Annotated in this window: 38 protein-coding genes and 1 pseudogene; 5 read left to right on the plus strand and 34 right to left on the minus strand. The window is 54.5% G+C overall.

Features of this window, described 5'->3' with window-relative positions; translation table 11 throughout:
• The coding region (locus MSL71_RS23985; protein ID WP_218951126.1) for a hypothetical protein at nucleotides 1–204 on the plus strand (204 nt) is incomplete at its 5' end.
• 626 nt (nucleotides 205–830) lie between these two features.
• Here MSL71_RS23985 and MSL71_RS23990 read toward each other — a convergent pair.
• From MSL71_RS23990 to MSL71_RS24015, 6 genes are all read right to left on the minus strand, one after another.
• Entirely contained in the window at nucleotides 831–2,123 is a 1,293-nt protein-coding gene (locus tag MSL71_RS23990) for a TolC family protein (protein WP_180146228.1), read from the minus strand.
• 57 nt (nucleotides 2,124–2,180) lie between these two features.
• Nucleotides 2,181–5,324 (minus strand): efflux RND transporter permease subunit, encoded by a 3,144-nt coding sequence (locus MSL71_RS23995; RefSeq protein ID WP_180146231.1) that lies wholly within the window; start codon nucleotides 5,322–5,324, stop codon nucleotides 2,181–2,183.
• 126 nt (nucleotides 5,325–5,450) lie between these two features.
• Nucleotides 5,451–6,506, minus strand: coding sequence for an efflux RND transporter periplasmic adaptor subunit (locus tag MSL71_RS24000; RefSeq protein ID WP_180146234.1), 1,056 nt, complete (start codon nucleotides 6,504–6,506; stop codon nucleotides 5,451–5,453).
• A 264-nt stretch (nucleotides 6,507–6,770) separates the two neighbouring features.
• Nucleotides 6,771–7,397, minus strand: a complete 627-nt coding sequence (locus MSL71_RS24005) for a TetR/AcrR family transcriptional regulator (RefSeq protein WP_180146237.1) — start codon at nucleotides 7,395–7,397, stop codon at nucleotides 6,771–6,773.
• Between the two features lie 228 nt (nucleotides 7,398–7,625).
• Nucleotides 7,626–10,469 carry an outer membrane protein assembly factor BamA gene (gene bamA / locus MSL71_RS24010; protein ID WP_180146240.1) on the minus strand — a complete coding sequence of 948 codons (2,844 nt, stop codon included), beginning with the start codon at nucleotides 10,467–10,469 and terminating at the stop codon, nucleotides 7,626–7,628.
• A gap of 2 nt (nucleotides 10,470–10,471) precedes the next feature.
• Entirely contained in the window at nucleotides 10,472–14,731 is a 4,260-nt protein-coding gene (locus MSL71_RS24015; protein WP_180146242.1) for a translocation/assembly module TamB domain-containing protein, read from the minus strand.
• A gap of 439 nt (nucleotides 14,732–15,170) precedes the next feature.
• Between MSL71_RS24015 and MSL71_RS24020 the strand changes: the two genes are divergently transcribed.
• Together MSL71_RS24020 and MSL71_RS24025 are read left to right on the plus strand one after the other, a co-directional pair.
• Nucleotides 15,171–16,985, plus strand: coding sequence for a sigma 54-interacting transcriptional regulator (locus tag MSL71_RS24020; protein ID WP_180146245.1), 1,815 nt, complete (start codon nucleotides 15,171–15,173; stop codon nucleotides 16,983–16,985).
• Nucleotides 16,986–17,228: 243 nt separating this feature from the next.
• Nucleotides 17,229–18,596 carry an acetyl-CoA hydrolase/transferase family protein gene (locus tag MSL71_RS24025; RefSeq protein ID WP_180146248.1) on the plus strand — a complete coding sequence of 456 codons (1,368 nt, stop codon included), beginning with the start codon at nucleotides 17,229–17,231 and terminating at the stop codon, nucleotides 18,594–18,596.
• Between the two features lie 78 nt (nucleotides 18,597–18,674).
• Here the strand turns inward: MSL71_RS24025 and MSL71_RS24030 are convergent, their stop codons facing one another.
• Nucleotides 18,675–20,918 carry a peptidase U32 family protein gene (locus tag MSL71_RS24030; protein WP_180146251.1) on the minus strand — a complete coding sequence of 748 codons (2,244 nt, stop codon included), beginning with the start codon at nucleotides 20,916–20,918 and terminating at the stop codon, nucleotides 18,675–18,677.
• A gap of 540 nt (nucleotides 20,919–21,458) precedes the next feature.
• Here MSL71_RS24030 and MSL71_RS24035 point away from each other — a divergent pair.
• Nucleotides 21,459–22,673, plus strand: a complete 1,215-nt coding sequence (locus tag MSL71_RS24035) for an AI-2E family transporter (RefSeq protein ID WP_180146255.1) — start codon at nucleotides 21,459–21,461, stop codon at nucleotides 22,671–22,673.
• Nucleotides 22,674–22,708: 35 nt separating this feature from the next.
• Nucleotides 22,709–23,908 (plus strand): chromate efflux transporter, encoded by a 1,200-nt coding sequence (gene chrA, locus MSL71_RS24040; RefSeq protein ID WP_180146258.1) that lies wholly within the window; start codon nucleotides 22,709–22,711, stop codon nucleotides 23,906–23,908.
• Between the two features lie 288 nt (nucleotides 23,909–24,196).
• Here the strand turns inward: chrA and MSL71_RS24045 are convergent, their stop codons facing one another.
• The 27 genes and pseudogenes from MSL71_RS24045 to MSL71_RS24175 all read right to left on the minus strand — a co-directional run bounded on the left by MSL71_RS24045 (nucleotide 24,197) and on the right by MSL71_RS24175 (nucleotide 54,088).
• Nucleotides 24,197–24,760, minus strand: coding sequence for a DUF3592 domain-containing protein (locus tag MSL71_RS24045; RefSeq protein WP_180146261.1), 564 nt, complete (start codon nucleotides 24,758–24,760; stop codon nucleotides 24,197–24,199).
• 186 nt (nucleotides 24,761–24,946) lie between these two features.
• Nucleotides 24,947–25,738: an alpha/beta fold hydrolase gene (locus MSL71_RS24050; protein ID WP_180146264.1), complete on the minus strand. Its 792-nt coding sequence runs from the start codon at nucleotides 25,736–25,738 to the stop codon at nucleotides 24,947–24,949.
• Nucleotides 25,722–26,567, minus strand: coding sequence for a cyclase family protein (locus MSL71_RS24055; RefSeq protein WP_180146267.1), 846 nt, complete (start codon nucleotides 26,565–26,567; stop codon nucleotides 25,722–25,724). Before MSL71_RS24055 ends, MSL71_RS24050 begins: the two co-directional genes overlap by 17 nt.
• Before the next feature lie 145 nt (nucleotides 26,568–26,712).
• Nucleotides 26,713–29,259, minus strand: coding sequence for a C25 family cysteine peptidase (locus tag MSL71_RS26765; RefSeq protein ID WP_180146270.1), 2,547 nt, complete (start codon nucleotides 29,257–29,259; stop codon nucleotides 26,713–26,715).
• Between the two features lie 935 nt (nucleotides 29,260–30,194).
• Nucleotides 30,195–30,581 (minus strand): DUF1294 domain-containing protein, encoded by a 387-nt coding sequence (locus MSL71_RS24065; protein WP_180146273.1) that lies wholly within the window; start codon nucleotides 30,579–30,581, stop codon nucleotides 30,195–30,197.
• Nucleotides 30,582–30,595: 14 nt separating this feature from the next.
• Nucleotides 30,596–31,231 (minus strand): O-methyltransferase, encoded by a 636-nt coding sequence (locus tag MSL71_RS24070; protein WP_180146276.1) that lies wholly within the window; start codon nucleotides 31,229–31,231, stop codon nucleotides 30,596–30,598.
• 445 nt (nucleotides 31,232–31,676) lie between these two features.
• Nucleotides 31,677–32,483, minus strand: coding sequence for a S1 RNA-binding domain-containing protein (locus MSL71_RS24075; protein WP_180146279.1), 807 nt, complete (start codon nucleotides 32,481–32,483; stop codon nucleotides 31,677–31,679).
• Between the two features lie 293 nt (nucleotides 32,484–32,776).
• Complete coding sequence (locus MSL71_RS24080) at nucleotides 32,777–34,210, minus strand: LPP20 family lipoprotein (RefSeq protein WP_180146283.1); 1,434 nt, start codon at nucleotides 34,208–34,210, stop codon at nucleotides 32,777–32,779.
• Between the two features lie 95 nt (nucleotides 34,211–34,305).
• Nucleotides 34,306–35,289: a CsgG/HfaB family protein gene (locus MSL71_RS24085; protein ID WP_180146286.1), complete on the minus strand. Its 984-nt coding sequence runs from the start codon at nucleotides 35,287–35,289 to the stop codon at nucleotides 34,306–34,308.
• Nucleotides 35,290–35,633: 344 nt separating this feature from the next.
• The gene (locus MSL71_RS24090; protein ID WP_180146289.1) at nucleotides 35,634–35,945 is read right to left on the minus strand and encodes a hypothetical protein; all 312 of its coding nucleotides are present in this window, start codon (nucleotides 35,943–35,945) and stop codon (nucleotides 35,634–35,636) included.
• A 298-nt stretch (nucleotides 35,946–36,243) separates the two neighbouring features.
• Complete coding sequence (locus MSL71_RS24095) at nucleotides 36,244–36,861, minus strand: class I SAM-dependent methyltransferase (protein ID WP_180146292.1); 618 nt, start codon at nucleotides 36,859–36,861, stop codon at nucleotides 36,244–36,246.
• 311 nt (nucleotides 36,862–37,172) lie between these two features.
• Entirely contained in the window at nucleotides 37,173–38,075 is a 903-nt protein-coding gene (locus tag MSL71_RS24100; protein ID WP_180146295.1) for a DUF302 domain-containing protein, read from the minus strand.
• Between the two features lie 104 nt (nucleotides 38,076–38,179).
• Nucleotides 38,180–39,169: an alpha/beta fold hydrolase gene (locus MSL71_RS24105; protein WP_180146298.1), complete on the minus strand. Its 990-nt coding sequence runs from the start codon at nucleotides 39,167–39,169 to the stop codon at nucleotides 38,180–38,182.
• Nucleotides 39,170–39,251: 82 nt separating this feature from the next.
• Complete coding sequence (locus MSL71_RS24110) at nucleotides 39,252–40,265, minus strand: transporter (RefSeq protein WP_180146300.1); 1,014 nt, start codon at nucleotides 40,263–40,265, stop codon at nucleotides 39,252–39,254.
• Nucleotides 40,266–40,282: 17 nt separating this feature from the next.
• Nucleotides 40,283–42,058, minus strand: coding sequence for an arylsulfatase (locus MSL71_RS24115; RefSeq protein WP_180146303.1), 1,776 nt, complete (start codon nucleotides 42,056–42,058; stop codon nucleotides 40,283–40,285).
• Between the two features lie 812 nt (nucleotides 42,059–42,870).
• Nucleotides 42,871–43,350, minus strand: coding sequence for a hypothetical protein (locus MSL71_RS24120; protein ID WP_180146306.1), 480 nt, complete (start codon nucleotides 43,348–43,350; stop codon nucleotides 42,871–42,873).
• Nucleotides 43,351–43,469: 119 nt separating this feature from the next.
• Nucleotides 43,470–44,213, minus strand: coding sequence for a Tim44 domain-containing protein (locus tag MSL71_RS24125; protein ID WP_180146309.1), 744 nt, complete (start codon nucleotides 44,211–44,213; stop codon nucleotides 43,470–43,472).
• Between the two features lie 304 nt (nucleotides 44,214–44,517).
• On the minus strand, nucleotides 44,518–44,925 hold the full coding sequence (locus tag MSL71_RS24130; protein ID WP_180146312.1) for a hypothetical protein: 408 nt from the start codon (nucleotides 44,923–44,925) through the stop codon (nucleotides 44,518–44,520).
• A gap of 217 nt (nucleotides 44,926–45,142) precedes the next feature.
• Entirely contained in the window at nucleotides 45,143–45,892 is a 750-nt protein-coding gene (locus MSL71_RS24135) for a class I SAM-dependent methyltransferase (protein WP_180146315.1), read from the minus strand.
• A gap of 111 nt (nucleotides 45,893–46,003) precedes the next feature.
• Entirely contained in the window at nucleotides 46,004–46,846 is an 843-nt protein-coding gene (locus tag MSL71_RS24140; protein ID WP_180146318.1) for a hypothetical protein, read from the minus strand.
• Nucleotides 46,847–46,952: 106 nt separating this feature from the next.
• Nucleotides 46,953–47,519, minus strand: coding sequence for a hypothetical protein (locus MSL71_RS24145; RefSeq protein WP_180146321.1), 567 nt, complete (start codon nucleotides 47,517–47,519; stop codon nucleotides 46,953–46,955).
• 820 nt (nucleotides 47,520–48,339) lie between these two features.
• A pseudogene (locus tag MSL71_RS24150) lies at nucleotides 48,340–49,506 on the minus strand (IS4 family transposase).
• Nucleotides 49,507–50,000: 494 nt separating this feature from the next.
• Nucleotides 50,001–50,213 (minus strand): hypothetical protein, encoded by a 213-nt coding sequence (locus tag MSL71_RS24155; RefSeq protein ID WP_180146325.1) that lies wholly within the window; start codon nucleotides 50,211–50,213, stop codon nucleotides 50,001–50,003.
• Between the two features lie 814 nt (nucleotides 50,214–51,027).
• Nucleotides 51,028–51,414 carry a hypothetical protein gene (locus MSL71_RS24160; RefSeq protein WP_180146328.1) on the minus strand — a complete coding sequence of 129 codons (387 nt, stop codon included), beginning with the start codon at nucleotides 51,412–51,414 and terminating at the stop codon, nucleotides 51,028–51,030.
• A 501-nt stretch (nucleotides 51,415–51,915) separates the two neighbouring features.
• The gene (locus MSL71_RS24165) at nucleotides 51,916–52,299 is read right to left on the minus strand and encodes a hypothetical protein (RefSeq protein WP_180146331.1); all 384 of its coding nucleotides are present in this window, start codon (nucleotides 52,297–52,299) and stop codon (nucleotides 51,916–51,918) included.
• A 752-nt stretch (nucleotides 52,300–53,051) separates the two neighbouring features.
• Nucleotides 53,052–53,432, minus strand: coding sequence for a diacylglycerol kinase (locus tag MSL71_RS24170; protein WP_180146334.1), 381 nt, complete (start codon nucleotides 53,430–53,432; stop codon nucleotides 53,052–53,054).
• Entirely contained in the window at nucleotides 53,429–54,088 is a 660-nt protein-coding gene (locus MSL71_RS24175) for a phosphatase PAP2 family protein (protein WP_180146337.1), read from the minus strand. The genes MSL71_RS24170 and MSL71_RS24175 overlap by 4 nt, the downstream gene beginning before the upstream one ends.
• Nucleotides 54,089–54,403: the final 315 nt, after the last annotated feature.

Genomic DNA, 54,403 nt, shown 5'->3' on the forward strand with positions numbered 1-54,403 from the left:
TCGCTCGTGATGGTGTGGGCTGCTGCAAAAGCCGTTGGCCTCACGTTACGTTTTGCGGTGCGGGGGCCGCACCCTACGCTTCGCGGGTCGGGTATGATTGGGGGGCGTGTGAACCGGAAATCGTTTTTATGCCATGGCGGCGAAAAGCCGATGTCTCCTGTGGTGCCCCGTGCGCATCACCAATTGCCCCAAAAAAGCTGGTAGCTGGTTGTTTAAGGTCGCTCGTGATGGTGTGGGCTGCTGCAAAAGCCGTTGGCCTCACGTTACGTTTTGCGGTGCGGGGGCCGCACCCTACGCTTCGCGGGTCGGGTATGATTGGGGGGCGTGTGAACCGGGAATCGTTTTTATGCCATGGCGGCGAAAAGCCGATGTCTCCTGTGGTGCCCCGTGCGCACCACCAATTGCCTCCAAAAAGCTGGTAGCTGGCTGTTTAAGGTCGCTCGTGATGGTGTGGGCTGCTGCCAAAGCCGTTGGTCTCGCGTCACGTTTTGCGGTGTGGGAGCCGCACCCTACGCTTCGCGGGGTGGGCATGGTTGGGGGGCGGGTATCGTTTTTATGTCACGGCGGTAAAAGTTCGATACCTCGTAGGGTGCGCCGTGCGCACCGCCAAGAAGCCGTTTTCCTTCTTTTTAATGATTGACTTCGCTGAGTGATCTGTTTCTATCCTTCCTATCACCTATCACCTATCACCTATCACCTGCTTTTCCCCCGCACACCGGCCTGATCGCAGTCGCGCTTGCGATCAGGCCGGCGCAGGGTGTCGCTGCGCACGAAATAAGAAGTCTGCAGGTGAGGCCTGTTCCCTGCCATCTTGTCCTATGACCTATGACCTATGACCTATTACCTGATTTTCCTGTCTCAAACCCTTCCGTCAGTCTCAGCAGGGTGTAGTGTGTCGCAAACACGTCGGTAAGGGCCGAAATGTTGTTGAACCGGGCGCGGGAGAGGCTGAAGATGGCGTCCAGTACCTCGGTGGAGGTAGCGACTCCCTGCTCGAAGGCCAGGTCCGTGACCCGGAGGTTCTCTTCGGCTTCGGCAAGGCCTGAACGGGCCACGGCCAGGTTGTCGATGGCCACGTCCCGGTCGAGAACGGCGTTGTCAAAGTCCGTGGAGAGGCTGTTTTCAAGCTCCCGGAGCTGATGGCGAAGGGCGGCCTCGTTCAGGGAGGCCTGGCTTAAGGTGGACTCTTTTTTCAGGCCGTCGAACAGGTTCATGGTGACCGAGGCGGTGAGGCGGACATCGTCGCCGTTGACCTCGGAGGAACCGAAGCTGTAGTCGTCTAAGTACCGGCTGGTGTAGGTGGCCGACAGGTCCAGGCGCGGCATGTAGGCGGCCCGGGCCGCTTTTTTGGTCATGCCCGCACCGGAGAGGGTCTCTTTGAGGGAGAGGATCTGGCTGTTCCTGGCCAGAAGGTCGGACTTGCCCTCGGCTGCGTCCATGACCATGGGGAGTTCCGTGAACACGGAAAAGTCCAGGGCGTCCGCTTCAGCTTTTGTCAGGGGGCGGCCCACGGCAAGGGCCAGGGTGTTTAGGGAGGCGGTGATGTTGGCCAGGGTGCGGCGCTCGGTCTGCACCGCGTTGTCCAGCTCCACCTTGACGGTGAGCAGGTCCCGCTTTTTAAGAACCCCCACGTTGTATTTGAGCTCCATTTCCCGGTAGCGGTCTTTGTAGAGGCGCACCGAGTCCTGGGCCACGGTGAGGTTCTGTCTGCTGCGGTAGACCCCCAGAAAGGCCAGGGCCACGTTCTGGCTGACGTCCTGACGCGTGGAGGCCAGGTCGAGCTGCCCTGCCTCGGCACCAAAGCGTGCGGCCTTCAGGGAGTATGCGTCCTTGAACCCGGAAAAGACGTTTAAGGCAATGCTGCCGGTGAACCCGTCATTTTTCTCCCGGATCTCGGTGATGGTGTCGTGGTTGTAGCGGTTGGCTTCGTAGCCCACGTCCACGCTGGGGAGAAAGGGGCTCCTGGCCTCCTGGACCTTTTTTTCGGCGATGGCGGCCGTGGCCTCGCTGGCCTTGACAGCGTGGCGTTCGGCCAGGGCCTCCTGCTGCAGCTCGGACAGGCTCAGGGCGTGTAAGGGGGAGGCAACCAGGCAAAGGGCTGCCAGAACGAGAAGTCGTTTCATTGTGTATACCTCACTGCTGTACATGGGGACCGGAAGGCCCGGCCCCCATGGTGTGTATTAGGCTGAGTAGCGCTCCAGGGGCTCACTTGCCGGCGAGGCCTGCCGGCCCTTTTCTTCGAAACCGATGAAGAAGGAGAGGAGCGCGGGGATGACAAAGAGGGTGAAGAGGGTGGACAGGGCCATGCCACCCAGCAGCACGCTGCCGATTCCTCGATAGAGCTCGGACCCGGAGTCCGTGGCCAGCACCAGGGGCAGAAAGCCGGAGATACTGGTGCAGACACTCATGAATATGGGTCGGATACGGGTTCGGATGGCATCCTTGATGGCGTCCATCCCTTTCATGTTCTCCAGTCGCACGTTGTTCAGGGACTGGTGCACGATGAGGATGGCGTTGTTGACCACCGTGCCCACCAGGATGATGAATCCCAGCATGGTGAGGACGTCCAACGGCTGCCTGGCCACGAGAAGGTCCACCAGCCTCAGCCCGATGAACCCGCCGGCGGCTGCCAGGGGCACGGAGAAGAGGATGATGAAGGGGTAGAGAAAGTTCTCGAAAAGGGCGGCCATCAACAGATAGGTGATGAGGATGGCCAGGGCCAGGTTCCACTTCAGGGCATGGAAGGTCTCCATGAGTTTGTCGGCGTTGCCGCCCAGTTTCACGTTTACCCCGGAGAGCTGGCCTGCCTCGGAGAGGCTGTCCACCTTGGCGCGGATGGTCTCCATGGCCTCCTGCAGGGGCACGTCAATGGGAGGCGTGATCTCCAGGCGGATGTTACGCCGCTTTTCCAGGCGGTCGATCTGGGTCATGCCGTGTTCGTAGGAGAGGGAGGCCACGTCGCCTACGCGCACCAGCTTCCCGTGGTTGTTGACCATGGGGGCTTCCAGGATGGCCTCGGGGGTTTTGAAGTCCGCCTCCTCGCTGCGAACCACAAGATCGATGCGGTCCTTGCCGTCGGGGCTGTAGTCCGCCACCTTTCGACCGTCCATGAGCACGTCCACGTAAATACCCAGCTCCTGCTCGGTGAGGCCGCTGGCCGCCATTTTCTGCTTGTCCGGGATGATGCGTCCTTCCGGGTAGGCAATCTCAAGGGAGGGCACGGGCCGGATCTGGGAGTTGGGCACGGCCTGGCCCACGGCACCCATGAGGGTAAAGCCTGCCTGCACGATGGAGCCCATCTCTTCGCCGGAGATGTTCAAGTCAATGGTACGCCCCTTGCCCAGGCCGGTTTCGAAGATACCGGGCTGGAGGCTGATGCCGAACATGCCGGGCATGGAGTAGATGATCTGGGTCAGGGAGGGAATCAGCTCACCGGCCCGGGTCTCGTCCTCGTCCGTGCAGACCACCCCGAACATGCTGATCATGTCCGCGGAGACGTAAAAGACGTTCTTGATCTTGGGCAGGCCCTCGCCCGTGTCTTTGCGGTAGGTGTCTGTCTTCTCGAAAATGTATTCACCCACTTCGTGCCGTTTTTCGGCGGAATACCCGGGGGGCGGCACCAGGATGCTCATGATGAAGTTCTGGTTGCCCTGGGGCAGGTACTCGGCCTTGGGCATGAGGGCCCAGGCGATGAGCAGGGAAAAGGCGGTGAAGGACACCACGCAGGTCACCCGGGTGACCGTGTTTTTCAGGCAGGCGTTGGCCACGCCCATGATGCTGGAGATAAAAAGGTCCCCGGCCTTGCCCAGAGCGCCTCCCTCTTTCTGGGCCGGTCCCTTTTTCCTGTAGATCAGGTGCATGAAGGAGGGGATCACCGTGATGGAGACAAACAGGCTCAGGAGGATGGCCGTGGTGATGGCGATGGCGATGTCCCGGAAGAGCTGTCCCGCCTCCTGCTTCATGAAGATAACGGGGAGAAAAACCGCCACCGTGGTCAGGGTGGAGGCGATGACCGCGCCGTACACCTCGGTGGCCCCTTCGTAGACCGCGTCAAAGGTCTTTTTACCGAGCTTCAGGTGCCGGTCGATGTTCTCCAGCACCACGATGGAGTTGTCCACCAGCATGCCCACGGCAAAGGAGATGCCCGCAAGGCTCACCACGTTGAGGTTGCGGCCCATGAGCCACAGGGAGGTGAAGGTACCGATGGCCGAAATGGGAATGGCCAGGCCGATGGTGCCCGTGGACCGTGCGCTGCGCAGGAAGGTCACCAGCACCAGGATGGCCAGGGCCGCCCCGATGAGCACGTTCTTCTTCATGATGGAGATGGCCCGCAGGATGTAGGGCGCCTCGTCGTAGGACCAGTTGATGTACAGGCCCCTTTCGGCCAGTACGTCCTTGTTGAGGCGGTCCACTTCGGCGTGGACCCGGTTCACGATCTCCAGGACGTTGCCCCCTTTCTGCTTTTTCACCCCGATGACGATGCCTTCGGCGCTGTTTTCCATGACCGAGACAAACTGGGGTTCGTAGCCGATGCGGCTGGTGGCGATGTCCCGAAGGAGGATGCGGGTGATGCCGTCATCCATGATCACCACGTCCAGCGGGTCGGTGACCTTCTGGAACTTGGCCGTGGTGCGGATGCGGTAGTTTCGCCGGTCAATGCCCAGCACCCCTGCGGAGATGTCGTTGTTGGCTGCGGTGACCCGCGCGATGACCTGGTTGATGGTGATGCCCCGCCGGGCCATTTTCTCAGGATCCAGCACGATCTCCAGCTGGTCTTTGGTGCCCCCGAAGACCATGAGGGAGGCCACACCGTCGACACGCTCGATGTACTGCTTGACCTCGTTGTCGAAGAAGGTGCGCTGGGTCAGGATGTCGGTGTCGCTGCCTTCAAGGGCCCTCATCTGCATCCAGATGATGGGGCGCGTGGAGCCCCCGGAGCTGGAGATCACCGGCTCGTAGACGTTGTCCGGGTAGTCCGACACCTCGTTGAGCTTGTTGGAGACCCGGAGAAGGGCCGTGTCCACGTCGGTCTCCAGGTCAAAGGTGAGGGTGATGGTGGCGTAGTCGTTGTAACTGGAGCTCTCCATTTTCTGGAGGTTCTGGAGGCTCTTGAGGTTGTCCTCCTGTCTTTCGATGACCTCGGTCTCCAGCTCGCTGGGGCTGGCACCCGGCCAGGAGGTCATCACCTCGATTTCCGGCAACTCGGTGTCGGGGGCAAGCTGCACGGGGAGCTTGGAGAGCCCGATCATGCCGAACAGGACGATCATGATCACCATCACCGCAGCGGTGACGGGTCGTTGGATGGAAAATTTAATCAAATCCATGGGTGGCTTGGTATCCCTGGTTTCATCATGTCAGAAAAGGCCCGACGCCCCGGCATCTGGCGTGCGGCCACAAGGCGCCGGGCGCCTTGTGGGGGGAGCGGGTCACGGCTGTGCTTCAGATCCGGTTTACTTCCTTGCTTCGATGACCGTGACAGGCTGGCCGGGCTGGAGCCGGTCGTTGCCGTCGATGATCACGTCCATGCCGGGGCCCACGGGCCCTTCGGCGATACCGGCTGCGCCCTCCACATAGGCAAGGACCGTCACCGGCAGGGGCGCTGCCGCCCCCTCATTGATGGTGTAGACCAGGGTCTGGCCGTTGAAGGTGACCAGAGCGTCCCTGGGGACCAGGGTCATCTCCTGCTTGTCGCTGGCGGGCATGGCCACGGTGGCGCTCATGTTGAGGACCGCTGTCTCCAGCCTGGGGAGCATCACCTTGACAAAGATGTTCTTGGTGGCCGTGTCCGCCACGGGGATGTACCCGGTGATCCTGCCGCGGGTGGTGAGGCCCAGGGCGGTGATGGTGACGTCCAGCTCCTCGCCGGTCCTGGCAAATACCAGAAGGTCCTCGGGCATGGGCACCTTCACGTAGAGGTCGTCCATGGAGCCCAGCAGGCACACGGGATTCCCCGGGACCACCCAGTTGCCTTCATCGGCGTTTTTCTCCAGCACCACACCGGCAAAGGGTGCACGGATGACGCTCTTCTCTTTTTTGAGGAGGGCCAGGGCCAGGTTCTCCTGGAGAGTGGCCTTCTGCATGGCAAGGTCCTCCATGGAGAGGCGCATCTTGTCATACTCCTGCTCACTGGCCGCCTGCTGCTTGAAGAGGGTCTCGTAGCGGGTCAGGTCCTTTTTGGCCTGGGCCAGCCGGATCTCCACCTGGGCGATCTTTTTTCGGACCGTGCCGATCTCGTTGTTCACAAAATCGAGGTTCAGGCGGAACAGGGGGGCTCCCTTGGTGACCTGATCCCCCTCCTTGACCAGTACGGCTTCTACCTGGCCGCTGACCTCGGGGGAGAGGGCGGAGACGCGGTCAAACTGGAGGGTTCCCACCACATCCAGGGTCTTGGCGATGGTTTTCTGGTGAATCTGGCTGGTCACCACCAGCGCCGGAGGCTGGGCAGGACCCTCTGCGTACGAGAGGACCGGCAGGGCAAGCAGGGTGATGACGGTTATCCATTTCATAGCTTTCATTGATGTACCTCGCTACTCGAAAAAAATGGTCGGTAAAAGCGGTGGCCTAAGGAGTTGCGCAGTCAACGCGCGGCGTCCCGTCGGAGATTGCGGTTGGGCCCCGAAAGGTCGGGTTGGAGTCCATGTACGGTCAGGTTGTCTTCTTTATGGGGTGACGGACCCGGTTTTTTATTCTTCTGAACCGATATTTAGATATAAACGCAACACCACCTGATTTCCTGCGGTGGGGATCCGTTTTTTTTCAGGCCCCTGTTGTCAGGCGGGCATGGGATCAGCCCTGAGGCCCGCTGAAATGTAGTGAATCAACTCTTCCAGCATGGCATCGGGGTCCCGGTCGATGCCCAGGATGGCAATGGATTCCTCCATGATGCACTCCCCCTGCATGATGCCGAAGGCAGAGATCCGGAAGAAGGCAATGCGGCGCAGCAGGGTCATCCTCGGGATATGGGGCAGGGCCTTTGCCATGCAGTCGACCAGGTAGATGAGTTTTTTCTCCAGGATGTTTTTCAGGTTCTGTTTGAAGAAATCCTCGTTTTCGTAGGCCGCGGCAAACTGGTGGAAAACGTTCATCCAGTCCGGGTGGGTGACGGTGAACTCATGAAGGGGCGCCAGCTGGCTTCGCAGCAGGTCCTCCAGAACCGGGGCCTTGTCTCCTGCACGGTCCATCACCACCTCCAGGCGCTGGGTCTGCTCCTCTTCAAGGGGGGTGAGAAACCGGGTGACAATGGCTGAGATGAGGTTGTCCTTGGAGCCGAAGTGGTAGTTGATGGCCGCCACATTGACCCCTGCCTCCTCTGTGATTTTTCGCATGGACGCCTTGTCTGCGCCCAGTTCGACGATGAGCCGTTCGGCGGCATCGAGTATTTTGGTTTTGGTATCCATTTAAGGGGTCCGTTGTGTGGGAAACAAATATTTTAAACGCTGTTTGAAACGTCGATAAAAAAGGGTTTTAAACGATGTTTGAATCGGACGCAAGGTTTTTGTAGGGAACAACGCAAAAAAATGACTTTTGGTGAGGAGGAAAGGAGGGTTACGATCATCCGGTGGCGTGACCGCCCGATTCGAGAAATAACCGGAATCAGGGGCTGTGGCTTGTTTTATGTGGGGTATTCAGAAGGTGTATCCGATGGAAAAATGAAAATTACCGGAGCTTTCCCCGGGCTGTTTGTCCAGCTTCCAGCCGTAGAGAAATCCCACCGGGCCGATGGGGGTGACATAGCGAAGGCCTGCTCCGACGGTGGAACGGAAGGAGTCCGAGAGATCGGGCTCAGAGGCATTGCGGAGGCTCCCAGTATCGAAAAACGTGGTGAGTTCCACATTCAAGCCCAGATCGATGCGGGCCTCCACGCTTCCCAGCAGGGTGGTGCGCCCGCCCACGGCTTCGCCGCTGTCGTTGACAAGGAACTTGTTTTCGCTGTAGCCCCGGATGTCCGTGGTTCCACCCAGGAAGAGGAGCTGGTCTTCGGGGATGCTGTTGTTGCTTCCGTAAGGCTCGATGTGGTGAACCCTGCCCCTCAGGGCAAAGGTGAGGCGGTTGACGGGGGTTTTATAGAACCGCAGCTCATAGCGGTATTTAAGGAAGTCGTCCAGTGAATTTCCGACGCCCCCGGAGATGTCCAGAGCTCCGAAGGCGATCATGCCTTTTCGGGGGCGCACAAAGGAGTCGGTGGAGTTGTAGGTGAGGGACGGGGTGACCACCACAATGTTTCGCTGCTCGTATTGCTCTTCATCCCCTGGCGGAATGGGCGTGTCGTTGAGTCTGTACTGCTCCCTGTACTCGTAGCGGTTGTTGAGGGAGGCGTTGAAATCTTCGAGGAACCGTCGGTTGAAGATTAGGGAGGAACCGTAGGTGCGTGTGCCGAAATCCTGGTTGAATTCTTCTAATTTCTCTCCGAACATGCTGAAGGTGGCGTTGATCCGGGTGCCCAGAAAACGGGGCTCGGTGATGCCCAGCTCGGTGCGGTACCCGATGTCGCTGACCTCGGCTGCGATCCAGCCGTCTTTGTTCTGGCCGAAGAGGTTGCGGTCCCCCAGGCGGGTGTGGGCATACTTTTCCCGTCGGGTGTCGTATCCGAGACCCAGTTCATAGTAGTAGGGCTTTCTCTCTTCCACCTCCACCAACAGATTCACCTCGGATTCCTCTTCTTTAAGCCCGATGGTCCGGAAGTGCGCTGCGGAGAGGGCGGCGATGTTTCGGATGTTGCGCTGGGTCTCCAGGGCCTGGGTCAGGGAGAACGGTTCCTCCGGGGTGAGCTCGACCTCCCGCCTGAGGATGCGCTCACGGGTGCGGAAGTTGCCTGTGTAAAAGACTGCGCCGGTTGTTACGTTGGGCCCTTCGGTGATGTCGTAGGCCATCTCGGCCCGACCCGACCCGTCGTCATCGGTCTCGACCCGGGCCTGCCCCGTGATGGTGATATGGGGGTAGCCTTTTTCGGAGATGGCCTCGGAGAGGGTGTTTTCATCGCTTTCGATCATGTACTCCCGAAAGGGCTCCCCCTCCTTCAGGGCAATGGCGTCCCGCGCCTCATCAGGTGTGAGGGCCTGCAGGCCGTTGAAGGCAACGGATGTCACCCGGGTCTGCATGCCCTCTTGAATGGAAAGGGAGATATCGGCGAGTTTTCGGTCGGTTTCGGGGTCCTCTATGAAGGTCACCTTATGGTCCACGGTGGTCTCCAGATAGCCCTTGGTCAGGTAGAGCGACTGGATGGCGCTGATATCCTCGTCCAGGACATCGGGGACGAACTCTCCGGCGCTGAAGGTGCCGGGCAGGTGGGTGAGCATCTGTTTTTCGATGCGCTTCCGGTCGAAGACGGTGTTGCCCTGGATGTCCAAGGCCCGGACGATGTAACGGGGGCCCTCGTCAATGGAAAAGAGCAGCTCTCGCTCCCTGATGCCCTCGACGGTGACGTCGGACTCCTCCATGCTCACCTGCGCATCCAGGTAACCGGCTTTGTGATAGCGTGTTCGGATGTTTCTGAGGCTTTTTTTAAGGCCCAGCTCGTTTCGGTTTCCCTCTTTCAGGTAGGCCAGCTCCTTTTTCAGGGTCAGCCCCCAGAACTCGGTGTTCCCTTCAAAGAGGGCCACGTATTTTTTCCCTTCGTCTATCCTGAACCGGATGACCACGTCGTGGGGATCGGCGAGGTGCTCCACCTCCGGGGTGATCTCCACGTCTCCGTATCCCTTGGCGCGGTAGAACTTTCTGAGGTTGTCCACATCGTCATCGAGCTTTTTCTGGATGAACCGGGGGATCTCACCATAGAAGAGGGAGACCTTCCAGGTGTCGAGCCTCAGCTTGAGCCGTGCGCTGGAAAAACCGTTGTTTCCGATGAGCTCCACGCGCTGGATTCGGTTGAAATCCCCCTTGTGGATGGAAACGGTCACCTCGAAATGGCCGTCTTCCGGGTCCTCTTCCGACGTGACCCGGATGGTGGCGTCCGGGTACCCTTCGTTTTTGAACGTTTTTTTGATGAGCGCTTCCTGTTTTTGAAGCTTTGCGGCAACAAAGGCGTCACCTGTGTAGATGGTCATGGCATTGAGCACCTCCTTCTCAAGGAGGGGAAAAGCCCCGTTGATGTGGATCTCCTTGATCCTCCGGAACGGGGTCAGCCGGAACGTCAGGGCCATCTCTCCTTCTCCCTCGGGCGGGTCGGGCACGTCGATGGCCTGGAACAGGCGGGTGCTCTTGAGCAGCTCCAGGCTTTTCTCAAGGGCTTCGGCGGAAAAAGGTTCTCCCTCTTCCAGGAGGATGATCCGGCGGGCAAAGGCGGCAAGGTGCGCGGGTTTTGTGACGGTCCCCACGATCTCCACGTTGATCTCCGAGATGACGGGGGCGCTGGGCTCGGCCACGGTGGGCCGAGGCATCAGAAAGGCTGAGAGCACTAAGGCAAGGCACACCCAGTACCGGACAGCACAGGGGGCGTTTCGTCGGGCGCATGTGGGCGGTGATGGGATCATGGTCACCTCATCTCCAGCCGGAAGACCAGCTCGCCGCCGAAGTCCCCGTCCGTGTCCCGGAAGGCGTTCATCAGGAGGCTTTCGTAGAACTTGTACTCGGTTATGGCGCTCTGGACCGTGACCCCGTTTTTGGTTCCCACCCCGTATTTGAGGGTCATGCGTTTGGAGAGCTCTTTGCCCACGGTGATGTTGACATCGTCGGCATCCTCCTGGTCCGTGCGTTCCGTGTAGGTCATTTCAATGGTGTCCAGGCCGGTGGCCTCCTTGAGGCTCCCTTCAAGGGTGCGGGTCACCATGTCGGCAAGGATCTGTTTGGTGGACTGGCTGGATCCGCCCTCCCCGCTGACCATCTCGTTGTGCGTTTTGTTGAAGAAGATGAGGGAGAGGATGTCCGCGTCGCTCTCCTCGGGCACCGAGCTCATCTCGAATTTAAGGTTGTCCTCCACCCCCGAGACCGTCAGGGTGATGGTCCATTGCCTGATGACGATCTCGCTGTCCACGTCAATGGTCGCCTCGACCTTGTAGGGGTTGATAAAATCCACCACCCCTTTTTTGATTTCAAACTCTTTGCCCAGGTAGGAGATGGTGCCGGAGTCCACCTCGGCCCGCCCGTTGACAAGGACCCGGCTCAAGGGGCCGGAGACGGTGAGGGTGGGTTTCAGGTCCATGAGCGCAATGTTGTTGTCCACCACAAAGGGGGAGCGGTGCCGGATGGAGATGTTGAGCTCCGTGTTGTTCAAAATGGGGGTGTCTCGCCTTCGGGTGACAGGGGCCTGCTCCCGGCGTCGCTGGCCGAGGTTGTCGATGAGCCCCAGCCGGACGTTTTTGAAGTAGCGCCCTTCCACCAGGATAATCTCCCCTGAGATGAGGGCGTGCTCCGGTGTGCCCTCATAGGTCAGGTCGCCGTTGACCCAAAGCTCCATGGTGCCCGGCAGGGTCAGGGGAAGGGCCTGTGCCCTGAGCCTTGCCTTGACTGTCTTTGGGGTCACATGGTCCAGCCCCAGGGTGCCGAAGAAGTCGAATCGCCCCTTGTCGAGGTTGCCGGTGATGGCCTCCACGGTCAGGGCCTTGGGCGTGATCGCCATGCGACCGTTGAGGTTCTGGAGTTTCTGGCCCAGGACCGGCACGGTGAACCCGATCTGCTTAAGGGCAAGATCCCCGTTAAAGTCGGGCTCCTTGGGGGTGCCGGACAGGCGGGCTGAAAGGGTGATGTCTCCGGTGATGTCCCCAAGGCTTTCGGTGAAGAGGTGGAGCACCTCCATGGGAACGGCTCCGTCTATGGAGAAATCCAGGGTGCCGTCCGGTGATCCCGTGCCGCTGATGTCAAGGTGTCCCTGGTCGAAGAGGGAGAGGTTCAGGGTGTCGACCCGAAGGGTGCCGTCGTCAAAGGAGGCGTTGCAGGCCCCTTTGGTGATGAGAGCGGTTCCGTCGTGGGAGACGGTGAGCTCCGTCACGGTGGCATCCGCGGTAAGGGTCTTGGGGGAGGTGGCGTCTCCCCCGGCTTCCATGAGGCCGGTGACGGTCCCTGTGAGGGTCCTGCGGCCCGCCATTTTAAAAAAGGGTTCCAGGCGGGTTTTCTCCAGCCTGGCGCTGGCGGAAAAGAGGTGGGTGGAAAGATTGTAGCTGCCGGACAGGTCCGCCACGAGGTCTCCCCGGGCCCGGAGTTCCTGATCCCTGAGGGTCAATTCGAGGCTGCCGTCGTCAAAGGGTTCGTTGTTCAAAAACAGGTCGGTGACAGTCATGTTTCCTGTGAGCCGGGGATTGTCGAGGCTCCCCTCCCCGGTGATGTCCAGGCTGAGCTGGCCTCTGGCCGCATTTTTTCCACCGAGGAACTCGATCTCCTCAATGTCCAGGTTCCGGGCCTTGAGCTGCAGGGCGTAGGTTTTTTCAGCCGGGGAAAACCAGCCGTCGGCTTTCAGCTCTTCTCCCGGAGCCAGTTCAACGGTGAGCTTTTCAATGGTCACCCGGTTGTTTTTTATGCGGGAGGCCAGGGTGACCTCGTGGAGTGTCTGGACGCCAAGGTTGAGTTTTTCCGCCCCAAGAAAGAGGCTGCCCCGGGGGTCGGCCGTGTTGCCGGAGAGACGTGCGTCGATGGAGACCTGCCCGGACAGCCGGGGAGTGACATCGTTTAAGCGGAATGCTTCGCCCTTGAGGGTGACATCAAAGGCGGGGTGGGCCACCGCAGCCCCGGTTTCAGGCTCGAGGAGGCGTGCCGTCCCCGAAAGTTCCAGTTGGGACAGCCCGTTTGTCAACCGGGCTGTGTCCATGGAGAGCATGCCGTCCTTGAGCAGGGCAAGGACTTCAAGGTCTCCGATTCGATAGTCCGTAATGGCCAGGGAACGGCCTGACAGGGCAAGGCGGGCCGAGGGAGACCTGAGGGGACCTTTGCAGGAGAGGGTCCCGTCCAGAGTTCCTGAGACACCGGCGCTTGCCAGGAAGGTCTCGGTGTCGATGTGTTCAAAGGCCAGGTCAAGGTCCACGGGGAGGGTGGGGGAGAGCTGGGCCGGTGAGCCGGGTTCCAACCTGCTTTTCAGGAGATGGATGGAGCCCTGGGCCCGGAGCCGGGAGGCTTTCTCCTCAAGGGTCAGCTCATGGATGGTGAGCTGACCGGAGCGGTCCAGCTCGGCTGCCATGCGAAGGGTGCCCAAAGCATGTCCCCCGAGTCCCAATGCGTCTCCCTGGAGGCTGGCCTCGGCCACCGGGTGGGCGGTGGTTCCCGTTACCCCGATGTCCAGGGTCAGTCGGCCGGTAAGTTCGGCTGCTTCAGGGGCCACGCGCAGGTCGGCAAGGTTTGGGATCGCCAGGGAGAGATCGGCTTCAATGTTTGTGGATGCAAGGTCGACGCTCCCGGTTCCGTTTACCGTGGCCTCTCCGGCTTTGAGCTTCAGGTGGCGAAGGGCCAGGCGGTTGTTGTCCAGGGTGAGGCGGGTTTTCAGGTCAAGGTCCACGGGGTCGGGGAGCTGGGCCAGGGCAAGCGCTCGGATTGAGGCGTTCAGTCGAGCCTCCGCGGACATGACGGACGGTGAGGCCCCGGTACCGTCGATGGTAAGATCCGACCGCAGCGCACCGGCCAGGCCCGGTACGTTGCGGGAAAAGGCCTCTAAGGCCGTGCCGGTCTGGCTCAGTTCCAGGTGCCAGACCATGGCATCGAGGTCCCGTGGCCGGGTGGTGAACCCCTGGGGGAAGGCCTCCCGGAGGTCGAGGCTCCCGGTACCCCTGACCTGGCCCAGGGGCGCCTCGATATTGAGCTTTTTGAGGGCCAGCTGTTTTTCATCAAGGGCACAGGCCAGGTCGGCCCGGTCCACCTGGATACCTGCGATCTCGCCCCCGGAATAGGAGAGGGTCAGGTGCGCGCTGGGGTTGTCGGTGGTTCCGCGGGCCGTGAGGTTAAGGGTGACCGGGCCCGAGAGTGAGGCAGGGAGATGAAAGGTCTCTTTTACGGTGGTGAGGGCGGTGGTGGCCGTGAGGTCGATATCAAAGAGGGGGCGCTCGAACAGGTCTTCAGCCTGGCCCTTGCCCTCCAGGGCCACCAGGTCGGAATCCAGGGCCAGGGCGAGGGACTTCAGGCGGTCGCCGGCGAGGTGGCCGTCGATCCGCAGGGCATCGACCCCTGTTGTGATGCCCGCCATGTTGATTTCCCCGCCCCCGAGGCGAAGGGAGGCCCGAATGGTTTTTTCCCGGAGATCTGCATCCTCCAGCGAGAGGCCGACGGTGCCTGCGACAATCCGTCCGTGGGGCTCAGGGGCACTTCGGTGTTCGTATTGGAAAAAGCCGTCTGTGAGGGACAGGGCGTCGATCCGGATGTTGAAGGGGAATTCCCCCGAGTCGTTGTCTTGTGTCGGGGGGGCGGGCTCTCTGGCAGGAAAGGCCGTGAGGATATTGAATGTGCCGGAGGCATCCGTGGCCAGCAGAACTTTGGGTGATTCAAGGATGACGTTATCAAGGGCAAGGGTTTTGCCCAAAAGGGGAGCCCATGCAAGGTTCACAACAAGTCGGTCCAGAGAGACAAGGGGGGCAGACTCCGGGCCGTGGAGCCGAAGGTTGGTAACCTCGATGCTTCCTGCAAACAGTGAAAGGCTCAGGTCGTCCCAGTGGAGGCTCCCGGGAATGGCCCTGTTGATGCGATCCTGGAGAAAAAGGCGGCCGTGGTCCGAGGTGAGCCAGAAGCGACCGGCCACCGCGACCAGAAGCATCAGAACGGCAACCATCCCGATACCGTAGGCAACAACCTTTCGTTTTGTCTGTCGCTGTGAGTTCCCCATTGCCACCCTCTTTTGCGGGCAGATTCCGGTGCATGCATGTGAACGTGCTGTCTGCGGAGCGGGAGCCGAACCTGCGGAGTTTTGGGGCTGCGGTTTGTTCCGGTTGGCGGAGGCAGCGGCGTTGGTTGAGGCTTTTACGTGATGATACGTTATCTTAAGCCGCTGCGAGATATATACATGCTAAAGCCATTCCTCGCAACCAAACGTGTGGCCCTGAAACCAGTTTATACTTGCAAGAAGGCAATGGCTGGGGCAAAAAATAACCATGTTTTGCAATGGGGCTGTTTGTTGTTCAGTGAGCATTGTTTTTGTGTGGCAAGCGGGCTGAGAGGTCCTGCCAACCCCTGGAGAGATAACACACGAGTACTTTTGGTCCCGTGTCACATCAGCGGGCTCGGCAGGGCTGGCAGGGTTCATTTACCATGGCAGGGGGCGGACGATGACAGAACTCAAGGCGTGCGGGAACAGGGACAAACCAGCGGGTGAGAGCCTTGTCGGAGAAGAGACTGCAGACAGCCGGGCTCAGTTGTTTCGCCGGGTTTTTGAAAAATCCACCGCCCCTTCGGTTATTCTCGAAGAGGATCTTACGATCTCCATGATGAATGAGAAGGTCGAAGAGCTTGTGGGGTATTCACGGGCGGAGCTTGAAGGAAAAATGAAATGGACGCGGTTTGTGGTGCCAGAGGACCTGGAGCGGATGACGCACTTCCACCACAGGCGGCGTCAGGATCCCTCATGGGCCCCGGAGGAGTATGAGTGCCGCCTGATGGACCGGGACGGGGATGTCTATGACATCCTGATCAAGCTGAACATGGTCCAGGGCTCAACCAGCGTGGCCACCCTGGTGAATGTGACCTCTCGAAAAGAGGCGGAAAAAAAGCTGAAACTCAGGGAAGATGAGTTACGGGGTATCGTGGAGAATTTTCCGGGGCATCTCTACACCTCTTACAGGGATTACACCCTTGAATTTATGAATGGCCACCTTAGGGCACAGGTTGGCCGGGAGGCCGTGGGTGAGGCCTGCTATTCCGCGATTTATAGCCGGGCGACGCCTTGCCCCTGGTGCAAAGCAGCAGATGTTTTCAAGGGGGAAACCGTGCGTGACGAGTTTTTAAACCCCCGGGACGACCGGTGGTATGCGGCGGTCTCGACCCCCATTTGTGCCATGGACGGCAGCGTGCGGAAACAGCAGACCCTGCTCACGGATATCACCGATCGGAAACTCAAGGAGAAGCGCCTGCGTGACAGTGCCGACAGCTTGCGCAAAGAGAACAGGCGCCTGAAATCCACCATGACCGCACGCTCCCGCTTCGGGGATCTCATCGGGAAGAGCCCCGAAATGCAGGCGGTCTACGAGGTGATACTGAATGCCGCCGCCTCCGATGCCAACATCATTATCTACGGAGAGTCGGGGACGGGCAAGGAGCTGGTCTCCCGGGAGATCCACCGGCTGAGCGATCGCATGGGCCATGGCTTTATTCCCGTCAACTGCGGAGCCATCCCCGAATCTCTCATGGAAAGCGAGTTTTTCGGGTACAAAAAAGGGGCGTTCACCGGGGCGGTTCAGGATAAAAAAGGGTTTTTGGACCTGGCCGACGGCGGCACCCTGTTTCTGGATGAACTCGGGGAGATCGCATTGGGGATGCAGGCCAAGCTGTTGCGGGCCATTGAAGGGAACGGGTACACAGCCCTGGGGGGAAAGACAGTCCGAAAGCCGAACCTGAGGATCATCGCCGCAACCAACAGGGATCTGACCAACCTCATCACCAAAGGCCTCATGCGGGAGGACTTTTTTTACCGCATTCATATCATTCCCATCCACCTTCCCCCGCTTCGAAAGCGGCCATCGGACATCCCCCTTCTCATCGATCATTTTTTGAAACAGTACCCCGGTGCAACGGAAGTTCCCCCCATTACCCCGGCTATCCTGGATGCGTTTCAGAGGTATCGATGGCCGGGGAACGTCCGGGAGCTGCAAAATGTGCTGCATCGCTATGTGACCCTGAAAAACCTGGACTTTACGGAGATCTTTTCTGCAGATGGGGCCATGCCCTCGGTGGACAAAAGGTACCGCAGCGTGTCCGATCACGGCAGGGACCTGAAGTCGGTGCTGGCCGAAACCGAGAGGGCACACATCCTCAAAACCCTGGAGGAGATGCAGTGGCACCGGGGCAAGACCGCACACCGCCTGGGCATCAACCGACGGACCCTTGAGCGGAAGATGGCACTGCACCGACTCCGGTCATGCGAATGATGTGTCGCAATGTGCGGCGTTGGTGTCGCATGGTTGGAAAGCCTCTGATGTAGAGCGGCCTGGCGTTTTATGGCTCTGTTATGCGACATGACTGTCGCATGTCCTTACCCGCCCATGTCTTGTCTGTTTTGCGGCGAAAGCATGTAAAACCAAGTGATTAGCCTTTGGAATGATGCCTGTGGCACGTCCTTTGCTCAAGTAACATGCCGGAAAGATAACCCTTAACGGAACCGGGAGGTGGGCATGTACAGAAGCGAGTACGGGCGAAAATGCGTGGATGCGGCCACAGCGGTAAAACAGGTCAAGTCCGGTGACTGGGTGGATTACGGCAATTTTCTCTGCAGCCCCGTGGACCTGGATGAGGCCCTTGCCCATCGCGCCGGGGAGCTTGAGGCGGTGAAGGTGCGCGGGGTGGGGTACCCGGGGATTCCCAAGGTGGCCCTGGCCGATCCTTCGGGCAGAAGCTTCAACTACAACAGCTTTCATTTCAGCGGCGGTGAGCGGTACCTCCACGACAGGGGCGGCTGCAGCTACATCCCGGTTCTTTACCACGAGGGCAACCAGATCTACGATGACGGGGACCTGACCACCGATGTGTTCATGGTTCAGGTGGCGCCCATGGACGACGCCGGTTTTTTTAACTTCGGCATCGCCAACTCCTGTCAGTACAGCCAGCTCCGCAAGGCAAAGACGGTGATCGTTGAGGTGAATGACAACATGCCGGTTTGCTACGGCGGGTATGGCGAGGCCGTGCATATCTCCGAGGTGGACTATGTGGTCCAGGGGACCAACACGGAGCTGGTCTCCCTGCCCCGCACCCCCATATCCGATGTGGACCGGGCCATCGCCCGGCATGTGGTGGAACAGATTGAAGACGGTTCCTGCCTGCAGCTGGGCATCGGGAGCCTTCCCAATGTCATCGGCAAGATGATCGCCGACTCGGACATCAAGAATCTCGGGGTTCACACGGAGATGCTGGTGGATGCCTATGTGGACATGTACCGGGCAGGCAGGATTTCCAACATGGAGAAGGCAGACAACCCTGGGAAGATGGTCTATACCTTTGCCCTGGGCAGTGAAAAACTTTACGAATTTATCCATCGGAATCCGGCATGCGCCAGCTACCCCGTAGGGTACGTCAATGACCTTCACCGCATCGCGGCAAACCCACGTGCCGTCTCCATCAACAACGCCGTGGAGGTGGACCTTTACGGCCAGGTCTGCTCCGAATCATCGGGGTTCAGGCAGATCTCCGGAACCGGTGGGCAGTTTGATTTTGCCTACGGAAGCTACCATTCCAAGGGAGGGAAGGCCTTTATCTGCCTGGCATCCACCAAGACCGACAGGGACGGTGCCGTCACCTCAAGGCTCCGACCCTTTGTGGACCACGGCACCATTGTCACCCTTCCCCGGTCTGCCGTGCAGTACGTGGTGACCGAGTACGGCGTGGCCAGCCTCAAGGGGAAAAGCACCTGGCAGCGAGCCGAAGCCCTCATCGGTATCGCCCATCCCGATTTCCGGGAAGGCCTCATGCGGGAGGCGGAAAAGATGAATATCTGGAGAGGGGCGCTGGTGCCCCGCGCAGACGTGGCCATGAGCCTTGCGGGGTGATCACGGCCCGTGAGATGACGTAACCGGCCCCTTGCAGGGGCCGGTTTTTTCGTTTTTGGGGGGCGTTGGGGGAAGGGGTTAAATTCCCCTGACGTACTGAACGTTGGAGGTGTTTCGGATCGCCCGGTGAATCGCTGCTTCGGCTCCGGGAACGCCCTTGAGGAGATCGTGGAACAGGGCGATGAGCCCGGCTTTGTCCGTGTCGGTTTTTGTGTGGGTGGCGATGTCCCGCAGGTCGATGAAAAACCGGGAAAAGGTGTGGGGCAGGTCCGCGACCACCGCGGTGTTGAGGCAATGGGTCTCATGGTAGAGGCGGTGGTGGTTGCCCCCGGACTTGTGAACGTGAAGGGTCGCCCCGTTTGCGTGCGTGATGGATGACGATCTGTCGCATCCTTCAAGGCACGTTTTGTCGAATCGCTTTCTGGAGCACCCGATGACTCCCTGGTGCAGGCACTGGCGGCTGGTCATCAGGGTGACGGGGTGGTAGATGCCCATGCACAGCTCCATGCCTTCCGGTGGCACAAGGCGTTTGAGCTGCTCTTTGTTGATCTCCCGGGACACAATGGCACCGGAGCAGCCGAACTGCTCCTTGAGGCAGCGCAGGCCGAAGGAGTTGACGAGGTTGAAACAGCTCCCTGCCATCCAGGCAATGCCTTGCCTGAAGGCGTCAAAGGCGACGCCTGAGTTGTCTGTTACGATGCGGTCCGGCCTGACGGCTTCCAGAATCTCCCGGGCCGCGGTGTAGTCCTCTCCGATGAGCACGGCCGGAAACCAGGGGGTGAGTTTCGGGAATTGGTTGAACAGCGCGATAAATTCGTCTTTCCGGTTTTCAAGGGCCTCGGGAAGCCGGAAAAAAATCTCTGCCGGGGTGGCCTCGCAAAGGGGGATATCCCCGGGTGAAGAGATCATCACGGAGAGGACGGGCGGGGTGCCCACAGGCTTTGGCTTTCCCGGGGAGGGGACCGCCACCGGGGCCACGGGTTCCCGGGAGCCGTTCAAGAGAAAGGCAACGCGCCGGATCAGGGCGGTGAGCTCCTTGAAGGGGAGGTAGAGGCCGGGGGCCAGGTTTTCAGTGTCCACGGCATCGACGCGGTATTCGGAATTGTCGAAACGCTTGAATTTTTCAAGGAGTACGGCACGGCTGAGGCCCCCCGGGGCGCTTGTGTCCCGCCTGGGGGCAAGGGGAGAGTCAGACGCCACGGAAAAGGAGGCCTCGGGGCTGGAGACCGACACACCCAGGGGTGCACCCGGCTCTCCATGGATGCGAAACGTGAGGGCCGTCTTTTCGACGCGGAGCTGGCCCACGGCGAGGCGGGCCCTGGCGGACAGGGCGGCCTTGTCCTCGTAAAAGCGTTCCCTGGTGCCCTGGGGGCAGGCGGGGTTTTCTTTGGATACCTGCCGGATGGAGTGGTCCCGGGGGTTGTCGATGAACATGTCCGAGGTGATCTCTCCGGCCAGGAATCCGTTGGAAAAGTCGCGGTTGAAGACCTTGGCAAGGTCACCGGTGTCGGTGAGCAGGCGGTCTTTTTCGCTGAGGCTTTGGATCTGGTTTCTCCAGCAGGAGACCACGGTGTGGACGTAGTCGAATTTTTTGATGCGCCCCTCGATCTTCAGGGAGTACACCCCTGCCTCGGCAAGCTCTTTCAGGTTGCCGTAGGCCGAGTTGTCCTTGAGGTTCAAGGGATACTCCCTGCCTGCGGGGGTGGTTTCAAACCGGTCCCTGCAGGGCTGGCTGCACCGGCCCCTGTTTCCCGATTTGCCTCCGAGCACCGAGCTTAAGTAACAGAGCCCGGAAAACGAAACACAGTAGGAACCGTGGACAAAGACCTCGGTGTCCATGCCCTGCTTGCGGCTGGCGTCGGTGAGGGCCCTGATCTCTTCCAGGTTCAGCTCCCGGCAGAGGTTCACCCGGGTGGCGTTGAGGGCACTGAGAAACCGGACCTGCCCTTCGTTGTGGGTGGTGAGCTGGGTGGAGGCATGGATGACCAGGCTCGGGAAGTGTTTGTTCAAAAGATAGAAGAGACCGAAATCCTGGACGATGACCGCATCGATGCGCGTGTTGACAAGGGTGTTCAAGAGGCGGATAAGGGCCGGGATCTCGCTTTCGACGACGATGATGTTAAGGGTCACAAACACGCTGCAACCGTGCTTGTGGGCAAGGCTGACGATGCCGGGAAGGTCCTCGGCGGAGAGGTTGGTGGCCCGGTCCCGGGCGTTGAATTTGTTCAGCCCGCAGTACACCGCGTCCGCACCGGCGGCAATGGCGGCTTTGATGGCGTCGATATCTCCGCCGGGTGCAAGTAGCTCAAGGTCTGTCTTCATAAGGATGCGTCGCAACGTCGTTGAAATGGGTAAAAAGGCAAAGTGCCTGGGACGAATGGGCTTTTAGCACTGCAAGGGGGCGCTGTCAACGAAGGGGCCGGTAAGGGCCAGGGTCAACACATGTAACACGTCAGTTGTCTTCGGAGGGTCGCTTTTTGAAAAAGGCTCCGCAACAACGTTCCGGTAATCAAGGCGCTTCCTGATTGATTGTCTGATGCCGAAGGCATGGCCCGTCATCGCTTTGTTCTGCGGATGCCGCACAGGCATGGGGTCGTTTTTGGAGCCCCGCACTTGAAGGTAGGATGACGACCCTTACTTATCGCGCCTTAGCCCTTGCTTGAAACGGTTGGCAGCCGTGGGAACCATCGGTGCCCTGTCGCCGATGGTCAATTTAGGGGTTCTCTAATGGCCGGGGGCCATGTATAACGTGTCAAAGGCCGTGTGTTGCCGGAGCAGAGTCCCCGCCCGGCACGGGCCAATGTCCCCGAACCCTTCCAGAAAAACTATCCAGCAGGCAAAACCACAGATAAGGGTCCCCCTATGGCAAAAAAGCGAAAAGCCGCAAAGGCGAAATCCACCGGTAAAGAACAGAAAAAAAAGAGCCCCCAGGCCGCAGCCCCCGAGGTGAAAAAAACATCGGAACCTGCCTCCGAAGCGGGCCGGGCGTTCATGAATGCCCACTATTTTCTGTTTGTCCTGATCATCGTCGTGCTCGTGGGGTGCTACAACATCATCAGGCCTTACCTGCACACCATCATCCTGGCCATGATTCTGGCCGTGCTCTTTACCCCGGTAAACAAAAAGCTGGAGGGGTGGCTCAAGGGCCGCAAGAACACAGCTGCAGCGCTGTCGTGCCTTTTGCTGACCCTGGTGGTGGTCCTGCCGGTGCTCTTTATGCTCCTGGCCATTATCCAGCAGGGCATCGACTCCTTTGACGCCATCTACACCTGGGTGGAAACCGGCAAGTACCAGGCCTTGTCAAACCATCCCCTGGTGATGCGGTTTGCTGACTGGGGCAAGGGCGTACTCCCGGACATTGAACGCTTTTTCCCGGATTTTAATTTGCAGGCCCTCCGCTTTGACGAGGCCATCCTCAACGTCACCCGCACCATCGGCAAGGCCCTGTTGAATCAGGGGGGCAACCTGGCCGGAGGCCTGACCTCCTTTGTGGGCAAGTTCTTTTTGATGCTCTTTGCCTTTTTCTTTTTTGTTCGGGACGAAGAGGTGATCTTCGACAGCCTTCTTCATCTCATCCCCTTAAGCTCCAGCCAGGAATCCCGCATCATCGACAAAATCAAGACCGTCTCCAAATCCGCCCTTCTCGGGACCTTTGTGACGGCTCTTGCCCAGGGGCTGGCCGGTGGCATCGCCTTCTGGATTACCGGGCTCCCGGCCCTGTTCTGGGGTATTGCCATGGCCTTTGCGTCCCTGGTTCCCCTGGTGGGTACCGCCCTGATCTGGATCCCCGCGGCCATTTTTCTGCTGATCTCCGGGCACTGGGGATACGCCGTTTTCATGACGGTCTGGTCCGTGGTGGTGGTGGGCATGATCGATAACATTGTGCGCCCCCTGTTCATGCAGGGATCCGCCGACATGAGCACCCTCCTGATCTTTTTTGCCATCCTAGGCGGCATCAACTACTTCGGCCTCATTGGTCTTCTGTACGGACCCATTATCTTCGGGCTGGCCATGGTGCTGCTTTACATCTACAGCATTGAATTCGACGAGTTTTTGAACCAGCAGGACAGCAGGTAAGCTGAAAACGCGGGGACAGAATCGGAGAAGAAGAGATGACCGAGGAGACGACGTACCACACGGCAGCAACGCCCCAGGCCTCCTTTCTCAAGGACGTCCTTGTCTGTTCCCTGGGTGCCTACGGCGGCCCCGAAGCCCACATGGGCGTGTTTCTGGACCAGCTGGTGGCCAGGCGTAACCACGTGACGGAAGAGGAACTGGTTGAATTGCTGGCGCTATGCAGTATTCTTCCGGGGCCCACGAGCACCCAGACCATCGTGGCCGTGGGGTACAAGAAAGGCGGCCCCTTGCTCGCCTTTCTCACCATGCTGGTCTGGGCCGCGCCTGTGCTGCTCATCATGACGGCCCTGTCATTTCTCTACGCCCTTTTGGCGACGGCCCACGTGTCGCCGGAGATCCTGCGGTTCATCGGCCCCATGGCCGTGGGGTTCATTCTTCTGGCGGCCTGGCGCATCGGCAAAAAAGTCGTTACCGACAAGCTGACATGCCTTTTGATGGTTTTTGGTGCGGTGAGTACATACCTCGTCAGAACCCCTTGGATCTTTCCCCTGGTGCTGGTGGCGGGGGGAGCGGCAAGTATCCTTGCCTCCCGGGAAAAGGCAATCTGGAACAAACCCCGCATCAATCCGCCCTGGGGCTACCTGGGCCTGTTCCTTCTCTGCACGGCAGGTTCCCTCGTGCTTTCCCTTGCAACGGACATACGGTTTTTCAAACTGTTCGAGAGTTTTTATCGGTACGGGTACCTGGTGTTCGGAGGAGGACAGGTCGTTGTGCCGGTTATGCACAGCGAGCTGGTGGAGGTGAACCGGTACATGACCAACGGAGAGTTTCTCACCGGCTACGGGCTGGTGCAGGGATTGCCCGGCCCCATGTTCAGCTTTGCAGCCTATGCGGGCGGCATGGCCTCACGCCACGGCTCCACCCTTCAACAAGTCATGGGGGCCCTTGCCGGTGGCATCGGGATCTTCCTGCCGGGTCTTCTGCTTATCTATTTTATCTGTCCCGTGTGGGAGCGCATCAAAGAGGTGAAGGCCATCAAGATCTCCCTTCAAGGTGTCAACGCCGTGGCAGGGGGCATGATCACGGCTGCGGCGATTATCCTGATACAGGCCAACGGTGTGGGCTTTGCCAACCTGGCCATGACCACCACCACCGTGGCCATCCTTGCCACCGGAAAGGTTCCGGCACCCCTTATGGTGGTGATGGCCCTTGTGGCAGGTATCGTTCCTTTCTGAACTTGTAACTATTCAGCTCCAAAAAACAGCCTCCGGCGGCAAGGTGTGCCACCTTGAAAGCAGATAGCAGATGTCATTTGCCCCTCGTTCCTCGGGTCAAATCACATCTGCATTTAAAACGGCATTCATGTCCCTTTTTTTTGTGACCTGTTTGTTAAACTTTTTAAAAGTTTAGCCCCCGGCAGGGCCGCCGGAGGCATAAGCTGAATAGTTACCTGAACTTTTTGAAAAGGTTCATAAACAGGTTTTAACCGCAATTTGATTATGCTCGAGTGGCTTGGTTTGCCGTTACGATTTACTGAATCGTCCGTGGCTTTTCTGGTACTTTGCGACGAGCTTGTCTCTGGAGGACGAGGTATTGAGTGCCCGGGCGGATTGGCCTTGGTACTTGGACGTGGCATGTCGTGCGGTGCGTGCGGCTTTCATGAGGGCGGCCATGGCGTAGAGAAAGACCATGCCGATAAAGCTGGCGCCGACGGCCCCCGGCACCAGGGTTTTTTTCAAGGGAATGCCGACGGGGGGGAGGCGTGGTTCATCGGGGTTCTGGGGATCATAGAGGATCTCGGTGAGGTCTCCGGATTCTCCCTGGGGCTTGGTGGGTTGTAATAAGGTTTTTGCGTAGATGCGTTTGCCGTCAGGCGTCGTAAACTCGACGCTGAATCCGTAGGATACTCCTTGTCTGGAGTAGTTGGTGATATGGGACATGATTTCGGCCCTTGTGGAGATCGCTCTGGCTTTGAACGCTTCCACGGACCGGTAGTCCTGGTAGTTTTGGTGTGATTCCCTGAGGCCCAGGCACCCGATCACTAAAAAGATACCCATGATGATGGGAACGATGCTGAATGATTTCATTGCTGCTCCATGGCTTCCAGGCCTTGCCGAAGAACCGACCGCTGGAAAATTCCTGAAATAAGGTATGTAGTATTCCTAAGCGAATACCTGAATTGGCTTATATCAGATTGTTCTTACAGTGCAATGGAAAGGTGAGGACAGAAGGAGAGAAAATGCCTTGTGCAGGTTTTTTTGGGGGGGATGGGGTCAGGTTACTGCATTTTTGTTCAAAAACAATTCTACCTTATTGACGACCTCTTCCGGCTTTTCCTTGTGGGGGATGTGTCCGCAGTTGTTCAGGATGGCCATTTCTGAAATGCCTTTCGCCTTGTGTGCGATGAATTCAGGAAACGCGGTGGAGCCGTATTCGTCGTTTTCGCCGTGGATCGCAAGGACAGGGCATGTCACTTCGCCCATGCAGGCGTCCAGGCTCCAGCCGGAAAACGCGCTGGAGAGCCAGATGTCGGTCCAGGCCCTGAACACCCACTCCCCTTTGTCTCCGTGCCATTTTTTCAGTCGGTCCATCTGGCCCGGCTCTTGGAACGCTTTCTGTGCCGCTTTAATGCCTGCCACCGTTCGATCCTCCACAAAGGCTTGCGATGCCTCGGTTATCACCGCCACACATCCTTTGTCCCGGGCAGCGATGTTGACGGCCATGGCGCCTCCCACGCTGTGGCCGAAGAGGATATAGTCCTCTAAGCTGAAGTGCCTTTTAACCCACGGAAAGTAATCGGTGGCTTCCTCTTCGATGAAACGGATGGAAGGAAGCTCTTTTCGCGGAGAGGATCGACCGAAACCCAACCGGTCGTAGGCGATGACACACAGAGATAAACGCTCGGCAAGTGTAAGGGGAAAATGGTGCCACAGGTCCACACATCCCAGGGAGTCATGGAGCAGCACCATGGGGACGGATGACGATGGGTTTTGTGGCGTCCATTTTTTTGCATGAAACGATCCGGCATCCGTGACGATGCAGAGATGCTCAACGGTACACGTCATGCTGACTCCTTGAAGCCACGGAATCCTTGGGAGAGGGCACAAAGGCCAAGACCCTTGCCGGGCTGCCGGAGCCGCCCCTGACGGGCCAGCCGCCGATAACCAGCACGCTGCCGAAGGGAGGCAGGCGGTGCAGGCCGGTGAGGCATTCCAGGATCATGCCGTCGGCGTCATACATGGCAAAGCTGGCGCCGAACTTCGTGTCGTTGCCGGGGTCTGCACCGTGGGTGTCTGTCCCCAGCCCCACCACTGCGCGTTCGTTGATGAGGAATTCGGCGGTGTCGGCGCTGAAGCCGGGCCAGTGCAGGTTCATTTCCTTGTCTGCTCCGAGGAAGGCCTCAGGGGCGTGCCACTTGTCCTGCCATCCGGTGAAGAGGATCACCAGACTTCCGGGCGGTACGTGTTGGCCTTGTGCTTTCTCCCAGGCCTTCAGTTCGTCGATGGAAAAGCGATGGTCCGCATCTTGTTCGGCAATTTCCCGGATATCGATGACAACAGCGGGCACCACCAGCTCCCGGGCTTCAAACATCTCAGCGCTTCGTGCGCCCTTGATAAAGGTGTTCGGGGTGCCCCAGTGCGTGCCGCTGTGCTCTCCTATGGCAATGCGATTGATGAAGTACTGGTCTTTCTCATAGGTGGCCCATGGCGTAACCTCAAAGGCGGGATCTCCCGGCCAGATGGGAATGTCCGGTGTCAGGGGTTGAGTTAAATCCACGATGTCGCCGTTGAAGGGGGAGGCGGGCTGCAACGCTGCGGGCTGGTGTGAAGCGCAGGCTGTGAAAAAAAGCATGGCTGCGGCAAGAACAGGGAGGGTGACGGAGCGTTTTTTCATTCAGGTTCCTCGCGTAGCGTATTTCCGGGTTAGCTTTTTGTGATCATGGGGGGAATTTTGTATGCTCAGATATGCTGGCCCCCGGCAAGGCTGCCGGGGGCCATATCGACTCTTTACTTAAGAAATTCTCTACAAAACGTAAAGGTTAATTAAACGATGCGGTCAGGCTCATGCCTGAAAAAGCGTTGTATCCGCGAATCCCCATGTAGTAGGTGCCTGCCGCCGGGGTGCTGACGGTGCAGGTTTCGTTGTTGCCCCAGAGGTAGGGGCGGCAGTCGTAGGTGTAGGTGTCCGGTTTTTCCCCGAAGCGGGTGTAGAGGTCGCCGTCCCCGCTGCCGCCGCTGATCTCCATGGTCAGGCTCGAAACGCCGGACGGGACCACGATTTTGTAGTAGATCCAGTCGCCCTGGGCTGCCGAAAGGTTGGTGACGGCAACACCGTTTTGGAGAACGGGCACGGTGTCGGGGGTTGTAGCTGTCACCGATGCCGTTGCCTGGTCCGAGGCACCGTCATCGTCGGTGACGGTGAGGGTGACGATGTAGGATCCGGCTGCTGCGTAGGTGTGGGCCGGGTTGGTGGCGGTGGATGAGGTTCCGTCGCCGAAATCCCACTGGCGGGAGGCGATGGTCCCGTCGCTGTCCTGGCTGGTGTCGGTGAAGCTGGCGGTCAGGTTGTTGACAGCCGTTGAGAATGAGGCCTCAGGGGGCTGGTTGGCCGAGCCTCCCATGTTCCGGGTGTAGAACTTGGTCTCCAGGTTTTTTCCGGTGACCGCCAGGGTGTACTCCCCGGCAGTGATGGTGTGTGAAATGGAGACCGCGCCGCTGGCATCGGTGATGGCCTTGAAGAGAGTCCCCTGCTGATAGAGGGCGACCAGGGCCCCCGGTACGGGGTTTCCGCCCGAGGTGACCACGCAGTCAAAGGGGGTGTTGGCCTGTGCCGAAGTGGCAGACAGGGACAGGGGAAGGGGCGCTGCCGTGCGTACCTGAAGCGAGGCATCCCCGAAGATGGTCCAGGTTTTGATGGTGTCCAGGTCGGAAGAGGTGGAGGACTCGGCGTACATGAGGATGAGCCCGTTGAACACAAGGGACCCGAAGGTGGAACGCCCATCGGTTGTGGAGGTGCCGCTTCCCGGGTTTGTGGAGTAGTCGTATCCGCCCACCAGCATATCGTTCATGTAGTCCTGGCCCCGCATGGGGGGCGTCCAGGGCTGGTTGATGGTGGCCATCACCGTGGCAACGGCGCCGCCTCCGTTTTTCTTGAGCCAGCTTTCTGCGAAACAGTCGCCCCCGTTGTGGAATTCGCCGTTGACACAGGCCACGGAAATAATCACGGGCAGCTGGGAGCCGTTGGTCAGGGACGATATATTGCTGTTGCTGAAGCCTGTGGTGCCCCACGAGGTGTGGGAACCGTGGCCGGTGTAGTTGATGAGGGAGAGTCCGCCGTTGACATACCCGCTGACAGAGGAGGCCGAGCCGCTCTGGTACACTTCGTTTACGGTGCTGTAAGTCGATGGCAGCAGCTTGTACTCCTTGATGACGTCCACATGCTCGTAGTCGGCTTCACCGTCGTCACCGCTGCCGCTGCCTTCACCGGAACCGATCCCCAGGGCCGTGGGGTACCAGCTGCCGGAAAGCTGAGGGCTTTTTTCGTAACCTACGGTCTTGTCCACCTGCACCGTGACATCCGAGGCGCTTTGGGCTGAAAACCTGCCGATGATGAGGTCCGGGTAATAGTCGCTGCCCGCCACGCAGCCCAGCATGGGGTCTGTGGGAGCGTTGGCCGAAGTCCCCAGCTCCGATTTGATGTCGGCCCAATCCCCCACCAGCTGAACGTAGAGCAGGGAGGGGTGGGACGCGTAGAACTGGGAAATGCTGTTTTTCACCAGGGTCCCGGTGGACACCTCCAGGGTGTGGACAGTAATCCCTTTTTGACGTTTCCACGTTACGTAAGGGGCGATGGCGGACGCATCGCGGGAGGTGTGGATCACAAGGAGCTCCCCTGCCTCGCCGATGGACCGGGCGGCCGGGGCATAGTTGATGAACATGTCGCGATAGATGGCCTCCATCTCCGGTGCCACGGAGCGCATCGGGGCGCTCAACGCGTTGGCTCCTTCACCGCTTCCCGTGGAGAGGGTGACAATCACCGAGTGGTAAACTTTCAGGATGTTTTTTGTTCCATGGGCCCTGAAGGGATAGACGTGGATGTCTGTCCCCCGGACATCTCGAAGGATGTAGGGCTCGGAGGCCGTGGCAACCTTGTCCGGGTACCAGCGGCCCGTGCGTGCCGACGGCGCGGTTTCGTACGGGATATCGGCAGGATTCTGGTTGCGGTAGATCACCCCTCGGGAGGGGAGCATGGGGTAGGCAAGGGGGATCTCCGTGACGTTCCCTGGTTCTACGGAGATGTGCAGGTCCCCGCTTGCCGGAAGGGCCACGGATGCGTGGATAAAGGGCAGCTCCGCATACCCCTTTTTCTTGGTCGTGATCTTGCCCGGAAAGAGGATCTCGGTGTAGATGGTGCCGTTTTTATCCACGGGGTTGAGGGTGTAATCCCCCAGGGTGAACTCCAGGACGATCTCCTGGGGGGTGGATCGGAGAAGGGATACGTCAAATCCGTCTCCCGCCTGGACAGCCACAGCGGAAAGGACATACGTGATGATGACCGCGGCAACCATGCCCAATCGTTTTGTCATGACATTCTCCTTTGCTTCAGTTGTGGGTGAGCCCCTCGACATTTGATAAACGAGGGCTTTGAGTGAGCCCTGAAAAAGGAGTTCTCCTTTCAGGGATATATCCGGGAAACGATAAAAAGATCGGTGGACCAGGCCACAGGCAAACGAAACGCGATTTTCATTGCGATAAATCGGCGATAAATATGCGTAATAATGAGAGTGAATAAGGCAGGCTGTTCCAAATCCAGGGCCCTTCAGGTTGGGCCGGGTATTTCGCGAGAGTAAAGTTGACCGTATAGGGATCTATTTCGCCAGTCAAACATTTTGATGGCTCAAGTGCAAAGATTTGGAAACTTTATAATTCTGAAAAAATATTCGGTAGGATTATGAGCGTGGATTGAAAATTCGGGCAACGATTCGGGTGGTTGAGCGGAGCCGTACCTGATTGGTACCGTGTTTGGTATGTTTCCGTTCTCCTTTGTGTCGGCGCGTTTCAACGCCGGGTAACAGGGCCGTGGCTCAACAGGGAGGGATCGTGTGTGCTGCTGACCCGGATATTTTATAAGGAAACGGCCAGGTTGGATAAACAAGCTGTTATTACTGATTGTTGTTCTGGGAGGGTGGATATTTTGTAACTATTCAGTTCAAAAGCGCCTCCGGCGGCCCTGCCGGGGCCAAACTTTTAAAACGTTTGACAAACAGGTTTTACGAGCGACTTGGGACGACTTTAAGTTATCGACAAGCCGACTCTTCAAAACATAACCGATATGCCTCGCCTTCAGCCGTCCGGCCCCAACGGGGCTGGACGGCTAAAGGCGAGGCAACCGGAACGTTTTTGCGGAGCTTTTTTCAAAAAGCGACCCGCCGGAGGCAACTGAATAGTTACGATATTTTAAAAATGCAAAATGTATTTCACCGTTTTCTTATCGCGTTTCTCTCCCTTCGGGCGAACCGGGCTAACGTGTCAGATACCTTTCGAAGCTCAGCATCGCCCGTTGAACGGTGTCCGGCCTGAGGTATAAAAACAGGCCGCAGCCGTTCAGGGTGACGGTTACCCAAAAAAGGGCGCGGAACGATTTTTTCCTGGTTTTGTGGCGAAAGGACTCCTGGGCGATGATGGCTCCGGGCCAGCCACCGGCAAGGGCAAGCAGGTGAAGCGTTCTCTCCCGGGTTCGCCACCTGCTTCCCTTGGCAGCGGATTTGTCCAGTGCATAGGCCAGGAAGGCCGCGATACTTCCGCCGAGGTAGACGGCTGCTATGGTCACCGACACTTCCCCAAGCCAGGCGGCCAGCAAGATGCCGAGCAGGAAGCAGGCGGCAGCCGTGATTCGCAATCTCCCCATCACATGATCCCTTCTCACGGCAACGCCGAGGTCTCTTTTACTCGAAAGTCGGTGGTGCCGATGGTTTGTGCCAGGTCGCCGAAGTAGAGGCAGAAAAGCTCATGGCTGTCTCCCAGGAAGAGGCGTTCACGCTCATGGGGAGGAAGGCCCTCGAACTCCCGCGTGTCGATAAAGGGCGGCAGCACCATGGCCACGTTTTGGGTGATAGATAGCATCTTATCCAGAAGAGCGTCCGCAGGCGGCTGTGTATTGGAGCCTAAAAACCGATACATGTGCTCGGGGCCGGTGACAGCCCAATCCGGGTCCATGAACACCGCGTCGATCATGGGAAGGGTCTCTATGGTCTCAGGGTTCATGATATCTCCTGAGACAAAGGACACCCGCTCCGAAAGCCCGGCCCGATGGACGTTTTGGATGGCTTTTTCCCGGGTGGGGCCATGGATTTCAACGGTTGTCACCCGGGCCGCTGTCCTGGCAAGGGAGATGGTCGTGAATCCCGCACCGCTGCACGTCTCTAAGACACAACGTCCGGTGAATCGCTTTGCAAAATGTGAGGTGAAGCGTTCATCGATTCCCATGATGAAGGTACGCTCGTCTGCGGTGTAGTCGTCGCCGAATTTTGTTCTGATGGCTTCCTGGCTGATCATCATATGCGTCGGATTTCCCATGGTATGCGTTTTTTCGAAGATGCGCGAAACAGGCCGGGGGCTCAGCGCTGGGCATCGTAAAATGACGTATTCGATGGGTATCACAGGCAACAAGATGAGGCAAAGGGGATTTCAGGGCCAACACATTTAAAAAACAGTTGCCTCCGGCGGGGCGCTTTTTGATAAAAGCCCCGCAAAAAACTTTCCGGTAATAAATAGAAAAAGAAGATGGGCTATGCCCTGCAGGGGCATCCTTAAAAAACAAAACCTGTTTGTCTAACTTTTCAAAGGTTTGGCCCCTCGGCAGGGCCGCTGGATGCCAAATTCTAAATGCGTTCACCCTGAAGGGGATTTGTCTGAAGTAAAAGAGGGCGGGCCGGGAGAGGGCAGATGGGGCCCGCAGGTCTCGAAACGTGCGCATGCCTCTCTCCCGGAGCGCAAGACGGTGTTACCTGTTATCATCCTTGCATGGCAGAGAGATCCCCAGGCAGATGCGTTCCCGCTCGGCGTCGATGCTCAGCACAACGGCATCGATATCATCCCCTTCGGTGAGATGGGAGATGGCTTCTTCACCATTTTCGTACGGGCTGTCTGAGTAGAATGTCAGGCCGGTAACCCCTCCTTCCAAGGTCACAAAAAGGCCGATGTTGCTCACAGATGAGAGGGTGCCCCGGACCCTGTCGCCTTTCTTATGGGTCTCGGCAAACTGTTCCCACGGGTTGGGGTGGCACTGCTTAAGGCTCAAAGAGAAGGAACCCTTATGCGCGTTGACGTCCAGAACCATGACCTCGATGGTGTCACCCACCTGAACGACGTTGCTGGGGTGAATGTTCGTGTTGGTCCAGTCCATCTCGGAGACATAGACAATGCCCTCGAAGCGGTCTTCGATTTCAACAAAACACCCGTAGTCCACGATCCGGGTGACGCGACCACGGACACGGCTTCCTTCCGGGCAGCGTGCGGCAAGGTCCTCCCACGGGTTCTCCCCGCATTGTTTGAGACCGAGGGCGATGGCGCCGCTCTCTGTGTTAACGCGCAGGACCATCACGTCCACAAGGTCCCCCTGGCTGAGCATGTCGGCTGGGCGGAGGGTCTTGTCGGTCCAGTGCAGGTCCGTGGCGTGGAGCAATCCTTTCACACCGTCTTCTAATTCCACAAGGCATCCGTAGGGCTGCAGTTGGGTGACGCGGCCTCGGACTTTCTGCCCTTCCGGGTAGCGGAGGGAAATGGCCTCCCATTGATTCTCGTTATTCATGGGTACTCCTGAATATGTGCGGTGCTGAAAAGTGCAGCGGCAACCCGCTTTTTAGGTGGCTTACCTCGTCGCCGGAGGCAGCCAGGTTAAAGATGCCTCCGGCGGCCCTGCCGGGAGCTAAACTTTTAAAAAGTTTAATAAACAGGTTTTAAAAACAGATTCGGCTTAATCTGAATCAATAGCGAATGTGATTTTCCCTGAGGAACGAAGGGGAAAGCGCATTCGCAACCTGCTTTCGAGGTGGCACACCTCGCCGCCGGAGGCATTGCTTTTGATTTTTGTTATTCCACTCGCTACAGACCCTCGGCCATGCGGGCAGCAAGCTTAGGGAGCAGATCGTTTGCCACGTCCTTGATGGCCCTTTCGGCGGCAGCCTTTCTGCTGCTCGCGCCGCCAAGGGCCGTCCCGTGGGCTGAAGCGATGATGCTGCGGCTGGCCGTGTCGTAGGCGGTCACCGACATGCGTGCGCGGTAGACAACGCCTCGGCCGCGCCTGCCGGAATACTGCACGTCGACTTTTTCAACGACGAGGATCGTTGCTTTGGACCCTGAACCGTTTGTGTGCCTGTCACTATGCTGGCCACGGCTTTGCACCTGAAACCCCTTTTTCCTGAAAAGGTCGGCACTCACCGGAGAGAGTATGGAGGTTGCATCGACACCGGCGTCGTTCTGACGGGTGTGGATCTTGAGCTGCACACAGGATGTTTCGGGCGTTCTCAACGCATAGGTAAACCGTACCGAAGGCCCGGACAAAACCCCCTCCCACGAGGGGCCGGGCTTTTCACCCAACGCGTCTTTGATGATGCGGTTCCAGTCCACGGTTACCTCAACCGGGTTGAGGGGCGTTTGGGTGGCGGCCACCCCCAGGATTCGGACGGAAGCCTTGCCGCCCGGGCCTGTGGCAACGGCCTGGGCTTTACTCGTCGATCCCGGTGAAAAGGTTGCTTTTACCGGCAGGTTGGCCAGGGGCGTGGTGCCATGGACCATGGCCTTAACGCGCAATGTCTCGGCAAGGCCGCTGCCCTTTTTGGCGGTTTGCATGTCTCCGCCCAGGCCCATGAGGCTCAGGCTGCCTTTGATCTTTGCCACTTCATCGTACGGGTCGCGGGGAGGCGTCTCCTTGCCCGCCGGTGCCATGGGGTCCAGGACGGCGATCATCTGCCTGTTGTCCATGTACCTGCGGTAATGGTCCAGGGCTTTGATTCCCTTGTGCAGGGCGCCGATGGTGTCCCCTTTTTCCAACAGCTCTTTGCATTGGCGGGATAATTCAGAAACACGGGAGCTGTGACGAGTCATCTCCGATGCCAGCCGGTGGGCCGTTTCCGGTTTGTTCAGCACGGCAATGGCGTAATGGAGCTGGTCCTTTTTGCTGTAATAGCGATCGGCAATGGTGATTCCCTGGAGCAGGATGTCGACGTTTTCCGTTGAGTCGATGGCTGTCTCCGAGGTGTAGGTCTGGGGCAAAGACGCTCTGGTTTTCTGCTTTTTACGTGAGCTGAGGCTACTCTGGATATTGACCCTCAGCTGCTTGGCCACCTCCAGGCGTGCGTTGGCATCGGCTTTCTGCATATCTGCCTGCGGGTCCCGCGATCGGGAGGAGAGGCCTACCCCCACAAGGAAATGCTCAGGTGCATATCCGGGGTGTGTGCTGTTTGTCACCCAGGCGGGCTGCCCTGCGCTGCAGCCTGCCGCAAGGATGAGAAGGACAACAGGGATCAGTTTTTTCATGGACATGATGATCTCCGAAATGGGTGGTGGGCTTCCGAGGCAGGGTGCAAGCGCCCTTGCTGACCCCGAAGCCCAGAATACCAGTCAGCAGCGTATCAGGACGCCATGGTCACAACAGTGAGATGCGCCGTGTTGCAACGGCGCGACGATGTGACGCCCTGTTCTTTCAGCAGCCTGTCGTCCAGCCTGAACTGTTTGATTTTTTCGAGCTCCTTGAAAAATACATCGTCGGGGCTGAGGGTGCAGGCCCGCTTCAGCTGTTCCAGGGCTTTGGTGTAGTGGCCGCTGTAGCCGTAGGCCACGCCCAGGTCATAATGGGCCCGTGCCCGAAGTTTTTCATCGATGTCGGGGTTTCTCTCGGCTTCGGCAACCGCGGTTTCAAACATATCGATGGCCGTTGCCCAGTCCCCTGTTTTGGCGAATTTAATGCCGGTCTCAAGCCAGGGGAGGTCATCGTCGTCATAGAGTTTCACGCTGTTGTAAACGGTGTAAGGCGCGATCATTCTCATGAACTTGCCGATCAATTTATCCTGCAAAGAGGTGAACACCTTCTCTTTGTCCCAGGTGACCTCCGGCCTTTCTTCCCGTCGCGACTTGGATTTGGACTTGGTCTCGTCAATTACTTTGGTTGCGATGATCTCACCGGTGGAGGTGTCCACCATTTTAAAGCCCACCTTGAGATGCCAGTTGCCCTTTACCTTGTAGCGGCGGCATGAATATTTTTTCCCGTCCTCACGGCAGGTTGCCTTGGAAGAGCTTCGCTTCTGGGTGTATTTCCGTTTGTACACCTGCCCGAAGATCAACGCACTGCTGCCCATGACTTTGCCTAACCTGACGGAGTTGTTTGGGTTGGCAATATCGGACATGGAGAGGTTTTGCTCTTTCAAGATGCGGTTCAGGTTCGTCCGGTCCAGAACATGGAACCGGTCGCTCTCGAAGAGCTGTTGCGTCAGGGTGTCGCTGATTTCGCGGCCATGGGTCCCCTTAAAGGGAAAGACCGTGACATTTTTGTACGATGAAAGGTTGATCTCTGCAGGCTTCAGGCGGGGCACTTTCAGCTTGGATGCACAGGATGTCATCAGGATACAAATGAAAAAACAGGAAAATACAGAAATGGCACACTTTTTGGTAAAACAAAATCTCATACGACCCCCTCGGATTCGATGCAAAAGGAACAACAGAATGTCAACCCAGAATCGAAGGGTACTACTATAGCCCAATATATTTAGTCAATTTGTTTCTAAAAATTGTGACTGGCTGGTAGGTGTGGGACAAGGTCGTCTGGAAGGGGATGGGGCGACTGGTTTTCGGAAGGGCAATGGGTGGGTGTGCTGGACGCATCGCGGTTGTTTTCGGAATCGGGCACGGCAGGCTGCATTATGAACGTGGAGCCAATGCGTTGTGCCCGATATCTATGATTGAATCAGGATGGGCTTTTAATGAGTACTTTTTTTGAAAAGCCCTGTCTGATATCGACGAGGCTGATGTGGAAGTCGCTGTACTCTGCCTTCAGGGCTCCCTTTATCGCTATAATTTGAACCGGAATCATGGAGGCCCAAATGATAAATGGGCGAAATTTTGCCGTAATGGAACGTTCGTGTAACATGATGGCTCCACCGACATCAATGAGGCCGAGGAAAAGGCCCACTATGATGCCGATGAGAAGAGAGAAGGCAATGGTTCTCCAAAGGAAGCTGAACCAGACTTTAATTGCTACTTTCCACGATACATCCACTGCGGTTACCTCCATAACATTGAAATGGTTTTCTGAATGCTTGCTGGATAATGCTGAAGCGCTTAGCTGTGAACAGTGTTGGGGCTATGCCCATGGGGTTGAATTGAGACGTTAGCTGGGTGGTCATTCCTATGTGTATGACGAATCACTTTTTGAGATATTTATACTTTTCGAGATAAAAGTAAATAAAAAAATGAGGTGTGTATCTGTGATTGCTTTTTCGCGAGTGCAGAGGCGGGGTACACATACTTTCAGATGTATAGATCGGTAAATTGCCATAATGGCAATTTGATTTAAGTTATTTTTGTGTGGGGTGTATTTTCTTTGCGACAACAGAATAGGAATGCCAGTGCTTATCGCCTGCCGTGGCTGTGGGCCCCATTTCATCCCGTTCATGGAAGTGTTCCATCTTAAAGCCGGAAAACATGCCGTAGACCTGATCCACGCTCAGGAAGGTCATGGCTGTATTGGCCGACCATTCATCGCGGTCACCGAAAAGTGTCCCGGCAAACCGACCACCAGGCTGGATGGAACTGGCAACAATCTTCCAGAGGGTATGGAATGCCTCCGGTCTGCAAAATGGGAGGGATAAGCTGGCGTTCACCAGCAAAGCGGTTGGCAAAGACTGAATTTCCTCAAACAGCGACACGCGGGTTTTCAGGTGGTTCGCATGGGGAGCGGCTTTTTCCTCAACCGTGCGTATGGCTTCCGGTTCCTTGTCGACTGCAAAGACGGACCATCCCGCAGTCAGAAGGCTCAGGCAATCACCCCCGGCACCACACCCAAGGTCCACAGCGATTTTTTCTGCGCCATGGAAGGGCTCATGGTCAAAAAAAGACAGCGCTTTTACAAGCGTTGGCCTGGGAGGTATGTCGTTTGTCTTGTGGCAGTATGTTTTCCAACAGAGATTGTTCACTTGTACCCCTCCCGTTGAGGCGTCACTGTGCTTGATATCCGCCTGGGACGATGGGCTATTTTTGTTACCCAAAGGCGGTGCGTACATGACGGTAAAACGGTCTATGGGGTTATGTCTACAGGAAAATGCCACTATTTTTGGGGATAGCTGGCAGGTATGGCCGGTGTGGGGTGCGGAAGGGGTTTGTGATAGGGGGACTTTGAGTGGGGGACTTTGAGTGGGGGGCAGACGAGATGTTTCCCAAAGGCTGCCCATCCACGCGGCACCAGAGGGTTGGACGCCTCTGGGAAATGGTCGTGTCTGATACTCTGTTACTTATCAGCTAACTCAAGGGCCTGTTTAAATGTTGTTGAAAGCCTTTTATTTATAACGTGATGTGGTTTGATACTTTTACCGTAATGTAACTCCGCCAAAAGGACAATGTCGTTGTACGCCACCTTGACTCCGTCTTTTTCCGTTTCATACACAAGAATTTTCTGGCAAAAAGCATCAAGACCCAGCTTTGGAAATTTCGCCATTGCCGCACCACCCGCAGCGGGGCCGCCGAAAAGGAGGAGCTTCATTTTGGGTAGTTCGTCACCGATGCTTTTTGCGTCTTCATCATAATTGATCGTGGAAAACCACAGGGTGTCCCCTTCGGCCATGATACTGTTTTTCAGCCGTTCAATGGTCTCTTCGAGAAGAAACGGGGAGGATAGATAATTGATTCCGTATTCAAGGGTAACACCCTTTCCGTCAACCACGGAGACAACGTCCGGCGGCAGCTTTTTCAAAGGAGTTGTGAACGCTTGTGTATACTCATCCAAACTCACCGAGGCATCCAGCCCGTGTCTTTTCCTTAAAAAATCAGCGGAAGCATAAAGAACGTTTGCTGTCTGTCCCTGCATCTCGTCGCTGTATACAAGAATGCGAAATGGAAGGTCCAACCCGATAAGGGGGGAGTGTTTGAGTAAGGGGGTATTTACCTTTGGGTCATTGTAGATGGTGACCTGGGACGCAGGCATGTCAACCCCTTGTTCTTGTGCAAGGCGGGCATGATCAATCATCAGGACAATCTCTTTTTCAGGGATTTTTTCACCAATGGCCTGGCTGTACTTGTCAACACCACTGAATCGGGTTTGGGGCTCGCTGTCGGATTGACACCCGATAAAAACCGAAGGTGTCACACCAAAGAGAAGTACGACAAGCCAGGTGATTGCTGCCGGATATTTCATGTTACCTCCTCGGGGGTGGCCACTTGCGAGTGAACATCAGCCATAATGAGGCGAATATATTTTATGAACTCAGCGCACGATACCGACACACCATCCCTGATGGATCAGGGGTGCTCTTTGATCCAGCTAAGGACCATTTTCTGAAACTCCTCGTGAGCATCCTGATACGAAAAATGGCCGCAGTTGCTGAATACATGAAGCGTGCTGTTTGGAAGTCTTTTGTGGAGGCGCTCTCCATTGTCGAGTTTGAGCAGTTCATCGTTTTCTCCCCAGAAAATCAGGGTGGGAACCTGAATGCCTTCAAGGAGAGGGTCCACTTGTGCCAAGCTTTGGGGGTACCCTTCGAACCACTTCAAGATGATGTCCATCCGTTTTGCGTAGGCGTTTTTATAATCGGAGATTTCTTCTGTATTCGGTACGTAATTTACGTACCCGACCCGGTTGCCTGCCTCAACCAAGGCACCGCCACCGGCAATGGTCATGATACGGCGCCAAAACGCGGAGTACACCATTTTGTCGATGATGCTTCCATTGGACGACGGCTCGATTGCCGGGCCGTCTCCCACCAGAATGCTTTTTACCTTAGCTGTGTTTCCATTGCCTGCCCCCACATGGTAGAGGATGGTCGGCATGCCGATATCCGGGCCCAAAAGGTGGGCATCCTTAATCTCGAAGTGTTCTAAAAAGGCACCCAGAAATTCCCCTTGAGCTTTGAAGTTCATGTACTCTGTGCCCCCTTCACTATGCCCGAACCCAGGGAGGTCGTAAGCGAAGAGGTTTGTGTGCTCCGCAAGCCCTTCCCATATGGGAGCGTAGGCCTGTATGCTTTGGGGGAGGGGGCAGAGAAGCACGAGGGTCGGCTTTCCTTCAGCCGGTGAGTGGGCGTAACGTACGGTGGTTCCGTTTAATTTGACGGATTTCAGCGGAAGCGGGTACAGGGTGGGAAACGTCGGTTTGGACGGTTGATAACCAGATGCGGCTCTCAGGCGCCTGAGGTGTGAAGATTCCGGGGTTACCATCATGAGGGCTGATGCATTTATACGGTCCATTGTGGAAATTGTCGTCAGTGGCTGAGTTTTCAAATGGTCATTCATTATTTATCTCCTAAATAGGGAAAGCCTTTCCATGCTTAAAGGTTATAGCGATTGAACGTAAACCTTGCCGGCACGTTCTGATCTATTCCATGTCAGACCCTATGCGGTGCAGGCCGTCGAGAAGTGGTGCCCAGAAAAAGGTAAGTGAGAAACTAAATGTACTCATTCGAATATCCCCTGGATCAGAGTCGTTGATGGTGGTTTGATAACCCAAATCCAGAACCAGATTCCGAGTGAGCTGCGTTCCAATGGTTGCACCGACACTTGAAAAATTCTCTCCATCTGTCTCGATGGGGCCTACTTCCGAGTCACCCAGCTGTAAATACGTGTAATCAAGAGACGCCCAGAGGTTGTCACTCAGGTCGTGTGTTAAGTGGGCGGCTATGCTGAAACCCGGGTCCGTGCTCTGGGTCAGGTTTCCGGTGGGGCCGTAATCGTCGTTATCGCCATACAGGATAACGGCAGGAATTATTTCAAGGGACGTTCGATGGCCAGGCCCCCAGACATCCCCTATCTGGTAAATCATCGGCAGGCCGATACGCCCCCAAAAACGATTCATCCCCATGTTGATGGCTTCGCCCTTGTTGTATTCTCCCAGTGGAACGCTTAAATCCGCCAGGAAATCAACCGAAAACCCGGGGTTGTACCTGAGTGCATCAGGTAGGTTTCGTTGCGGGCCAGGCCCGATGAGGTTTATGTTGAATTCGAAAAACGGATCTCCAAATCCGTTGGCCGAAGAATCAATCGGATTTGCGGAGCCGTATGTGCTCCTGATGGAAATATCTCCCATGGGTTGAAGGTAGGCAAACTGGGCAGAACGGCCAAATAGTGCAAAATTTCGTGCATATCCGGCAAACACAATGTTTGCATCGATATTGGCATCTGCGTTAATCGTATAGCTGGGATCCAGGGGATTGACATTGCCATCCATGCTAAGACCCAGGATCGGCGTGAAATTCGTACCGATTAACGTCTTATGGTAAAACCGTGGCGGCAGCGAGACCGCAGCGGCGGTCACTGAAAAAGCCAAAAGGACTGTCAGCAGTACGCATGTAACGACCAAGTGGGAAGCTCTTGTTTTTTTGTATACGTTCATAGTCACCGTCCTTGAGTCTAATCCTTGGGGTCAGCAAGCATATCCGTTGGCGGTATGTATTGTTTTCGATACAATCCCGGGGGGTACTCGTCGTACATGGGAAACCTCAGGGGTTTGTTCCACCAGAGGCTTTCTGACAAGGCTCTATTGGGCAAGATAATATTGTTTTTGGGCATATACTCATTTTCATAAAGGGCTACCAATTCCTTCAGCACATTCGGCTTATCCTTTGCAAGGTCATGGCGCTCTGCCCAATCGGAGCTGAGGTCGAACAACTGCCATTCCCTTGTGCCGTATGGCCGCCAGTTATTGAGAATCTTCCAATTTCCCTTTCGAAGCCCCATGGCACCCATGATCTCCCAGCCAACCCAGTCATCGGGGCCCCTGACTGTTTTCGCGGGATCTTTGAGCATACCGAGCCAGCTCCGCCCGGATGTATCTCCGTTGGGGTAAACCTGGCCGGTCAGCTCTGTCAGTGTCAGCATGATATCGCTGACGTGCATGAAGTCATTGCGGATGCTGCCTGCTTCATGCTTGCTGTCGGGCATTTTTACAATGAGGGCATTTCGAATCCCTCCTTCAGAGGGAAAGGACTTATGTCCATAGAAGGGCGTTGTCGAAATTTGGGCCCAGCCGGGACCGTATTCCGGGTAGGACCGAGGCGTGCCCAGCACGTTGATGTGGTGCTCCTGGGACCAGTTTCGTGCCCTGAAAATATTGTTACTGAGGCCAGGTGCGGTGATTGCTTCAAAGGTATTGTTGCCTTCGGGGCCGTTGTCACCGAAAAAAATGACCACTGTGTTCTCATACTCTCCGATGTCTTTCAGGTATTGAATGACTCGGCCGATGTGATGATCCATATTGGTCATCATGCCGGCGTACAGCTCCATATGCCTTCCAAGCATGGCTTTTGTTATGGGTGCCAGAACTTCTGAATCCGGCAGGAACCAATAGCGTTCCGCCAACTCCACTCCCTCTGGCAGCAACCCCAATTCGTGCTGGGCTTTAAAGCGCTCTCTGTGAAAGTGTGTCCAGCCCTTGTCGTAGACTTCTTGATACATACTTCGCCATGGTTCGTCGACGTGATGAGGGTCATGGGGGGCTTGATACGCCAGATAGGCAAAGAACGGCTTTCCTGTTTTGCGGCCATCCTCAATAAAGGAGATCATTTTATCTGTATAAGTCTTGCTGGAATAATAACCGCGGGGAAGCTTTTTCAGGTACTTGCCGTCTTCCGTGAACATTAACTTGGGGTTGTCGGTATAGAGGTTTGTCATGTCATAATGGCTGCCATGGCTGTCAAGCATGACGAAGTCCCTGTCAAATCCGCGCGCTCTGGGTATGAGCTCAGGGAATCTGCCCAGGTCCCATTTACCGGTCACGTAAGTGGCGTATCCTGCTTGCCGCATCACGTCTCCCAGCGTCTTGTACTCTTCCCTTAGCCATCCCTCATAGCCGCGTCTTCCCACCTGATTTGGGGCTGTAAAAAGGTTCATTGTCCCCGCACCTGCGACGTGGTGGTCCACACCGGTCATCAAGGTAGCCCGGGTCGGGGTGCACATTGGGTTTGTATAAAAATTGGTAAAACGTACCCCTCCCATGGCCAGTTTATCGATATTGGGGGTTTGAATCTCACTTCCAAAGGAGCCTATATCAGCCCAGCCCATGTCATCCGTTAAAATAATCAGAATATTGGGCTGCTTTTGTTCTGCATGGGTCGAATATGGAAAAACCAGAAGTGCAAAGAAGCAAATAATCAGTAGCCGGAATGGCCTTTTATCTTGGCAGTACATAAGCAAACTCCTTGATAATGTAATTGTAAGAGTTTACGTCCCGTATAAAGTCGTAAGGGGCAGGGATGTTACATGTATCAGAATTCGTGGGAGACTTTGCTATCACTTTGGAAACATCTTTCCGGTACATTATTGCCCGGATAAGTAGGCCTGTTTCCTTGAAACGTTGGGCGGCATAATCGCAATCATAAATGGCGTTTGACGCAGTTCCATTCGGGGGGGACTGCAATCGCCGTTTGATGTTGTTGAGGCTCGGCAGCGACAGTCCATTTATCCATCATTCCTGACCGCGGTTGAACGAAGGAAGTCGCCTTTGATTGCGTTGTCTGCATGGTAGTGAATTGAAAGGAGGCTTTTGGGTTTGGTCTTACGCTGCAGAGGTTCCCATGTAGGGTAGGGCCGGGAAGATGGTTGGATGTATCACGCGAAAGGAATGGTGGAACAATGTAAAACGGGAAATCTGCAAATATGTATCTAAAAATAAAGTATATATGAAAAGCCGTCAACCCTTTTTCTGCCACTGCATTGGGCGGCGTGAGCCGAGTTTAACAGGGAGCGCCGTTAAAATTTTACTGCGGCTTTGTGTCTTCTTTACATTTGGAAGAAATCGTCAAATTTTCGGAGTATTGACGGGCTTACAATGTGTTTGAATAGTTGGGTGCAGAGATTTCTCATGCTTTGAGGAGCATGATATTCGAGGTTTATATCACTGTTAAGTGTGGTGGACTTTCAGTTACCGGCAGGCCTGGGTGTATATGGTGTCCAGGCCCACCGGGCTTGAAGGCCCACGGGGCATCTTCCATGAACTGTTATCAGGCCTGTTGGCCCTGGTATGCAGCGATACCCGGCCAGTTGCCTCTGTCCGTAAAGTCATTCACCCCAATGGCGGACGCATCCGGGGAGCCTTTCATCACCTCTTCCAGCAACTGGGTGCACCATTTGAATGTTTCCATGGCTTCTCCAAGGCAGTTGTGGCGAAACACAGAGATGTGGGCAACGAGCCCATGGTCGGTACAGGTGATTTTCATTCCGTTTGCAAAGTCTGAAATGTCCTCTTTTTCAGCGTCGATGGACAGGAGGAACAACCCATCACCGATGGCAAAGGCGGCGACACTGTAAAACGCCTCATTTTTGCTGTTCAGGGCTTTCTTTAAGAGGCCTGTCGCCTGTTTTTCGTCTTTGTTCACCTTGATGCAGATGAAGTAGGGATCATCATAGTCATCCAGCCCGTCAATGTAGCTCTTGGCGTCCTCTGGAAGTGTGAGGGTGTCATATATATCGCTGCTTAACATGCGGTATCCTTTTATGCTGAGTGTTTCTGTCCGCTATCGTGTCAGGGGATTTTTTTCTGCTTATGGCCCTGTCTCACGGTTTTTATTGGGGTTGGAGGGGGTATCCCCTTCTCAGTCGGTTATGCCAGCTCTTCGCTGAAGGAATGAAACCCTTTCATGTCGGACATGGTGACCGTCTGATCGATCTCATCCAGCACCCAGCCTTCGGGGCCCCTGATGAATTTCCACAACTCGACAAACCCTTCCGAAGTTTCTTTTTTGCCCGAAATCAGCTCCCCGCTGGTGGTGTCGATGGTGTAGTCGACCATGCGGCCCTTGATATGGGCCCAGAACCTGTCCCGTGAATCGTCTTTGTAGTCTGCAACTTCGACGATTTTGGCCTCTTCAAGGTTGATCCCTTCGAGGATGTTCTGCCTGTTCTGGGAGATCATCATGTCGGTCTGTGTTTTGTGCTTCAGGTAGAGCCGTTCGCTGATGTAGTCCCGGGCTACCTCCTGATCGCGCTCCATCCACGCTTGTTGAACCTTGAAAAAGGCAACCTCCACCCGTGATTTGATGTTGGACATGTCCCAGGAGGCATCATGGGCGGCGAGCTGCTCGATGAGGCCCTTACATTGCTTGTTTTTCTTGACAAGCATGGTGGTCGTGATGCCGGAGTACATCATGAAAAATGGCGCCAAAAGAATGCCCCAGATGCTAAATCTTCCTCCACCACCGCCCCTGGAACTGCTGAACCCACCGAATCCGCCGCCACCTCCGGCCCGTGCCATGGCCTCCTCGGGAAAAACGCCCAAAAGGAACAGGGTTCCGCATACAATCAATGCCGCCAGGATATAGTGGTGTGTTTTTATCTTAAAATTCATGGTGTCCTTGTGTTGATATGTTGTTGGCGTCAGCCCTCACAGCGACGCAAATAATCACCAATAGTCAATTCCAGCGCGACAATTGAGCACAATCAAGAGTAAAAAACAATGATAAAAATAACAAGGCAGACGCCTGGTTAGAAATGCAGGCAGGAGGTCTCAAGGAATGGCGGGCAGGGAAGGGGGGGGAACATGGCTCTGGCCAAGGGATAAGCCCGTGCCGGTGACCGTCAGGGAGGTGAGACCCTCTGGGGTTTTCCGTTGGCCAGATTTGGAAAAAAAATAAGAATAGGTCTTGATTTTCTCAGGTGGGGTTATTCAACAAGGAGCCCACAAGACCAATGAAGTACGTGATGAAAATAATGATTTTTGTCGGCTTTTTGAAGTGAGGGCTTTTCCACAGCCCATAGAGCCCAAGTGGAAAGAAAAAAATCAAAAGCAGAACCACTTTCCAGTCATGATCATACCAATTGGTGCCGCTGTCGATGCTTTCTGGATGGGTCTCCGGGCCGTTTTCATGCTTTTCGGCTACCTCACGAGCCAGGCTTTCAATCTGCTCCCTTGGCATGTCAACCATGTCTTCCAACACATCAATGACACTGTCGATGGACTCTTTTCGCTCATTTTCCAGTTTCTGCTGCTGATCTGTTTGTCTCACTTTTTCAATGATCTCAGCGGTAATGTCCTGGGTGTTATCTTTGCTACCAAACATAGTGAGGCTTGTCTTTCTGCTTTTTATGCACGTTGATCCTGATGACAATGTCCCTGAACGCATCACGTTAAAGGGTTGGCGAGCCTGCAGGCTACATGGACGCCATTGGATAGCCTGGATGGTTCCTTACCTTTTGATCTCTATAATTGCAAGTGAGTATTAGTGGCCGTAGGCAAGCGGGTCAGGCAAACCAAGTGCATCAGCGCCTGGTATCCTTTTAGCGGTCATCCTTTGTCCAGGAAGCAAGGGTGTTGCTGTAAAACATCTTGAGGACCTTGGGGGTGCCTCCAAGGGTTCTGCGCAGTTCATCAACAAACATGGCCGGGGCATACCCTTTCCGAAAGGTGGTGTTGTACCCGGTTTGAATCAGGTAACCATCTTCGTGCCTGCCGATGATCTTGTATTTGTGCTCCACTGGCCACACTCCCTGGACCGTGAGGTACGCGGTTCCCTCGGGCTGGAGGCACCCCTCAATGCATCGGTAGGCTTCGCCGCGATCTTCAGGAGGCAGGACATTGAGGACATAACTGGCGATGATGACATCGTACGTTCGTTTCAGAACCTCCCTGTCCGGGTAAAAGTTGGGATCATAGTCCGCCACGTCACGGGCTCCTGCAGCCAGCAGGTCCTTGCGGGCCATGCATTCCCGACCGGTTCCCAGGTGCAATACTGTGCGGCCTTTCACAAGGCCCTTGTCGCATAGGTATCGAAGGGGTTGGGATGATCGCCTGGAATGGTCGAGGGCCGTGAGCCTGGAAGCGGTGACCATGGGGGCGTGGGCATGGGAGGCCATGTTTGCAAGGTCTGCTGCCAGGGCCTTTTCTATGCGCTCAAGGGGGACGGACCAGTGGCCCGTTGCCGGTGAAAAGGTGCATTGCCTGGCATGAGATGCATGCACCGTATAGGTACCATCCCGTCCAGGGATGATGTTCCATCCAGCCTTGAGCATCCGCTGTGACAGTTTCATGGGTGGTGGCTGATCCTTTCCGGGCCATGTGCCAGCCCGTTGCTCCACCTCTTTACCACAGCATCTCGTGCAATAAAACCGTATGGGGACAGGCTCTATTAGCTCTTTACCTTAGCTGCCTTGGCAGTCAAACAAAGCGTTCAGAGCCGCAGGCACGTTGGAGTACATGATTTTCTTCGAAAAGTGAAATGGCTTCACGTCAATTTTCGCTTCTTCGAACATGTTTATGGATCCGGCAGGGACATATCCCTGGCCATTGAATTTAAACACCCGCATGGTGGGATTCAACGTGATATACGCGTCATAGGATACCTCTGAACGATACTGTGTGTCCAAGGCAAGGATTTCATTACCGCTGTCTGCGTCGATGTCTCCATAAAACAGATACGTTATGCCTGATGAAAAGAATTTAAATCCCTCCTTGGAGAAGGGACTTGAGCCAGGCAATGACAGAACGGGCTGAAAGGATAAGTCCGGCAGAATCGACACAAACAGGTCTGAGGATGAGCTCAGGTGGCCGGACCCTGCCAGCACAGACCACAGGTTGACATGGATCCCCTTTTTGCCCCCCGGTATCTCAAATGATTCTATGACGCCGTCCATCTCGGAAAAGTGGCCGGGATATTCGGTATACGATGTCAGACGATCGGTGATGTCCATGGAAGACAGAACCGCAGGCGAGTCCCCGGATATGTTTACGGTGGACAGGTAGACGGTATGGCCCTTGTCTTCAGGATGGGGGCCGGTCTGGGTTGCCGCATACAGTACGACCACCACATCTTCAGATACCTGGCTTTTTGCGTATATCTGAACCCTTCGATCCATTTTCTTGGCATCTGCCTGGGCGATGTCACTGGAGGGCATGTTGAGTAACAGGAACGTCTCAAGGTCCGGTTCAGCAAAAACGGTGTGAACGTTCAAGACAAAGATCAGAGTGAGAATGAGTCGTTTCATTATGCCTTTCCCTGAGAGATAAGCTTCATTCCCAAATAAAATATGTGAAAGCCTTGCCGATTTTGTACCTTTAATCGCTATACTTAAGGGGTATTGCCGTTTTAATCTAATTCGAAGGTATTGTGAGGATAAGATGAATGAAGGCAAAGAGTATCCACCAAACGATATAAACTCCCTTCGTAAATTTTTTTTTACCTCGTCGAATGATTGCGACGGGTACCCCTATGAGGCACAAAGGAAATAGAATTACCACTATCCAAAGAGCAATGAAATCTCCTACTGCAAAATTGACGCTCTCACGGGCTGTTGATAAACAATAAAGTGAGGGGAAAATGATAAGGGTCATTGCAATTAGATTTTTTCTAATCCCCTTTTTGCTGCTGATGTCATTTTTTAGGGCTTCCCGTTTTCGCTGTTCTATTACATCAAGAGCAAGATCCTCAATTTGATCTCTTGGTATATCAACCATGTCTTCCAGTACATCGATTACACTGTCGATGGTCTCCTGCGATTCGTTTTTTGCTTTTTGTTGCCGGTCTAAGTTCCTTACTTTTTCTATTATTTCTTCGGTTATGTCCTGGGTCTCTTTTTTGTTGGCAAACATAATTGAAACAGAATCCTCTTCGTGTACAGAAAAATTGATGGCTTGATTGTTATTGTCGGGATGTTGCATTGCAGGGACCCAGAGATAAGACCCTGATACAGATTTATGCCTTTTTTACTCAATTGTCATGTATTTCTTAGCTAAAATAGCTACATTATACGTTTCAAATGAATCAAGGTTGAAAATACTATCGATCCTCTCATGTTCATGTTTACAACTGCCTCGACATCAACTGGTCCGGCATATGGTCTCACTGACCTGTTTATTACATGTGTTACTACTCATACCCTTCGTATAATGGTTTTTCAATTTAAAAAACTGCCTAAGCCCTGGGAAGGAACTTTAGACAGCTTGCGGGGTACGAGTCGCGGTGCGGTCTGTTTTAATGAAACCGATTGCCAGATTGCCACTCATGAATGATGGCATATGGTGCTACTGCTCTAAAATAACGGTGAAAGTATCTCGCTTGTGGGGACGGTTTGCATGGGGGACGAAATGCGTGACATGACCTATCGTGATCATCGATGATTTCAATAGGTGGGTGACGTTATGTAGCGTCTTGAAGACGCCAAATGAAATGCGAAATGGTTCTATTCTCAATATTTGATGGAACTTCTTTGATGTAAGTAGCTCCAATTTTCTTATAGAAATTTCTTGAATTGGGATCAGCAAGAATTTGGATCTGTTCCCACTTGTGTGTTGCGGATTGATTTGAAAGATGAGCTTCCGTAGCCCATACCAATGTATTCAGGTCTAATAAAAATATGATCCAGCCCACTACTGTCCAAAATAGCCTCCCAAAGGGTGATTTTCTTCGAGAGGCCCCTGTGGTTACTGGATGTTGTTCAATTCTTAAAAAACAGGCCCCATTTTCTGGCTGCTGTCCAACTCACGTAAATGGGAGCATTAACTGTACTGACATAGGCTCAAGTGGCAGCACATCATATGGCTGATCTATCCAGGCCCACAAATCCCTGTGTGTAAACAGGTTCCACCTCAAAAAGGCAACCAGATTTGACAGTGACCAGCCAAACTTTGATTTTGCCTGAAGGAACTTGGTGATCAACATAGCGATAAGTGCTGTCCAAATCTGTATCATCAGGGCATTTTCTGAGGTTCCAACGAATGTTTTGATCCGCAGATTCTGCTTAATCGCCTTATAGAACAGCTCAATTTGCCATCGGTCCTTATAAATGGCTGCAATAGTCGTCGCCCCAAAGGTCATATGATTGGTCAGCAGCTCAATGTACCTGTCATTGTCCTTATCGAAGACGACAATTTTTCGAAGCCGGTGTGGACATTTTTCATCAGACTTCTTATCTGTTAACTCAATATCTTCGTCACTGATAATATTTCGCTTTTTTGGAACCGCCCTTGTTTCAACGACTCGATATGCGGCATTGCTTTTCGTTCTTGTTACAAAATGGACATGCTCCTCAGTCCATCGACAAAACAGCTTGTAATCGTTGTAGGCTCGGTCCATTGCCACTATTGACTCTGGAGCGATATTCAAATTTCTCGCTACGGTGACATCATGCGTGCCACCTGTTGTGATATGTACAAAACTTGGCAGGTAGCCATCATGGTCTAAAAGGAGATGCAGCTTAACTGCACCTTTTGTTCTTCGAAATTTTGCCCATGGAAACAGCCTCAGGCAAAGGGAAATCGTTGAACTGTCAAGCGACAATAATTTGTTCTTAAATCGAAACTTATGCCTGGTCGGTGCAAGATCCTGACATTTGCCAAGGGTTTCATAAAAGAGACTTCTATACATCTCCCAGGGCCGTTTCTGGTTTGCATATGACAGTGTCGACTTGCTTGGGGATTGTTTCATTCCAAGGTGCCTCAACTTGCCATTGGCTGAGGCTAAACCACCAGATATTTCTCGGAGGCTTTTTGCTTGAGCTATTTGGCAAAAAAGCATGGAAACAAAATGGTCTCAGCATTTAAAGCCTTTTGCGTTTCTTTCTGCGTCGTGGTTTGAGACTAAGCGGGCAAATTGGTTACGATCAAAAAAACCTACGATTTGACTGAAAAGGCTGGCATGACGTACCATTGATATGCTCCTTGTTTGGCGAGGTCTTTGTTGACAAACTTAACCATGCCTTATAAGGACCTTCTTTTCAAATTCTCACCGGTTTACTTCCGGTTAAATCCTATCTTGGACAACAGTGGATCCAGCCATGTTCCAGGTAGCATGGTGAACTCTGAAAGAGTGGTTTTAGTCTGAAGGTTGATAACAGAATAGAATCCCCTGATACCAGAGTCTTCAATAATGAAGACATGATTTTTTTGTATATACTCAGGTGTAATCGTTAGCTCTGTGTTCCATATGTCAAAATAGTGATCGGGATAATTCCAGTGTCTTTTCGAGCCAAATGAAACTTCGGTTAATTCATTCGAATCGTCTGGGGTTGCTTTTCTTATAGCCATGGGAAGAGCACACTTTGTGCGTCCAACTTGGGCGTGATCCCTTGAGAATAAGGGCTGCTTCTTGCGTTTTGACATTGAACACTCTGAGACAGTTGATTGGACTCTATTGGTGAAATTTTAATTTATTTTTTCAAAGAGTAATGGGATTCCACCCTCTTTTGTTAATATAATCGATCCATTGTCCTGGATCTGGCAGACAATTTTTGCGTCGTCTGATTTGAATATTACTATATTTGCCTCTTCGTTAACGATCGACAGCTTGTGAGAAAAGGATTGGCCTAATCCAACACCAGAGTATATTCCCTTATCAAAATCAAACTTGACAGTCATTAAATCGTTTTTCCAATTACCATTCAGTTGGTCGTGGATAGCTGGTGGTTTACTATCGCAGCCTACTACTAATGTTGTAATGAACATAATTAAGCAAATGAATTTTACAACACTATGATTCGTCGATGAATTTAATCTTGCCATGATCTACCTTTTAATGGTTTTTTGAGTTGAGCCTCAGGGCTGTGCATTAAATAGAGTCCAATCAAATGTCTTGGGCGTTTTGTCATGTATCACCAAAATATGAAGCATGACATTTTACTTTTATAGACTTAAGAGTCTTTACGCGGATAATATTAAATTTTCAATATAGAAATATTTGTTTAGACCTACGAGAGAACTTTGATTAATGCTATAGGAATTGTCTCAAGAAAAATGCTACAATTGCTATATTAATAAAATTTGATTTGAATTTCATTGTTTTCGATAGGTCATTTTACATGAGATATTCAGAGGTAGTGTTGTGAGAAATCGCTCGGGAGAAGAGTTTTTTGCCTCATACTCTTTTGTGTAAAATGTGCGGAACCAGTATAGGATAGCCAATCAATTTGACGACGCTTTTTAAAGTTTTATTCTTGTGTGCTTCTGACAAAATTCAGAATTTGGGTTCCTATGGGGGGGGATATTATTGGAAAACCATGACACCAAATCTCCTCCATACCGGATATGCAAATCGGTTAATAGCGATATGGAAAAAGAATATGGATAATTTCATTTTGTCGAATATGTAGGTTTTTTTCCCCTCGATTTGTCATTGCTTAGATCAGGCGGCCCAGGGGCGTGCAGTTTTTTGCACGCCCCTTGATCAGTATTGTTACGGAATCTTTATAGCCGTCACAATAAGGCTACTGGTAAAGCTATAGCCGTACCCATATCCATAGCCACCATAACCGTTATCTTGGTTTCCACCTGATTTAGTCCTATATTTAAAATCGTATGATCCTGATGTTATTGGTGTTACTGAAACAATTCCATAACCTTCCTGATTTAGGGTGCTTATAGCTTCTGACAAATCATTGGCCAATCTCTCGCTGTCAATACGGCAATCTGACCAACCCGTTTGCTCCCATTTAGTTTCTTTGCGTGTAATGTCTTTTTCTCCACCAAAGAACCCTTTCTTTTTTTCACCAGTTGGCACGTTAACCGTTATATTTTTCCCTACGGGCTCAAAAAAAGCTGGTACGTGAACTACTTTATTCAATCTATTCTCCTTTACTCGAATAACGCAACGCTCTGAGGTGTCAAATGGTGGCGCGAAGATCTTGCGCGTCTTATTGACGTCCATTGCAGCGTGTTGATGCGCTTAATATCTTAATACCCCTAAGTTAAAAGACTTTGCTTTCAATACTTATATTTTTGGGGCAGTCGAACAGTTTTTTACCACGGTCCTGCACTCCAAAATCGTGTTTTAAGTCATACTCCTGATATTTCAATTTTTCAATTTGAAATACTGGTTAATCTCTGAGAGGGAACGTTGAGGGGAAAAATGGCTCGCGTCTTGACATTGGACAGAATTATCCCGCTAAGGGATAAAAGCTATCATATATAATCTTTCGTTATTTAGTCGGAATGTCAGATGGTAAAACGCCCTGGGAAAGGCAATCTGCTAAGGGGCATGCCATAAAGATGCCTTTGGATAGAGTTAAGGTGGAAACCCGATCCAAAAGTTACATGGATATTCTTGATTTCGATCCCTTTTTCTTTAATCCCACCAATTGAATAATCCTTCACCCAAGGTTTTCGGCTTCCAGCGTTTGATATCGTAGTTATGCAGATATGGCCTGCTTGAGAATGGACCATCAAGTTCCTTTTTTTCCAATACCTCGATACCATAGCTTTCACGGAGACTGCTTGCCAGGCCAGAATGATCCGTGAATTCGAGCCCCCATGTCATGGGGTGGAACGTCTTAGCAAATGCCCAATCATCATTGATTGAGCACAACACAAATAGTGTAAGGCCATGTGGATGACTTAGTTGACACGCGTGGAAGTTGGGGGTGATGCTGGCCTTATGGAATGTGCCAACTGTCATGCCCTGCGCTTGGGTAATGCTGTAAATAACCTTTTTAAAGTTCGGCATGTTCATGATGGTTAGCTGATAATACTGGAATTCACCGGGTGTGCGACGAGGACCGACAACGGTGAATAGGTTAAACTGTTTGAGAGCCGGAATCGCTTGGAAGCGCCCAGCTGTATGCCTGTCCGGTGCAATGACTTGTGTACGTCCGGCATGGGGACAATTTTATGCGGTGATCCGGAAGTTTAACCCGGAAGTCCTCTGTGCGTGAATCATTCTGATCAAACAACGGTTTAGCATAAGCACTAGTCTAAGGCAAGGGAGGCGTCGTGTGGTTCTGTCTGGAGGAGATGGAGAAGAGCGGAATTACGAGCATCAGTGAGAATGGCCGGAGGGAGTGGTCACTCTATGGCAAATTTACGAGCCGACGGACAGACAAACCGACAGGAGTCAGGGGGGCGTATTGATTCAAGCTCGAAGGGTGGGAAGCAGGGCGTTCAGAGTCACCAGCTTACAAGAGCAAGTCTCTGGATGAGTCAGCACAACATGACGAAGTCCAGGATTCGAAGAGATATGGTAAATGCTGCGGTTGTGGAAAGAAAGATCGCGTTCTTATCCCCCTCAAGGGGCACTCAAAAGAGTTCGGGAAGGCCTGTTCGACTTTGCGGTCAGATAGCAGCGCAGGATGTGGCAACACAGTCAGTGTTCGAGCAGGAGTCAGCAGAGGCCATGGTAGGTGTAGGACCGCTTCATGGACGGAGTTCCGTTTGGAAACGAGCCGTGAGACACCCCGAGGTAATCGCTGAATGTTTCAGAAGACCCTACATATGCCCAACAACCTCAACAATTTCTACAACCAATACAAGTAGCCAAGCAAAAATAGCCAAGCCAGTAGCTGCTGCTGCGATATCTTTGATGATCCCGATTTTGTCATGATACTCGGGATGGATGAAGTCACAAATGGCTTCTATACTGGTATTGAACATCTCAGCACTCAACATAAATACCGTAGCCAATACAATAATAGACGCATCTAAGGCACCATTGTAAATCACAACAGGTATTAAAATGACAACCGAAATCATAAACTTGTGCAAAACAGAAAAATCAGATGCAGAATAACGCAAACCTTGCATAATCACCCTGAACTTACGAAGAGGATTATATCCCTCCTCCCCTGTGCCTAACAGCTTATTTTTCATCTGAGAACCCCCGAGTTTATGAGATATATAACGATGCCAGTCCATATTGATGCTACCAATACGCCTGCTATCACATCACTGGGGAAATGAACTTGAAGATACATCCTGGAGATCCCAACCATGACAGCAAAGCTTAAAAACAGTGATGCGAAAGACGTTTTAAAAGAGGTATCCAGTGAGTAAACTAATAGTGACAACATCAATGCAAAGGCAAAAGCCTGTGTCGTATGCGCACTTGGATATGAAGAATCATAAGGCATAGTCGTCATGTTTTCAAATAGTTCAGGTCTTGGCCGCTCTATGAGGGACTTCATGATATAAGTCGTGGATACTGCGCCTATAAAGCCTATATTGAACACAATGGCAGCCATGCGATAACCATAGAATATCAACCCTGTTGTTATGCCAGCCACTGTGGGCAACAACATCCAAAGTGATCCAAGACAAGTAATAAGAATAAAAAACGAGTTTAGAGTCAAACTTTCTATAGAGTCAAACCATGCAAGAATCTTTTCATCAAATCCTGTAGTAATATTTTTATTTACTATAATTGTGAGTATAATTAAAAAAATCACGTTTATAATAATAAAAAAATGCATTTTATACCTTTGTGCATACCCCACCGACTGAAGTCGGTGGCTTAGGGTTGCAACCATCCGGACCACTACAGGCACTACGTAACATGAAAATCATCGTCCGGTTCAGCTGGCGTCTGATGCTTGACGTACACCTGGGCGTGGTTTTGGTTGATTGAAACCTTCGTAGATCAGGCTGAGAGTGCCGTCGGTGTTGCCCAGGACCGGTTCAATGGTGACATACGTCTGCTATTTCAGAATATAATCTTGTCTTGGGGTATCCCCCTGTGTCAGGGTAGTTGTCGCCTCGTATGAAATTGTATAAAACAAAGCGAGGCGGATTTGGAAAAGTTATGAATCACTATTCCCCAGCATACAAGGCAGAGCTCATTCAAC

Origin of the sequence: Desulfoluna butyratoxydans, assembly GCF_900699765.1 — a bacterium.
Lineage (GTDB): Bacteria > Desulfobacterota > Desulfobacteria > Desulfobacterales > Desulfolunaceae > Desulfoluna > Desulfoluna butyratoxydans.

Coding starts and splice junctions, on each gene's coding strand:
- MSL71_RS24035 (WP_180146255.1), top strand. CDS start 21,459: ATGGCAAAAAAGCGAAAAGCCGCAAAGGCGAAATCCACCGGTAAAGAA.
- MSL71_RS24020 (WP_180146245.1), top strand. CDS start 15,171: ATGACAGAACTCAAGGCGTGCGGGAACAGGGACAAACCAGCGGGTGAG.
- MSL71_RS24175 (WP_180146337.1), bottom strand. CDS start 54,088: ATGGTTGCAACCCTAAGCCACCGACTTCAGTCGGTGGGGTATGCACAA.
- MSL71_RS24105 (WP_180146298.1), bottom strand. CDS start 39,169: ATGAATGACCATTTGAAAACTCAGCCACTGACGACAATTTCCACAATG.
- MSL71_RS24030 (WP_180146251.1), bottom strand. CDS start 20,918: ATGAAGACAGACCTTGAGCTACTTGCACCCGGCGGAGATATCGACGCC.
- MSL71_RS23995 (WP_180146231.1), bottom strand. CDS start 5,324: ATGGATTTGATTAAATTTTCCATCCAACGACCCGTCACCGCTGCGGTG.
- MSL71_RS24080 (WP_180146283.1), bottom strand. CDS start 34,210: ATGAAAAAACTGATCCCTGTTGTCCTTCTCATCCTTGCGGCAGGCTGC.
- MSL71_RS24050 (WP_180146264.1), bottom strand. CDS start 25,738: ATGACGTGTACCGTTGAGCATCTCTGCATCGTCACGGATGCCGGATCG.
- MSL71_RS24165 (WP_180146331.1), bottom strand. CDS start 52,299: ATGAACATGCCGAACTTTAAAAAGGTTATTTACAGCATTACCCAAGCG.
- MSL71_RS24025 (WP_180146248.1), top strand. CDS start 17,229: ATGTACAGAAGCGAGTACGGGCGAAAATGCGTGGATGCGGCCACAGCG.
- MSL71_RS23990 (WP_180146228.1), bottom strand. CDS start 2,123: ATGAAACGACTTCTCGTTCTGGCAGCCCTTTGCCTGGTTGCCTCCCCC.
- MSL71_RS24045 (WP_180146261.1), bottom strand. CDS start 24,760: ATGAAATCATTCAGCATCGTTCCCATCATCATGGGTATCTTTTTAGTG.
- MSL71_RS24120 (WP_180146306.1), bottom strand. CDS start 43,350: ATGTTAAGCAGCGATATATATGACACCCTCACACTTCCAGAGGACGCC.
- MSL71_RS24065 (WP_180146273.1), bottom strand. CDS start 30,581: ATGGGGAGATTGCGAATCACGGCTGCCGCCTGCTTCCTGCTCGGCATC.
- MSL71_RS24125 (WP_180146309.1), bottom strand. CDS start 44,213: ATGAATTTTAAGATAAAAACACACCACTATATCCTGGCGGCATTGATT.
- MSL71_RS24110 (WP_180146300.1), bottom strand. CDS start 40,265: ATGAACGTATACAAAAAAACAAGAGCTTCCCACTTGGTCGTTACATGC.
- MSL71_RS24070 (WP_180146276.1), bottom strand. CDS start 31,231: ATGATGATCAGCCAGGAAGCCATCAGAACAAAATTCGGCGACGACTAC.
- MSL71_RS26765 (WP_180146270.1), bottom strand. CDS start 29,259: ATGACAAAACGATTGGGCATGGTTGCCGCGGTCATCATCACGTATGTC.
- MSL71_RS24115 (WP_180146303.1), bottom strand. CDS start 42,058: ATGTACTGCCAAGATAAAAGGCCATTCCGGCTACTGATTATTTGCTTC.
- bamA (WP_180146240.1), bottom strand. CDS start 10,469: ATGATCCCATCACCGCCCACATGCGCCCGACGAAACGCCCCCTGTGCT.
- MSL71_RS24135 (WP_180146315.1), bottom strand. CDS start 45,892: ATGAAACTGTCACAGCGGATGCTCAAGGCTGGATGGAACATCATCCCT.
- MSL71_RS24140 (WP_180146318.1), bottom strand. CDS start 46,846: ATGAAACGACTCATTCTCACTCTGATCTTTGTCTTGAACGTTCACACC.
- MSL71_RS24015 (WP_180146242.1), bottom strand. CDS start 14,731: ATGGGGAACTCACAGCGACAGACAAAACGAAAGGTTGTTGCCTACGGT.
- MSL71_RS24085 (WP_180146286.1), bottom strand. CDS start 35,289: ATGACATCCTGTGCATCCAAGCTGAAAGTGCCCCGCCTGAAGCCTGCA.
- MSL71_RS24000 (WP_180146234.1), bottom strand. CDS start 6,506: ATGAAATGGATAACCGTCATCACCCTGCTTGCCCTGCCGGTCCTCTCG.
- MSL71_RS24155 (WP_180146325.1), bottom strand. CDS start 50,213: ATGACTGTCAAGTTTGATTTTGATAAGGGAATATACTCTGGTGTTGGA.
- MSL71_RS24055 (WP_180146267.1), bottom strand. CDS start 26,567: ATGAAAAAACGCTCCGTCACCCTCCCTGTTCTTGCCGCAGCCATGCTT.
- MSL71_RS24145 (WP_180146321.1), bottom strand. CDS start 47,519: ATGCAACATCCCGACAATAACAATCAAGCCATCAATTTTTCTGTACAC.
- MSL71_RS24170 (WP_180146334.1), bottom strand. CDS start 53,432: ATGAAAAATAAGCTGTTAGGCACAGGGGAGGAGGGATATAATCCTCTT.
- MSL71_RS24075 (WP_180146279.1), bottom strand. CDS start 32,483: ATGAATAACGAGAATCAATGGGAGGCCATTTCCCTCCGCTACCCGGAA.
- chrA (WP_180146258.1), top strand. CDS start 22,709: ATGACCGAGGAGACGACGTACCACACGGCAGCAACGCCCCAGGCCTCC.
- MSL71_RS24130 (WP_180146312.1), bottom strand. CDS start 44,925: ATGTTTGGTAGCAAAGATAACACCCAGGACATTACCGCTGAGATCATT.
- MSL71_RS24100 (WP_180146295.1), bottom strand. CDS start 38,075: ATGAAATATCCGGCAGCAATCACCTGGCTTGTCGTACTTCTCTTTGGT.
- MSL71_RS24005 (WP_180146237.1), bottom strand. CDS start 7,397: ATGGATACCAAAACCAAAATACTCGATGCCGCCGAACGGCTCATCGTC.